Genomic DNA, 54,711 nt, shown 5'->3' on the forward strand with positions numbered 1-54,711 from the left:
CCAGGTGCAGGTCGCTGGTCCGGGGGTCCACCCCCAGGTAGACCCGCAGGGGGCGCCCTTCCTGGAGGCGCTCCCGCAGCTCCGCCTCCATCGTCCGGCGCAGCGTCTCATCGCCGTATTCGGTCCCCTGCATCAGCAGGGCCACCTGTTCATCGATGGACATGCGCGTCATCCCTGCCTCCTCTTAAGCCTCCCTGACGGGTTGCCTTCGAAGCGTGTGGGCTCCTTGCCGTGTGCCCGGCCTCCCGGGATCGGGGCTTTCCCATCGCCGCGAACGGATGGGGTCAACTTCAACAGTATGCCATGGAGAGGACGGAGCGCCAAGTCCCCTAAGGTGGGATGTAGGGCTTTCCAGTTTTCTGGGCTTAGGCCCTTTCTAAGTGGAGGACTTTGAGGAGGTGGTAGGGTGCGAGGCCTTCCAGGTTTGTAGGCAGGTGATCCCTTTCGGCCACATACGTAGGGCAACTGCTTGCAGTTGCCCTACATTCGGGAAAAACTGGAAAGCCCTGGGTGGGATGGAGGAGGGGCGCATAGCGGCGCCCCCACCGTCTTCGGAGCCGTGACGTGGATGTCACAGCTCGGTGAGGGGCTGGATTCGGTGGCCCCGATCGTTATTCCCTCATGGAGGATCTTTGCGCGGAGGTGGCCTGTGCAGGCGCCCGTTTCACCACTTCGTTCAGGAAACCGTATCCGATTCGCAGGAGGCTCGCAGCCAGGTAAAGGCGTTGCTCATCCTCAGGAAGCTGGCTGAGGCGCTTCCAGAACTCGGCTTCGCGCTGCTCGAAATCGGAGAGCAGGGAGGCATGCCGTTGCAGGCGGAATTGATACCTGAGATAGTCGAGGGGAAGGTTGCTGGCCCGGTCGAGAAGCGCCATCCGCTCAGCGATGAGGGTCTGGTCGATCTGCCGCCAACAGAAGCGTTGAAAACGCCGGTAGAGGTCGAGGATGGAGAGGGCCACGGCTTCGTGCTGCTCCCCCAAGGGCTGGAACAGGTGGATGCGAGTGCGTAACAAGGCTTGCCATCCGAAACCGGCCAAGAGGGCCAACAGGAGCCGCTGGCGGGGTTCGAGAGGGAAAGCGAGCTCCAGCATGGCCAGGACCATCCCGGTCAGCAGGACGTTTCCCGCCAGGAAGACCAGCGCCCATGGGCTTCTTAAGGCCCGCCCCAGATCGCTCTCAAAGGTCTGGGCCAGCTCCACGAGCCCCCAGAGGAGCGCCAGCGCGCCGGCCGGGAGATAAGGAAGAAGAAGTCCGGCGAGCCACATCTCGACTTGTTCTCTAGCAACCCTGGATGGTTCGGCTATGGGCCGTTGAGGCGACGGGCAGCATTGCGGCCCCTGGGGGTGAGCTCAATGACATCCGCCCCGGCCACCTGACGGATGCGAATGAGCTCCTCCCTTTCCAGTTCCACCAGGACGGGCCGGATGTCTTCCACAAAGGTGAGCAGGGCGGCCGCCAGCTCCAGGGGGAAGGCCCGGCCGCGCTGCAAAAGCTCGACTAGAATGTCCTTCCGCAACTCCCCGCGCGTCTCCTTCCCCTCGTGTCGATGGGCCTCCCCTTCCGGCGGCCTTGGAAGAGACCAGGCCTGCTGCATCGAAAGGCATTCGGAGGCCTGGGCCAGGGCCTCCTCCGATTTAGCCCGTGATCCGGCCAGTGCTTCGACCGCAGGGGGGCTTTCTCCTGTCTGTGCGGCGAGGGCCTGAACGATCTCGCTCAGCTTCCGGGTCACATCGAAGAGGGTCTTCACGATTTCCAGCAGCTCGGATTTTCGAGGGGAGGCCGAGACGGTCTCCGACATGTCGTCCTCCTCTTCATCCCACAGGGCGCGATCCTGCAGCTCATTTGCGCCACCTCTCCCGGTCCTTTTGAGCAGATCCGAAGGGCCAGAGGAGGAAATCCCAGACCCATTTTACCCGCAACGAAGAGCCGGATCAACGCCGGATGGTCCTCTGCCGCCGGGGTGTTTCCCGATTTTGCCGGGCCTGGCCGCCTTGTAGGACAACTGCGAGCAGTTGTCCTGCGATTTCGGGACACGCCCGGCACGGTCCTCGTTCGTCTCCTATGGCCCCCAGGCCACCCGCTGGCTGAGCGGGTCGGGAAGACGCTCCCCCAGGTCCAGGATCTTGCGGGGGGTGCCGCCGGCGGCCGGGATCAGATACACGCCCCACCGGCCATCGGCGTCCGAGAGATAGGCGATCCAGCCCCCGTCCGGAGACCAGGCGGGCCCGATCTCCTGCCCGCCTCCCGAAGTGAGCGCCCGGAAGAAGCCCTGGGGGGTGGCGATCACCAGGTCCCAGCTCCCCTGGACATCGGTGGTGTAAACCATGGCGGAGCCGTCGGGGGCCCAGGTGGCCTGGAGGTCGTTGGGGTGCTGGCTCAGGCGGACAGGGGCGCTGGCCCCCGGCGGCAGGAGCAGCAGCCCGCACCCGCCGGCCGCGCAGCCGGTCCAGATCAGCGTCCCCTGGGCGCTCCAGGCGGGGAACCGTCCGGTCGCGATCCGCTGGGCCTGGCCGGGCTCCTGGAGGTTCAGGATCCGGATCCCGCCGGTTCCGTCCATGAAAGCCAGATGCTGGCCATCCGGGGCCCAGGTGGGCCATGCGGCCCCGGGCCCGGCGATCTGCACGGTCTCCCCGCTCTCCAAGTCCCGTAGGAACAGCCCGACCCCGGCGACCCGGTAGGCCAGCCGTCGGCCGCCCGGCTGCCAGGCGGGCTGATCGGCGCCCACTGCCACCCGGAACCCCCGTCCGCTGGCCTCGATGACGTAGAGCACGGAGGTTCCCAGCTCCGGATCGTAGAGCGCGTAGGCGAGGCGGCCCACCGGGATGGGCGGCGGGAGCGGGGTGCCTCCGCCGGGGAGGCTGCCCGGGATCGGAGTGGGGGTTGCTTGCAAGCAATGGGCCCCGGCCTCCTGGGCTTTGGTCTGCACTGTGGGATCGGCGAACAGGCGCAGGGCGGCCTGATATTGGGCCTCCGCCGGGCAGCTCTCCCCCTGGGCGGCCAGGAGGTCGCCGTAGGCCACGTGGGCTTGGAAGAGCCGGCGTGCCACGTCCCGGTATCCGGGCGCCAAGCGGTAGAGCTCCTGGAAGCGTTGAATGGTCTCCGGCCAGTTCACCCCCCAGGTGTCCCGGGCGGCGAGATACAAAGCGGCGAGGCGGTAGGCGGTGGCCGCTTCGGGCGGAAGCGGTCCCAGGCGGGCCGCCTGATCCAGATAGAAGAGGCCCTCGGCGATGCGGTCCTCCGGGTCCTGGAGCAAGCGCATCCCGTGCCGGAGGGCGGCTTCCCGGAGCAGAGAGGTCACCTCCGTCGCCCGGAAAGCTGGATCGCGGTTCCGGATCTGGAGGAGGAGCTCGACGGCGCGGGGCAGGTCGCCGGCCTCGTAGGCCTTGCGGGCGGTTTGAAAGGCGTCCTCCAGGAGGATCTCCGGCGGGAGAGAGGTGGGGGTGGGGCGGGCGGCGATGCGGCGCTGGGCCTCGACCCGGGCCGCTTCCACGGTGGGGTCGCCCGGGCGCAGCCGCGCGGCGGCTTCGAGGAAGGCCAGGGCCCGCTCCTCCTGCCCGGCGTCCAGGAGGTCCATCGCCTGGCGAACCGCGGCGTCGGCCGTGGCCTGGATCCGCCGGGCCTGTTCGGCTTTCCCGTGTTCCCAGCCCATCCGCCAGCCGGCCAGGGCCATCCCCCCGATCAGGGCGAGGGAGAACAGCGCCATCGAGGCGCCGGCCAGCCCCCGGCGCATCCGTCGGGACCGTGTCATCCTGGCGGTTTCCTCCGGTGAATTCCCCAGGCCCCTGCAGGCCTTCCGTCCCGGGCGTCCGGATGCAAGGAAAGGTCAAAGAGGAGCCCGGAGGGTCTTATTCTCCCTGGATCTCCGGGAATTGAGGAGGCCTCCTCGCAGTCGTAGATCGCCCTTGCCAGAGCCACTGCGCGATGGGCATCCTCCCAGGTGGCCTCTGGCCAGTCCCCCGGGTAGCGGGCCTCCACCGCCCACGCCGTCAGCACGGATAGGTCCAGATGCTCCTGCTTCACAGACCAGTTCGGCGGCAGGAGGTTGCGGAGAGCGTCCAGGTCATGTCGAAAAGGGAAATCGATCCCTTCCAGCACCAACGCCGCCTTGAGGGCTTTCTCCGCGGCCTGCTGGGCGAACCAGCATATGTGTCGGGGCACTGCCTCCTGCAACCCCAGAAGCCTTTCCGCCTCTTGCAAGTCCTCCTGTGCGAAGCGGATCCAACGCAAGGCTTCTTTCCGAAGCTCAGGATCGTTCATAGAGAACCTTTCCATCGCGCAGGGCAGAGCGCAGCACGCTCCCGACCAGATTCCCGCGCTGCAGGATCTCTTCCGGCGTCGTCACGATGACGTCCTTCGCCACGGGCAGGTCGCTGAGGGCTCGGAGGATCTCCACCATGGCCTGCCGCTTATGGGTGACCTCCGGCAGGACCACCAACAGGTCCACATCGCTCCACGGGCCCGCCTCGCCTCGGGCCCGGGAGCCGAACAGGATGATGCGCACGGGACGAAACCGTTCGACGATGCGCTGGACCATGGTTTGCACGATGTCTTCGCTCATGAGCTTCCTCCCCGGACGCGAACAACGACGGCGTGAGCGGCAGGCCCACACGCTATAGGAAGCGAGAGCGTCTCGCCCATGGCTCTCGGACGCCGCTTCTGGGCCGAGCGCATTTCTCTTGGTAGTATGGCAGGCGCGGGACCAGCCTGTCAACGAAGAATGAAAGCGCCGGGAGCAAGGGCCGCGGCCTCCGGGGGATATGAGGCGGCAGCCCCCCGGGCGTTTCCGGGTATCAGGCGGTGGCGGGGACCGGCTGGGCGGCCTGTAGGACCGCAGCCCGCAGGACCGGGCGGAACTTGTAGCCGTAGGCGATCACGCCCCGCTCCCCCTGCCGGTGGAGGACGCGGGTGACCATCTCCACCGGCATGCCGATGTAAACCTCTTCCGGCAGCGCATCGGTGAGCATGGCCGAGACCAGGGGCCCCTCCTCCAGCTTCACAAGGGCCACGACGTAGGGGACCTGGTCCTCGTAGCCGACGGGAGGCTCATAGACCACCGTGTAGGAATACACCTCCCCGCGGCCGGAGAGGGGGTAGGGCGTGCGGGCCGGCCGCTGGCACTCCGGGCAGATGTCCCGGGGCGGGAACAGGCGCGCCCCGCAGCCTTCGCAGATCTCTCCCTCCAGGACGTAGCGCTGCCGTCGTCCTCGCCAAGCGCGTGCCGGATGCATGGGAAACCTCCTTTCAATCCATCGCTTCCAGGATATGGGTGATCACCGTGGCGCCGGTGCCACCGATGTTCTGGGTCATCCCCAAACGGGCGTGGGGGATCTGGTTCGGGCCAGCCTGGCCCCGCAGCTGCAAGACTGCCTCCACAATCTGATAGAGGCCGGTGGCGCCCACCGGATGCCCCCGGGCCTTGAGCCCGCCCATGGTGGCGATGGGCAGCTGCCCCTCCCGGAAAATCGCCCCCTCCAGGGCCAGGGCCACCCCGCGGCCACGGGGCGCAAAGCCGCAGGCCTCCAGGGAGAGGGCCGCCATGATCGTGAAGGCGTCATGCAGCTCAAAGAAATCGATGTCCTCCGGGCCCACCCCGGCCTGCTGAAAGGCCCGATGGGCGGAGAGGGCGACCGCCTCCAGCCAAAGGGGATCCCGCCGGTCGTGCAGCGCCACCGTGTCGGTGGCGACCGCCGAGGCCCGGATGCGCACCGGGCGTTCCTGGAAGGCCCGGGCTTCCTCCGCCGGGCACAGGATCACCGCCGCCGCCCCATCGCAGACCGGCGAGGCATCGAGCAAGGTGATGGGATCGGCGATCATCCGGGCTGAGGCGAAGGCCTCCGCCGTGATGGGGAAGCGCAACATGGCATACGGGTTATGGACCGCGTTGCGATGGGCGTTGATGGAGAAGGGGGCGAAGTCCTCCCGGCGGTAGCCGTGTTCGTGCATGTAACGGCGCATCAGCAGAGCGTTGAGGGCGGTGAAGGTGAGCCCCTGCACCGCCTCGTATTCCGCGTCCGCCGCGGTGGCCAGGGCCGCGGTGATCTGCTCCCCGGAGGCGTCGGTCATCTTCTCCACCCCCACCACCGCCACCCGGTCCGCCAGCCCGCCGGCGACCATGGCGTAGCCCAGGCGCAGGGCCGCCGCGCCCGAGGCGCAGGCGGCTTCGACTTTCACGGCCTCCACGCCGTGCATCCCGGCGAAATCGGCTACCAGCGCGCCCAGGTGCTCCTGGGCCTCGATCTGACCCGAGAGCATGTTCCCGACCAGCAAGGCGTCCACCCGCTCCACCCCGGCGTCCCGCAGGGCGGCCTCCAGGGCCTCCAGGGCCAGCTCCCGTAGCCCTTTGTCCCAGTGTTCCCCCACCGGGGTCTGACCGATGCCGATGATGGCGACCTCTCGCATCGGACCTCCTTATCCTTCTGTGTCCATCACGATCTTCCGGCGGTAACGCGCGTACGTGGCGTAATCGATCACGACCCGCCGGGCGATGTAATCCCGGGTCCGAGGCGCTCGGCCCCGCCGCTCCTGGATGGCCTCGGTGACCACAAAGGAGAAAGCGTCGGATCCCGCGCCGGAACCGAAGGAGACCGCCAGGATCCGATCGCCGGGTTGGGCCTCGTCCAGGATGGCCGTGAGCCCGATGAGACAGGACCCGGCATAGGTGTTGCCGATCTCATCCACCAGCAGGCCGGTCCGGATCTGCTCGGGGCGGAACCCGAGCATCGCCGCGACCTTCTGGGGGAACTTGACGTTGGGCTGATGGAAGACCGCGTAGGCGTAATCCTCCGGCCGCGTCCCTAAGGCCTCCATCAGGCGCCGGGCGGCCTCGGTGATGTGATGGAAGTAGGCCGGCTCGCCGGTGAAGCGCCCTCCGTGCTCCGGGTAGCGGGCGTGGGCCCGCCGCCAGAAGTCCGGGGTGTCCGTCACGTAGGAGAGGGAGCCCTCCAGGATCGCCAGGCTCTCCGCGGCGGGGCCGATGAGGAAGGCCGCCCCGCCGGCCCCCGCGGTGTATTCCAGGGCGTCCCCCGGCCGTCCCTGGGCGGTGTCCATCCCGATGGCCATGGCGTAATCCGCCATCCCGGAGCCCACCAGGCCCACCGCCGCCTGCATCGCCTCGGTCCCTGCCTTGCAGGCGAACTCCCAGTCGCCGGCCTGCACGAAGGGCGTGGCCCCGATGGCCTCGGCGACGATGGTGCCGCTGGGCTTGACCGCATACGGGTGGGACTCGCTGCCCACCCACACCGCCCGCAGGCGGTTGGGCGGGATGCCCGCCCGGGCCAGGGCGTTGCGGGCGGCCTCGATGGACATGGTCACTACATCTTCATCCGGCCCAGGCACCGCTTTCTCCCGGATAGGGGGCGGCTCCGCCCCGCCGGTCCATAGCCGGGAGATCTCCGCGCCCGGCAGCCGGTAACGGGGGACGTAGGCGCCGTAGCCCACGATCCCCACCGGCCGGGCCGGTTGCATAATCCGATGGCCGTTCTCCAGCATCATGAGCCTCCAATTCCTGGGTGCTATGGTGCATTCAGGGCAGAAGCCACAATGTGTCTATCGCAGGAGGGGCTCTCGCCCCGAGCCTACAGTCATCATGGAGAACATATTCGCTTGGCCTCCAGGTTGCTGCTATCCCCAGATGTGGGCCGAAATGAATTTCGGCTTACGCTTGGGAAGGGCCTTCGCCCCGAACCTCACGTCTTCGATGACGCAAGGTCGCGGCTCCTACCATCACCGATCCTCCTGTAGGATGGGCTTTAGCCCCGAACTCCTACTCCCAGCCCAGGGCGCGGCGCAGCTGGTGGAGATGAGCCACGTGGTCCCGCTCGTGCCACGCCGCCCGGCGCAACACCTTGCGGGGAGACCAGAACTCCCCCTCCACGCCGATCACGAGGGACCGGCCGACCCAGTCCTGAAGGGCCTGCTCCAGGGCCCGACGCACTGCCTCCAGGTGCGCCCACACCTCGGCGGGGGGATCCTTCACCTCCCGTCCTAAGCGGCTGAGATACCAGTTCTCCCCCCGGGCCACATGGCGCAGGACGCCCCGCATGGACCACCGCTGGCCGGGCAGCACGGCGTCCAGGACCGGGTCGGGCAGCCCGGCCACCGCCGCCTGCAGGTCCTTCCGGGAGGCGGCCAGCACCTGCAGGGCGAACTCCACCTCCTCCTCGGTCAGCGGCCGCCAGTCGTCCAGGAACCAGGCGTTGATCTCGCGGGCACCGCCCCGCTCGAATCGCTCGTTGATGGTGTAAACCTCGAAGATCTCCACCACCCGGAAATCCTCCGGGACGCCCGGGCCGGCGGCGGGGATGCCATGGGCGCCCAGCCAGGCGAAGTAGTCTCGAATGGCCTCGGGGATCCGGGCCAAGACCTCCCGTTCGGTGGGGCCGAAGGCGAAGCAGCCCGGGTAATCCAGGACCCAGGCCAGATGCCCACCTTCCGCGCCGCGCTCCAGACCCACGCGATAGGGCACGGAGTTATCCCCCTTTGTGGATTTCCCCTGCCTGAGCCCGCAGGGTCTGCAACAGCTCGCGGGCGCGGGCCAGGCGGATGTTTCCCTCGGCTACCATCTGATCGGCGATGGCGTCGATCTCGGCGCCGGTGGCGCCGGCGGCCATGGCGATCTGCCGGGCGTGCAGGGCCATATGCCCCCGCTGGATCCCCTCCGTCGCCAGGGCCCGCAGGGCCGCCAGGTTCTGGGCCAGGCCCACGGCCGCCATGATCTCCGCCAGCTCCCGGGCGGAGGTGACGCCCAGGATCTTCAACGCCACTCGGGCCAGGGGATGAGCCTGGGTGGCTCCCCCCACGATCCCCACGGCCAGGGGCAGCTCGATCCGTCCGCACAGGGCGCCGGTTTCATCCTGCCACCATTGGGTGAGGGGACGGTAGCGGCCGTCCCGGGCGGCATAGGCGTGGGCGCCGGCCTCGATGGCCCGCCAGTCGTTGCCGGTGGCCAGGGCCACGGCATCGATGCCGTTCATGATCCCTTTATTGTGCGTCGCCGCCCGGTAGGGATCCACCTCCGCCAGGGCCTGGGCCTCCAGGATCCCCCGGATCACCCGATCGCCCGGGAGCTCCGGCGTCCCCAGGGCCTCCGCCGGGATCCGCACCTCGGCCCACGCCCGCCGGCGGTCCGCCAGGTTCGAGAGGATGCGCAGCACCACCCGCCCTCCGGTCGCCCGGGCGATGAGGGGAGCCACGGCCTCGCAGACCGTGTTGACCGCGTTGGCCCCCATCGCGTCCCGGACGTCGTAGAAGAGATACACGACCAGCATCGGCCCCACCGGGGTCTCGGGGAAAGAGACCACCTCCAGGCCGCGGAAGCCGCCGCCCCGGGCCACGATGGAGGGGGTCGCCGCCTCCGCCACCACCCGGATCTCCTCCTGAAGGTCCTCCACCGCCCGGGCCGCCGCCGCAAGATCCGGCAAATCCACGACCTGGATCTGGCCACGCATGAGGGGCTCCTCGCTGCCCGCCCGGAACCCACCCCCGGCCCGGGCCAGCCGGGCGGCGTGGGAGAGGGCGGCCACCACCGAGGGCTCCTCGATCACCATGGGGATCAGGACCTCCCGGCCGTTGACCTGGAAGTTCACCGCCACCGCGAAGGGAAGGGCGAACCGGCCGATCACGTTCTCCACCATGTGATCGGCTTCTTCTAACGTTAAACCCCCGCTGTTCAGTCCGGCCTGCTCCTCCGGGGTCAGGCCAGCCTGTTCAGCCACCCAGCGGGCCCGCTCCGAGAGCGGGAGGCGATAGAACCCCGGATAGCGAGATGTGCGCACGGACATAGCAGAGGGAATCTTAGCGGGGAGGAGCTGTCAAAACCTCTCAGGATCCACCGTCCATCCCTCTCTGGAAAACTGATCCCGGTTCTCTAACCGGTTGCCAACGCCCTTGGGATCGGGGGTGTTGGGGGATTTGACCGCAGCCTGCAATCGTGCAAAATCGAAATGACCGCACACTTCTGAGGGAGTGGGATCTCCGGGACGGATGATGGACGACAGTTCTCTATTGCTACGCTGGCTGGTGGTTTTCGGCCTGATCGGCCTGAACGCGTTTTTCGCGGCGGTGGAATACGCCGTGGTCTCGGCCCGGCGGAGCCGCATCGCCGTGCTGGCGGACTCCGGAAATCCGGCCGCGCGGACCGCCCTGCGGTGGCTGGAGGACGCCCGGCATCGGGACGAGATCCTGGCCACGGTGCAGGTGGGGATCACCATGGTCGGGCTGGCCCTGGGCTGGTTCGGGGAACGCACTCTCGCGGCCACCCTGGACCGCCTGTTGCGCCTCCCTCCGCCCACCCCCCTGGTCCGCAGCTTCCTTCAGGTCCTCCCGCTCCTCCTGAACCTGACCTTCATTTTGGGCCTTCAGATCGTGTTGGGAGAGCAGGTGCCCAAGATCGCCACCCTGCGGGCCTCCGAGCGCGTGCTCCTGGTCAGCCTGGGCCCCATGCGGGTGATCTACTGGCTCCTGCGCCCGCTGGTCTGGCTGCTGCATCGGGCCACCGACCTGGTGCTGCGCGCCCTGCGGATCTCCGCGGACGGTTATGGGATGATGTATACCATTGAGGAGCTGAAGCGGATCGTCGACGAGTCGGGGGAGGCCGGGCTCCTGGAGCCGGAGGCGCAGGAGATCCTGGAGGCGGTGTTCGACCTCGGGCAGATCCCCGCCCGCCAGATCATGGTGCCCCGGACGGAGATCGTGGCCGTCCCCGCCGATGCGTCCCTCGACCAGATCCTGGAAGCCGCCATCCGCACCGGCTACGACAAGTTTCCGGTTTACGAAGGAGATCTGGACCACATCATCGGGGTGGTGCATCTGCGGGAAGCCCTGGCCGCCTGGCGCGACGGACGACCCGTCCGGGCCCGCGATCTGTGTCGCGAGGTGATGGTGGTGCCCGACTCCATCCGCGTGGACGACCTGCTCCGCCAGTTCCGGGAGCGGGAGGAGCACCTGGCCATTCTGGTGGATGAGTTCGGAGGGACCTCGGGCCTGGTCACGCTGCGGGATGTGCTGGAGCAGCTGGTGGGGGAGCTCCACGAGCGGATGGAGTCCAGGGAGCCGGACGTGGTGGCCATGCCCGATGGCTCCTATCTGATCAGCGGGTTGCTTCCGATCCAGGAGGTCAACGAACGGTTCCAGCTGGACCTGCGGGATCCTTACTATGAAACCATCGCCGGGTTCGTGCTGGGCCGGCTGGGCCGGATCGCCCGGGTGGGGGACGAGGTGGAGGCCGGCGGCGTGCGCTTGCGGGTGGAGGCAATGGATGGCCTGCGCATCGCCCGCCTCCGCCTGATCCCCCGGCGGGCCCTTTCGGCCTCCGCCGGATGATGGGGACTGCCCGCATCGACCCGAACGGAGGAGGGAACCGATGCCCCGACCGGACGGCCGTTCGAGCGACGCCCTGCGACCGGTCCGCTTCCGTCTCGGTTTCACGGAATACGCCGAGGGCTCGGTGTGGATCGAGGCTGGGCGCACCTGGGTGCTGTGCAACGTCACGGTGGAGGAGGGCGTCCCCCCCTGGCTGAAAGGGCAGGGCCGGGGCTGGCTGACGGCGGAATATGCCATGCTGCCCCGGAGCACCCACACCCGGACGCCCCGGGAGGCCGGGTTGCAGAGCGGGCGGACGAAGGAGATCCAGCGCCTGATCGGCCGAAGCCTGCGCGCGGCCCTCAACCTGGAGCACCTGGGGGAGCGCACCCTGATCGTGGATTGCGACGTGATCCAGGCGGACGGCGGCACCCGCACAGCGGCCATCACCGGCGGCTATGTGGCCGTCGTTCTGGCCCTGCGCCGCCTGATCGCCGCCGGCCTCGTCCCTCCCGAAGTTCTCCGCACGCCCGTCGCCGCGGTCAGCGTGGGGATCGTGGAAGGGGAGCCGCGCCTGGACCTGTGCTACGCGGAGGACAGCGTCGCCGAGGTGGATTTCAACGTGGTGATGACCGGGGACGGACGCTTCGTGGAGATCCAGGGGACGGCGGAGGGGCGGCCCTTCACCGCGGAGGAGTTCGCCGCGCTGATGGAGCTGGCTCGCAAGGGCATCGCGGCGCTGCTGGAGGCCCAGGCTCGGGCGCTGGCGGAGGCTCCCGAGCTTCCCCCCTGGCCTCCGGAGCAGGAGGGGGCCCAATGAACACCTTCATCTCGAGAGCGCTCATCGGCCTTCTCGCCGCCCTGCTTCTCAGCGGCTGCCTCACCCTGAGCGTCCACACGCGGCTGCGGGCCGACGGCGCGGCGGAGCGGACGGTGGCGGTAGCGGTGGACCGCGTGCTGCTGCAGACCGCGGCGGTCCAGCCCCTGGAATCCCTGCGGCGCATGGCGGAGGCTTCCGGGTGGGGCGTCGAGCGGTTTCGGGACGCCGCCCGGGACCAGGAGGGGATCCGCCTGCGCCGGACGCTTTCTTCCCTGGAGGATCTGAACCGGCTCCCGGAGGGCGATCCCCTGGCCGGCCTGGAACGCATCACGGTGGAGACCCAGGGGGATCTCCAGGTTCTCACGGCCACCCTCTCCATCGCGGGGATCCTGGAGCGCCTGCGGATCGCCGCCGGGGAGCCTCCCCTCTCCCCGGAGGATCTCTCCTTGCTGCGGGCGGCCGGGTTCCGGCTGCGTTATGAGCTGGAGCTCCCCGGTCCGGTGATCGATTACGCGCCGCGGGGCAATGCGCAGGTGGACGGACGTCGGATCCGCTGGGAGGTGCCGCTCAGCCCCGATCAGACGACGGTCACCCTGCGGGTCACGTGGCGGCCTATCCGCTCCCTGCCCATCTGTGCCGGCGGGATGATGGGGCTGCTTCCCTTCCTGCTCCTGCTGGCCCTGAGGACGCGAAAGGAGGGATGGCGGTGAGGAGGGAGGGAGACGTTCCCCCGGAGCGGCCTCCGGTGATGGTCTGCCCGCGGTGCCGGGCGATGGTGTCCGCTCGCTCGAACCAGTGCCTGGTCTGCGGGGCCCGGCTATCCTCGTCGGAGCGGATCGATTTCCCCGGCCTGACCCTGGCTTTCCTGGTTTACCCGGTGCTCGCCCTGGCCATCGCCTGCACGGCGCTGGTGCTGTGCGTGGCGTTGATCCGATGGCTGGGCCGGTAGTCTCTTACTCCGGGTATCCGTGGGGGTGCGCCTGCATCCAGCGCCAGGCGCTGGCCACGATGTCGATCAAAGTGTGCTCCGGTGTCCAGCCCAGATCCCGGCGGATGGCCTCCGGGGAGGCCACCAGCATCACCGGGTCCCCAGGCCGGCGCGGCCCTTCCCGGGCTGGGATGGGGTGGCCGGTCACCCGTCGGCAGACCTCCAGCACCTCCCGGACGGTGTAGCCGGTCCCCGTCCCCACGTTGTAGACCATCACCGGCCGCTCGGAGAGGGCCTCCAGGACCAGGAGGTGGGCCCGGGCGAGATCCACCACGTGGATGTAATCCCGGATGCAGGTCCCATCGCGGGTGGGGTAATCGGTCCCGTAGATCTCCACATAAGGCCGGCGGCCCAGGGCCACCTGCAGGATACGGGGGATCAGATGGCTCTCCGGCCGATGATCCTCCCCCCGCGTCGCCGTGGCCCCTCCGGCGTTGAAATAGCGCAGCGCCGCGTAGCGCAGGCCCCGGGTTCGGTGCAGCCACCCCAGGATCCGCTCGACGGTCGCCTTGGTCTCCCCGTAGACGTTCACCGGCCCGATGGGGGAAGACTCCGTCAGGGGCTCCGGGGCGGGGGCGTAGACGGCGGCGGTGGAGGAGAACACCACCCGATCCACCCCGCCGGCCAGCAGGGCCTCCAGGAAGGTGATGGTGTGGGCCACGTTGTTCCGGAAATACTTGAAAGGCTCCTCCATGGACTCGCCGGCCTCAATAAAGGCGGCGAAGTGCATGGCGGCCTGGCAAGGCCACCGGCGCAGGGTCTCCACCACCCGTTCCCCGTCCCCGATATCCCCATGGACGAACTGCGCGCCCTCCGGGACGGCGGCTCGGAAGCCGTGGCACAGGTTGTCGTAGACCACCACCTCATGGCCGGCCTCGAGGAGGAGCTCCGTCACGATGCTGCCGATGTAGCCGGCTCCGCCGGCGACCAGGATGCGCATGGATCTCCTCCGGGGAGAGATGAACAAGCGGATTCAGCGGGGGAACGGGCCGCTTCGATCCGCTTCTTTGAGCGGAGCGCGCGCCGAGGAGACGGCCTCCCGCGCGGGCGGGGCGGGGGAGAGGCTGAAGCCGGCGACGATCCCGTAGCTCAGGGCATAACAGAGCAGGAAGGGCACGACCCCATCGAGGCCATGGTGCCATGCCCGCCAGGTTAAGAGAAGGGCGTAAAGGGCGAAGGCCCCCTCGATCCAGCCTATCGGGTCCATCTCCGGCTCGCCCCGCGCCGCCCGCTCCCCCTTGGGCGTCCGCTGGAACTCCGAGGGAAGGCCGAGCAGGGCCTCGATGATGGCGCGGGTGTTGCTTAAGGTGAGGCCCGTCCCGATCACGAACAGGACCGGGATCACCCAGAGCCGACGGGGCCAGTCGGGGTAGAGGGCCTGCTGGCTGAGGCCATACATCAGGGGCACCGTTAGCAGCCCCAGGCCCAGGATCACCGCCCACTTCGGGCGCTCCACGGGATGGCGCAACAGGGGACCGGAGAGCAGCAACAGGAGCACTCCCAGCAGATGGGTGAAATATCCGCCCAGATGGAGGGTGGCCACCACCCGCTTCCACCACGGCCAGCGGCTGCGCCAGATCCGGCTGATCAGCTTCCGGAACGTCTGGGTGGTCCCCTTGGCCCACCGGAACTGCTGGCTCTTGAAGGCCGGGAGGGTGGGGGGGATCTCCCCCGGGACCGCGACATCGGGGACGAAGACGATGCGCCAGCCGGCCAGCTGGGCCCGATAGCTGAGATCCAGGTCCTCTGTCAGGGTGTCGGTTTCCCACCCGCCGGCGGCCTCGATGGCCTCCCGCCGCCACACGCCTGCGGAGCCGTTGAAGTTCACAGGCAGCCCGGCGGCGGAGCGGGCCACCTGATCGACTATGAAGTGCGCGTCCAGCATCAGGGCCTGGGCGCGGGTGATCCAGGACTGAGAGGCATTCAGATGGTCCCAGCGGGCTTGAGCGGCGGCGATGGTAGGGTCGGCCAGCAGCACCGGGATCATGCGCTTCAGGAAATCCGGCGGTGGGACGAAGTCGGCGTCGAAGATGGCGATGAACTCGCCCCGGGCCCTTCGCAGCCCGTAGGCCAGCGCCCCTGCCTTGTAGCCGTTCCGGTTCGGGCGCCGCAGCAGCTCGATGGGATAGCCGAGGGCCTGATAATGGACAACCAGCTGCTTGACCAATTGCGCCGTCTCGTCCGTGGAGTCATCCAGGACCTGGATCTCCAGGCGGTCTGGGGGATAATCCAGGGCCACCACGGCTTGCAGCAGGCGCTCCACCACGCTCCCTTCATTGTAAATGGGCAACTGCACCGTGACGAAGGGCCAGGTCGAAGGGTTCGCGCGGGGGACCGGGCGACGCCGTCCCCACAGGCTGAGCCCGCACAGGATCAGAACGTAAAGGGCATACAGGAACAGCAGAACGCTGATCCCCAGGCTGGCCGCGGCCATAAGCTTCATGGCGTTTCCTCCCGGAACCCCAGGAATCGGTAGACCGGCACCACCTGAGCCCCTCCCCGAACCGGGAAGATCGGCAGGGCGCGGGCCTCGATCCGCTCTCGCACGCGCTCGAACACCGCCCGGCTGATCATGATCTGCCCGGGCGGCGCTGCCTCCTGCAGGCGCCGCGCGTAATTGACCGTGCTCCCCACCAGGGTATAGGTCTGGAACGCACGGGTTCCGATCGGCCCGAGGACCGCCTCGCCGAGGTGCACGCCGATGCGGTAACGTCGGCGGTGCTCCGGGGGGAGCGCGGCGTGCAGATGGAGCACCTCCTGCTGCATCCGCCACGCCGCCCGCAGGGCCCGATACGGATGGTCCGGCAGCTCGAAGGGGGCGTTGAACCATCCCAGCACCGCATCCCCCATAAATCGATCCACCACGCCTCCCTCGGCCCGTATGCAGGCCCATGCGAGCTCCAGATAGCGGTTCAGCAGGGGCACCAGGGCCTCCAGGGGAGTGTGCTCGCACAGCTCCGAGAAGCCGTGGAGGTCCACGAAGAGGACGGTGACCTCGCGCCGGATGGGCGTCGGGTCCTCCGGGCCATCCGCCCGGATCAGATAGGCCATCAGGTCGGGATCCAGCATGGGGGCAAGCCGCCCGATCTCCCGGTGGACTCTCGACCGCAGGATCTCCACCAGATCCCGACTGGTCCGCACGAGCTCGACCGGCGAATCCGGGCCTGCCGCGGACCGCGCGAGGGCCCGCTCCGCTTCCCCCAGGTATTCCATCAGGCGATCCAGCAATGAGTCGAAGGCCTCTGTCCCACTTATCCGTTCCATCCCGGCTCCTCCGGTCGCCCTCCGCGATCAATCCCCATCCGTCCTTCTGCTCCCCGGCTCCCCGCGGGGGGCGGATTCCACCCCGGTTCTTCCTGGAGGAGGGCCTTCCGCCCCCCATCTTCGTTTTCGATGCCTGTAGGGTCGCAGCGGAGGCTGCTCCTACAGCCCGAACCCCCTGTTTTCGAGACGGGAAGGGTCGCGGCGGAAGTAGGAGGGGCTTTAGCCCCGAACGCTCCGCCGTCGATGACGCAAAGGTCGCGGCGAAAGCCGCTCCTACAACAACAGGGGTGCCGAAATGAATTTCGGCTTACGTGGGGAGGGGCTTCAGCTCGCCATCATCGATCACGGCCGAAGCCGCTCCTCCGGCACGGGTCCTCCGGTGGGATCCCCTGAATCCATGTTTGTTTTCGATCCCAAGGGGTTCGGATCGATTCCCCTTCTCATAATACACCCCGGAGAACAATGGGGGGCCTCTCCCCGCGGATGGCGCGGGATCCCGGCCTCAGCGGGCGAAGGGCGGCGAGGTGGGAAGGGTCTGGCTGCGGAGGGCGGAGATCCACCGAGCCAAGATGGATCGGAGGCGCCCTCGGAGCCCATAGAAGAGAAAGAGAAGCCACCAGCCCCGAGGGGCGGATCCCGGAGGGAGCGGGCGTCGGCCGAACCGCACGGCCGTGTAGCGCTCCGCGATCTGCCTCATGGTCTCCGCCATCTCCGGTGCCAGCGCGGCCAGGTGCCGAGCGCGCTCCATCGGGGTCCAGGAGGCCGGGAGCCGGATCCCCAGCAGCCGCGCCGCGCGGTTCATCCACAGGTAATCCCGAGCAGCGGGAGAGAGCCGGCGCAGGCGGTGCCGATCGCGCAACCAGAGGACCACCCCCAGCATCCCCAGCGCTCCCATCAGGCCCGCTGTGAGCGGTCCGACCGGGAACCGCGGCGTGCGGGGCAGCGGAAGAGCCTCCCCGGGCTGGATATCGAAATCCTCGGCCAGCAGATTGCGTCGGGTGGGGGTGGGTTGTGGCGCGCCGGGAGTGGGCCCTGCGGCGGGGCTCGCTGGAGGCGTGGGGGTGGGCGTCGCGGGGCGCTGGGGGCGCAGGATGGGCGGCTGGGCGGCGGTGGGCTCGAATTCCACCCAGCCGTAGCCAGGGAAGTAGATCTCCACCCATGTGTGGGCGTCCCGCTGCCGCACCCGATACCGCCCGTCGGGCATCCACTCGCCCTGGGCGTAGCCGCTCACCACGCGGGCGGGGATCCCCAGGGCCCGCGCCATCACGGCCATCGCCGAGGCGTAATAGTCGCAGTAGCCCTGGTGGATGTCAAACAGCACATAGGACACGCCGTCCCGGCCCGGCGGCGGAGCCGGGATGTTCTCGTTGTATCGGATGTTGCGGCGCAGCCAGGCCTCCAGGGCCGCTGCCTTGTCGTATGGATTGTCCGCGTTCGCCGTGATCCGCTCCGCCAGGCGTCGGATCCGGGGGTCGAGGTTGGGCGGCAGCTGCAGATATCGCTGCACCCATTCCGGGTAAACCGTCCCCGCCTGGCGCAGGCCCTCCACATCCGGGACGGGGACCAGGGAGATCGCCTCGTAGGTCTGCTGGGCGCCGAAGGGACGGGGGCTGCGGATCCCCATCAGATCGTGGGCCTGGGCCGTGAACCGGCCCTGCACGATGGCGGGGAGACTGACGGCCACCGGGTGCTGAGCGGCGAAGATCAGGGTGTTCCCGGGCAGATAGACGGTGAAGGTTTGCGTCACCACCGCCCGGCCCTCCCACAGCGGGCGCGCCGTCAGCGCGGTCATCGGGGCGCGGCTCTGCTCATCTTCCCCCGAGGAAAGCCAGCCGTTGGAGGTGTAGACGTCATAGACCATCCCCCGCCAGTAGCGGGCCGGCCCCTGGGCCCGCACCTCCATCACCACCGTGTCGCTCAGCCGCCGGGGCCCGCCGAAGGGCAGCGTGCGTCCCAGGGGGCTCACATACGCCGGGCGCTGGGAGCGCAGGGAGCTGAACAGCCGGTTGAACGTCTCCTGGCTCCGGCGCAGGGGCCGGCTCACCTCGCTCCAGACCCGGGAGGCCGCCTCGCTGGGGCCGGCCGGCGGGAGGATCCAGGCGAGGGCCAGGGCCAGCCCGGCGATCAGCAGCCCCGCCCGCAGCACATCCACGCCGAGATCCGGGACGAACCATACTCGCTCCCGCCGCCAGCGCTGGCTCTGCTCCTCATAATGCACGGTGGCCAGCCAGAGCAGCGCCCCCAGCAAATAGGTGATCAGGAACAGCGTGAGAGGGCGCGGACCCAGATAGTAATACGCGTTGATGAACGCGATCAGCCCGGCCGGCACCAGCGCCCGCCACGACCGGATGGTCCGGAAAGAATACCAGGCGCTGCTGCTGGCCGCCAGCCAGATCAGGGCCCCCATGATCACCACGAAGGGCAGCGGATCGCTGCCGCGCCCGCCCCGCATGGCTTCCATGGCCCACACCGTCATGCGGTAGCCCAGCCATTGGAGCTTCAACGACCAGGTGGGGACCTGGATGAGGCGGGCGCTCAGGTAGCCCACCCAGACGGTGCCATAGCCGATGTTGAGAAGAAAAGCCACCGGGCCGGGGAACCGGGAGATGGCCAGCAGCCAACCGATGAGGAGCCCCCCGGCTGCCACTGAAGGGAGGATCTCTAATCCATCGGCCCACCCCGCCATCGTCACCGTCCACGCGGCGGACCCGTGGATCAGGAGCAGCAGGAAGAGCATCCAGAGGGTTCCCACCGTTCCCCGGGGAACGGCCGGGGCCTCCATCGGCCTTCCGGGGATCCTTACCTCGCTTTCTCCCACCATCGATGCAGCTCCTCCAGGGAAACGCGGGACGTGAGATCCAGGCTCAGCGGGGTGACAGAGACCACCTCCTCCACCACCAGGGCGTAGATGTCCGAATCCGGCTCCAGACGCTCTCGATCGATCTCCACCCGATATCCCAGCGGGCCCGGGTCGGTGGGGCGCCGGCGCATCGGGCGGACCGGGACGAAATACCGCTGCCGGGAGAGGCGGGTCCACCGCCATGGGGTCTCCGGCGTGGCCCGGGCCGGGACGTCGATCTTCAGCACGTCGACGTCGAACGGCAGGGCCTGGCGGAGGGCGGCGCGGGCGAAGAGGAGGGTGAAATGCGCCGCGGCCCTGAAGTCGATCTCCTCGGAGTATCCCAGGTGATGCTCCACCGGGGTTTGCAGCGACACGGCCAGGGCCGGGATCCCGAAGCTGGCCGCCTCCAAGGCTGCCCCCACCGTCCCCGAGATCGTCACCCCAGAGCCGACGTTCTCCCCATAATTGATGCCCGCCACCGCCAGATCGGGGAGGCGAGGAAGGATCTCCAGGATGGCGTGATCGACCACCTGGGCGGGGGTTCCTTCCACCGCATAGGCCCGGATCACTGTGCCGCTCACATGGATGATCTCCGGGTAGATCCGGCCCTCCGAGGTGGCCGGCATGCAGCGCCCGGCGCCGGACCATTGATCCACCGGGGCGACCACCACAACCTGCCCCAGGACTTGCAGGGCGGCAGCGGCGGCGCGCAGGCCCGGGGAGCGGATCCCGTCATCGTTGGTCACCAGGATGAGCGGCATCGTATCCTCCCGACGGCCTCGGCGATCCGCTCGGCGATCCCCTGCAACACCTCGTCCGGCACCCCCTCCGGGGCCAGGGATTGCGGACGCGTGTCGATGGGATCGTTGACGTAGTCGATGCACAGGAAGCGCCCTGCCTCGTCCAGGGCGATCTCGCTGGAGAACAGGTGAAGCCCGCAGACCGCCGCGATCCGACGCCCCAGCTCCCAGAGCGCGTCCAGGCCGAAGGCGATCCGCTCTTCCTCCTCCACCGGTGTATACCGATGGGTGGCCGGATCCCACCAGCATGGGAACACCTGATCCACCGCATAGAGCACCCGGAACCACGCCGGGCGCCCGTCCAGCCGGCGGGGGCGCACGTAGGCCTGGACCAGGATCGATTCATCGGGGAAGGCCGTGCGCAGGGCGTTCAGGTCCTCTGGACAGATGATCGTCCGCACGCCCTCCCCGCCGCCCCCAAAGGCGGGCTTGGCGATCCACGGGGGTTCCCCCAGCCCTTCGGGCCAGAGCGTCCGGGGGTCGGCTTCCCACGGGGGGAGGATGGCCGTGGGAGGGGTGGGGAGCCCCGCTTCGACGAACCGCCGGTGCATCGCCGCCTTGTCCCATGCCGCCCGCGCCCGCTCCGTTGGGTTCAGGCGGAACACCCCTGCCGCCCGGGCCCAATCCACCAGGGCCTCGAAGTCCTCATCCCAATCCGAAGCGCGGTCCAGGAAAACCCCGCATGTCCACCGCCCATCCGCGGCCCGCTCCAGGATCTGGGGGAGATCCGCCGGCGTGACCTCGGCCACCGAGAGGCCGCGGCGCGCGCAGGCCTCCCGGATCATCCGGATGAACGGCGCATCGTATTCCCAGTTCCAGGCGATGGCCAGATCCACCCGCTCGATCTCGATGTCGCTTCGCGTCACCGTATCCTTTAACATCCTGCACGCTCATGAATCGCAGGGATCCTCACGCTACGCCCCTCCTTAACTGATGATAACACGGCCGGAAGCACAGAGCGATCTTTCAGCGCATGCGAGGGGGCCGGAGGGGAGCAGCGGTCTGGGTTACAATATCTGCAGAGGTGGACGTTCACATACCTGTGGAGAGATCTTCATGCGCCGTGGGCTTCTCTGGATTTATGGATTTCTGGTGGGGGGGCTGATCGGCGCCGGCCTGGCGCTGCTCTGGGCTCCCTGCTCCGGGCCGGAGCTGCGGCAAAGGATCCGGAGCCGATGGCAGCAGGTCGTGGAGGAGGGGCGGCAGGCCGCCGCCCAGCGCCGGGCGGAGCTGGAGCGCGAGCTGGCCGTCCTGATCCGACGAGCTCCTCCGGAGCCCTGAACAGGGGTGGTCGCCTTCTCCCGCTACGGCCATCTCCACCAGACCGGCGTCGGGGCGATCTTCAGGATAACCTGAGACTCCCGCTGCACGGTGAGGGCAGGCCAGAACGCCGTGGCGAAGGGTCGCACGGGATCCACCGGGGTCGGCCAGGGGGCGCTCTCATCGCCGCCGAGAGGGATCTCCGCGCGGATCGGCCAGCCCAGGATCCGCACAGGGGCCGCGTGGGCCTTTCCCCATTCCCAGATGGTGTGCAGATCCCCATATCGCCGTCCAATCTCGGCCAGCGCCCGCCGGTAAGCCATCGCCTTCAGCTCCCGGACCTCATTGCCCTGAGCCTCCCAGAGGGCCTGCGCAGCGGCCCGGAGGCGCTCCGCCGGCCGTCGGGCGAGCAGCCGTCGCAGGTTCTCCTCTCCCACCGCCGGTCCCAGCGCCGTGCGGATGAGCTCCCATCGCCAGACCTCATAGACGAGGGCGGAGGGGCTCTTCGCGTCCAGCTGCCCGTCCCAGCGGGCCAGCATCCCATGCACCCGCCGCTGAAGCCAGCCCTCTGGGGTCAGGGCGAGCAGCGCCTCGCGATCCGGCGTCGCGGGCGGCGCGCAGCGGGGCCATGCGTCCTTTCCCCGCCAGGCCCAGAGGGGGGACTCCCCGCTTTCCCGGACGACGCGGACGGAGAGCTCCCCCAGGGCATCCAGGACGTCTCCGGGGCCCGGCTTCGGCTCCAGCTGGGCGCCCTCCGCCTGGCGGATGCGCGCCAGAGCCCCCGGGATCCCGGGCCAGCGGAGGCGGACGCCGTCGTCCACCCATATCAGGCGCCACGGCAGGGGGAAGACCGGGGCGGCCATCGCGTGCAGGCGGATCCCGGTGTCCTCCTGACACGTCCGGAAGAGCCCGAGCTCGGGGGCCACCCCCACCGCCGCCCAGGCGCGCCACGCCGCCTCACGCCGCGCGACATCCGGGGCCGGCGTCGCGGACGACCAGCGGGGATCTTCCAGGGCGGCGCGGGGAGCAGGAGGGAGGCGCCGGAGGGCGGCCGCGATCTCGGCCTCCATCCAGCCCGGATGGGCCAGGGCCAGGCCCACTGCCACCGCCAGGCTATCCCGGGGGTCCCAGGGCCGGGCGAGGGGATCCGAGGGGAGCCGGCGGATCATCGGGATCCCCATCCGCCAGGCGGTGTTCACCCCCGCCGCGTAGGCTTCCAGCCGGGACCGGGTCTCTGCATCCAGGGCCTCCCAGGCCCGGGCGATGACGGGGGCGAGGCGCTCCCGGGCCCAGGCGTCGGCCTCCTTAGCCTGCGGCCCGACCAGGGCCTCCAGCTGGCCGTAAGCCGCCGCCCGCCGCAGGATCAGCAGCGGGGCGGCATCCAGTCCATCCAGGACGCCCTCCGCGAAGGCCTGATCCTGCGGCGAGCCGGCCTCTACGCGCCACTGGGCTGGGCCCACCGCATACAGGGTGATCTTTCCCTCCGGCCCGTGCAAGGAAAGGAAGGCGGGCGGACCGACCGCGGACGGAAGATGCAGGATCCCCAGGATGAGGATCAGGACCAGGCCGGCCACACCGGGGAGGAGGGGCTTTTTCCGGGCCGTCATGGGCTTGGCACTTCCAGCTCTGGGATCTTCCATGCGATCGGTTCCATTGGCCGGCAGGAAAGCGGTGGGTCCTAAGGGGCCCGGCCCAGCGTGACGGAGAGGGTGCGCTCTTGCCCATCCCGGATCACTGTCAGGCGCACCGTCTCCCCGGGGCGATGGCGTCGGAGCGCATCGGGGAGAGGATGACGGTCGTCCACCGGCTCGCCGTCCACGGCGGTGATCCGGTCGCCGGGGCGCAGGCCGGCTTCCTCGGCCGGGCTGTTGGGGAGCACCTGGAGGATCCGTGCCCCATCGCGATCATGGGTCACCATCACCCCCAACCAGGGGGTTCCAGAAGTGGGCCCGGGGGGAGTCGGAGCGCCCGCGCCCCGGCCGATCAGATAGCCAGCCAGCCCGCCCACCGCCAGGCCGATGCACCCGCAGGCCATGGCGATCAGGATGAGCGCGGCGATCCAGATCCACATGCGGTTCCGGAGGTCTTGAGGCGAGTTGCCCATGGCTCATCGCTCCACCCGTTCGATGGCCGCGCCCAGGGCTCGCAGCTTCTCGTCCAGGCACTCGTAGCCCCGATCGATCTGCACGATGTTGCGGATGACGCTGGTGCCCTCGGCGCAGAGGGCCGCGATCACCAGGGCCATCCCCGCCCGGATGTCCGGGCTCTCCAGCCGCTCCCCGTGCAGGGGGGAAGGGCCGTGGACCAGACAACGGTGAGGGTCGCAGAGGACAATGCGAGCGCCCATGGCGATCAGTTTATCCACGAAATAGAGGCGGCTTTCGAACATCTTCTCGTGGAAGAGCACCGGCCCCGCGGCCTGGGTGGCCATCACGATGGCGATGCTCATCAGATCCGCCGGGAAGCCGGGCCAGGGCGCGTCCTCGATCTTGGGGATATGGCCCCCGATGTCCGGGATCACCCGGAGGGGCTGCTCCGGCGGCACGTAGATGTCTTCCCCATGCACCTCGAAGTGCACCCCCAGGCGCCGGTAGACCAGCTGCACCATCCGGAGGTGCTGGGGGACCGCGCGACGGATCCAGACCCCATCGCCGATGAGGGCGGCCAGCCCGATGAACGAGCCCACCTCGATGTGATCCGACTCGATCTCCCACTCCCCGCCCCCCAAGCGGTCCACCCCGTGGATCACCAGGGTGTTGGAGCCGATGCCCTCGATGCGGGCGCCGAGGCGGTTGAGGAAATGGCAGAGGGCCTGGACGTGGGGCTCGGAGGCGGCGTTGCGCAGGACGGTGGTGCCCCGGGCGAGGGCCGCGGCCATGACCGCGTTCTCCGTGGCGGTCACGCTGGCCTCGTCCAGCAGGATGTCTTGGCCCTGGAGCCGGTCGGGGGCCCGGAGCCGAAAGATCCGGTTTACCTCATAACGCGCCCCCAGCGCTTCGAAGGCCAAGAAGTGGGTGTCCAGGCGGCGCCGGCCGATCACGTCGCCTCCGGGGGGCGGCATCTCCACATAACCGAAGCGAGCCAGCAGCGGCCCGGCCAGCAGGATGCTCGCCCGGATATCCCGGCACAGCTCCGGGTTCAGCGGCCGGGGCCGCACATCCCGGGTGTCGATGCGCAGGGTGTGCGGGTCCAGCTCTTCGATGCTCGCCCCCAGCTCGCTCAGGAGCTGCACCATCGTGCGGACGTCGCGGATGCGCGGCACGTTACGCAGCACCACGGGCTCCTCGGCGAGCAGGGCGGCTGCGATCAGGGGGAGGGCAGCGTTCTTGTTGCCCCCGGGGCGCACCTCCCCCCGGAGCCGCCGCCCTCCCTCGATCACGAAAAAGGCCTCTCGGGTCATCCCCTCGCTCCTCTCCGGCCGATCGTGAGCAATGGGTATTGCATCTATTCCAGCGCCAGCAGGCGCACCCGAACCACCACCGGATCGCCTCGCCGGGCCTCCAGGGCGGCCGCGGCGCACCCGTTCACCAGGCCGATCTCTAAGAAGCCGGAGCTGCCCGGATAGGCGATCAGCTCCCCGGGTTGGGCCTCGGCGAAGGTGTGGAGGATGCCGGAGAGCACGCGATCCCCTACCTCCACCCGCGCCTCCCCCGCCCGGAAGAGGACCGGGAAGCGGCGGGCCAGGGGACCGAAGGCCGGTTGCAAAACCAGGGCGGCTCCCTGCCACTGCAGCCGGCCGATGCTGGTCACCAGGTTCCCGAACCGGTCCGCGTGCAGGATCTCCCCGACGATCCGCTCCTCCTCCAGCTCTAAGCGGGGCGAAGGGAGGCGGACCGGATCCGTCACCGGCGGGCCGAAGGCGGCGGGAGGGACACCGCGGGCGAGGTGGGCGGCGGCCGGGGCGAAGATGTCCCGGCCGTGGAAGGTGTAACTGACCTGAGGCAAGCGATAGGCCGATTCCTCAATGGCGTAACAGCGGGCCTCCGGGTGATCCTCCAGGATGAAGCTGAAGAGCCCGTTGTCCGGCCCCACGAAGAGGGCCCGCTCCGTCTCCACGATCAACGCGCGGCGCCCGCTGCCCACCCCGGGATCCACCACCGCCACGTGGATGGTCCCGGGGGGGAAGTAGGGCGCGGCCTCCGCCACCACGAAGGCCGCCCGCCGGATGTCCTGGGGCGGGATGTGATGGCTGAGGTCCACCAGCCGCACGTCGGGGGCGATGGAGAGGATCACCCCCTTCATCGTCCCCACATAGCCGTCCTCATCCCCGAAGTCCGTCGTCAGGGTGATCACCCGCATCCCGATCCTCGCCGATCATCGCATCCGCCGGCTTCGGGCGTTCCCCCTGTCGGGCCCGAAGCGTTCGGCTCCTCCAGTATATTCCGGCGCACCGGTTGCGGGCATCCGGAGGGGAGCAAAGACCGGCGGCGGTTCGGAGGGGATGTTCGGCGGAGGAGGGGCGCAGCCCCGCTGCGCCCCTCCCTGCTACGGGCCATGGCGATGGGGGGATCGAACGGTCTGCCGGGCGGTCGCCCAGTCCATCACCTGCCCGCCGTGGTCCCGGGCGAAGGCCTCAGCCCGGTCCCGCGTGGCGAAGGCGAGCAGGCCATAGCCCATGGGGGTCGGCACATCGGGCGCATGGACGAAGGTGGCGCGGTCCGTCTCGATCCATCCCCCACCCTCGAAGTCACGCACATAGAAGGCTGCTACATCCTCCGGATGGCCTCGTTGGTAATCGATCATGCACCCGATGTCATCGAAGAGGCGGGCCTGGCCGTTCCGGGTCACGTAAGCCGCGGCGAAGCGGGGATCGTTGATGAGCATCCCGCAGTTGGCGCAGGGATCCTTCCCGTAAACGATATCCGGCGGCCTGGGCCCGCTGGGCCGCGCGCAGGCCACCAGCCCCGCCAGCATCAGCGCGATGGCGACCATTCGACGCATCATTCCCCCTCCTGGATAAGGAGCTCCTCCGTTCAGGCGGCGATGTCCTGCAGCCTCCCGAAGCGCAGGGCGGCCATCAGGAACGCCAGGGCCAGCCAGCCCAGCATGATCGCCGTCAGCATCGGCCCCAGGGCCTCCCCATACGTCCGCCAGGCGTAGGCTCCCGCCGGCCCCAGGAGATCCGGGGAGCCGTTCAGCCAGACCATCGCCAGGATGCGGAAGGCGTGGAGGGGGTTCAGGACGGTGAGCCACCAGAGGACGGCCGGAGACAGGGCGAAGGTCCCCACCAGCCCCATGAGGCCCAGGTCCGAGAGGAACACGCCGGCCAGCCAGGCCAGCAGGGAGAGGCCCAAGGCGGTGCTCTGGCGGCGCAACCCGACACCCAGGGTCATCCCCAGGCCGTAGGTGATCCAGGCGAGCAGGGTGGCGCCGGCCGCTAGGGCCGCATAACGGCCGGCTTCCTCCGCGCCGCCGAGGCCTCCTCCCAGGCCGATGATCAGGCCGGTGATCCCGAACCCCAGAGCCATCGCGGCGGCCAGCGCCATGGCCCCCCCGATGGCCTTCGCCGCCCACACCTGAGCCCGGGAGACCGGGTAAGACAGAAGGTAAGCCAGCGTCCCGCTCTCCCGCTCCGCCGCCCAGGTCATGGCCCCCAGCCCCAGGCCCATCAGGGAAGCGATCAGCGCGGAGAGGTTAACCAGCGCCGCGGCCGTGCGCCCGAAACCGGCCAGCCCGATGTAGCCGGAGCCCCCCATGGAGAGAGCGGCCAGGGCCAGGGCCACGGCGACGAAGCTCCCCGCTGTGATGCCAAACCAGCGGCTCCGCAGGATCTCCCGTCCTTCCTTCCAGATCATCCAGCGCGTCGCGCCCATGGGATCCCCCGCTTATGGCTCGCTCAGCTCCCACTCCGCGTCCTGAACCGGGATCCCGGCCGCCCAGAGCTGCTGCACCGGGGCCAGCTTCTGATCCGCCGGCACGGTGAGGGTCAGGCCATGATGGTTGGCGACGACCGGGTAGCCCGCCTCCTCCAGCAGCCGGCGGGCCCGGTCCTGTTCGGCAGGCGGGAGGCTCAGCCGGAGCCGCGCCTGCAGCCCGACCGTCCGGGCAAGGGCTTCCGGCGCGACCTCCGCGACCACCTGTCCCTCCCGCAGCACCACCACGCGATCTGCCAGCTCCAGGATCTCCTCCAGTCGGTGGGAGCTGAAGATCAGCGTCTTCCCCTGGGCTTTCAGAGCCTGCAGCTGGCGCATCCACTCCAGCCGGGCGGCCATATCCAGGTTCGCCGTCGGCTCATCCAGGAGCAAGAGGGGCGGGTCCCCCATCCGGGCCAGGGCCAGGGCCAGCCGTTGCTTCAAGCCCCCCGAGAGGGCCCGCACCGGGTGGTCCTGATAGGTCGCCAACCCCATGGCCTCCACGATCCCAGGATCCACGGGAACCCCCCGGAGCGCGGCGAAGAAAGCCAGGGTCTCCCGGACGGTCCAGCTGTAGAAGGCCAGCTCCTGGGGCACGTAGCCGATGGCGCGGCGGGCCGCCGGACCCTCCTTCCGGACATCCCGACCCGCCACCCGGATGTGGCCTTCAAAGGAGAGCAGGCCCAGGATGCAACGGAGGACGGTGGTTTTCCCTGCCCCGTTGGGTCCCCACAGGGCCACCGCCTCCCCCGGCTGCACCCGCAGGTCCAGCCCACGCACCACCCAGGTCTGCCCGAACCGTTTGCGCAGCCCCCGGATCTCCAGCATCGCCGCTGGGGTCTGGCGGGGATCCGCCCGGATGGGCCCGGCGGGGGTGCGCTGCAGCCAGCGCCATCCGATCATCGCCAGGGCCAGCCCCCCCAGCCCCAAGCCGAGCCATGGGACCCTATGTCGGGGGGTGTGCCCGGCGGCCCCGGGGATCCCGGCCGGCGGCCGCATCCGGGGGGCCGGATCCTCCAGGCGAACCTGGGGCGCGAAGAAGGGGACCAGCCGCGCGGCGGTCTCCAGGGCCTGGACGGCGGGGGTGCCCCAGAAGATCCGCAGGGCCGGCATCGCATCGGTCAGGGCCTCGAAGAGGCGCTGGGAACGATAGGGGAGGTCGCCGATCCCATCGCCGTCGACGTCGAAGCCGACGTAGTCGCTCCAGAAGTTGCCCTCCCAGCGGTTCGCCTGCAGGTTCCCCTCTCCCTGCACGGCGGCCTGCTGCTCGTTCTCCCAGAAGACGTTCTCCCGGAAGATCGCCCCCCGCACCATTGGCAGGGCCAGCACCCCGATCCCGTTGTAAGCGAAGAGGTTCCGCTCGAAGCGGACGGGGGAGCCCTCCGCGCGCGGGGTGTTGTCCAGAAAGAGGGCGGCGGTGTTGTTGGCGAAGAGGTTCTCCTCGGCGAGGATCTCATCGCTGTCCTTGAAGGCCATGCCGTAGCCGCTGGGTCCCCGGTGGTGAAGGAAGCGGTTGCGGCGGAAGACCCCGCCCCGGCTGTACATCATATAGATCCCAACGTAGTTGCCTTCCAGGATGTTCCCCTCCGCCAAGCTCTCATTGCAATACATGTAGTGGATCCCGTAGCGCCCGCCCCGGAACCGATTGTCCCGGAGGACGGAGCGATCGGAGAACCAGATGATCACGTCCCGCCCGCGCTCCGTCTCGTTGCCTTCGATGTAGGCGTCGGAGCTATACCACAGGCGGATGGCGTCTCCCCGCTCCGCCTCTGGCACATCCAGACCGCGGATGCGGTTGTTCCGAATGCGAGCCCCCGGGGAATCCTTCAGGTAGATCCCGAAGAGGACGTCCTCCAGCCGGTTGTCCTCCAGGATCACCCCGGGAGCTCCTTCCGCCCGGATCCCGGCGTCCTCATGGGTCAGGGAGCGGCCGGAGCGACGGATCACAAAGCCGCGGACGGTCACCCCGGGGGCGGTGATCCAGAGGACGGTGCCCTGGCCCTGGCCATCCAGCACCGGGCTGTCGACACCGATCAGGGTGAGGGGCTTATCGATGCGGATGGGGCCGTAGTGCACGCCGCCGCGCACCTCCAGGGTCGCCCCCGGTGGGGCGGCGTCGATGGCCTCCTGGAGGGAGCGCCCGGGATCCGCAGGGGCGCCCCCGAGCAGCGCCCAGAGGGCCAGGGCCAGGGGGAGGATCATCCACGGGCTCCTTCCGGGACCAGGGTGAGAGGGCCGAGACGCACGGCCTGACGGCGTTCCAGGGCGGTCCGCACCACCCGGCGGAAGTGCAGGCCCAGGGCGATCAGGAAGGAGGCCGCGAGGGCCATCCAGAACCCGAGCTGGAGCTCCGCCACGGTGCGGAACTGGCCCACGACGCCGGTGCCCAGCAGCGGTGGCGTGAAGGGCGGCAGCCGCAGCGGGGCGTTCGGGTCCAGGTCGTGACCGTAGCGGTAGAGCCAGTAATACATGTCGGCCAGGAAAATGAAGGGGAAGAGCATGGCCGGCAGGGCCAGCACCGCCGCCCAGCGGCGCCGGGTGAAGGCCAGGGCCTCGCCCAAGAGGGCCGCCGCGCCGATGGCCAGGGGCGCCAGGAAGCGTTCCACCTGGGCCGCCTCATGGAGCTTCTTCATCCCGATGTAATGGTTCAGGTTGTCCACCTCGCTCACATCCCCGGCCAGGTGGGTGACGTAGACGTCCACCCGAAGCCCCCCGGGATACTGCGGGGCCTGAAGGGTCATGCGCCAGTAGGGGAAGAGCAGGGAAAGCAGCAGCAGCCAGGATGCCCCGATGAAGAACGCGCGGGGCAACCGGAAAGGATCCTCCCGAAGCCATGCGTTCAGTCGCTCCACCATGGTCTTCTTCTCCTAAGGAGATGCGGTCCGCGCCTTCAGGCCCCAGAGCATTCGATCTGAGTCCTCATCGAAATCAGAAGCCTTTAAGGGGGGCGGCCGGCCGGCCGCCCCCCTGTGGTCCCGGATCACGGCTCCACCAGGAAGTAGCCCATCATCTCCAGGTGGAGGGCCGAGCAGAACTCCGTGCAGTAGAAGGGGAAGGTCCCGCTCTGGTCGGCGTCGAACTCGATGGTGGCGGTCTCGCCGGGCTCCAGGCTCAGGTTGATGTTGTAGCCGCCCAGGGCGAAGCCGTGGGTGGCGTCGCGGGCCCGCTCGATGTTGGTGATGTGCCAGATCACGTGATCGCCCTTGCGGACCTTCACGCGCTCCGGCTTGAAGTGGCTGCGAACCGCCGTCATCCAGATCTCCACCACCCGCCGGCCGCCCTCCTCCCGCACCTCCACGCGCTCCCGACCGGCCTCGGTGGCGTTGGGGTCCTTGGCCATCTTCACCGCGTTCCACCCGATCTCCGGGTAGACCAGGAACGGCTTGAGCTTGTCGGCTTTGATGATCTGAGCGTAGTGCGGCTCGCCGATGCCGATGGGCATGTCGTAAAGGAGCCGCATCTTGCCGCCGCTGATGTCGATCAGCTGGAAGTTCTGCGGGTGCAACGGGCCGACCGGCTGGAAGCGGTCCACCGACCACTTGTTGAGGGCCACCACGTATTTGCCGTCCGGCGAGACCGTGTCCCCCTCCGGCGCGGCGATGTGGCCGATGTTGTAGTGGACCGGCAGCTTCTCCACCAGTTTCCAAGGCTCCGCGCCGTCCTTGCGGTAGGGGCCGCCCAGGGACCACTTCGCCACGGCGCTATCCAGGAACAGGGAGGTGTAGGCATAGCCTTTGTCGTCAAAGACCGTATGTAGCGGGCCGAGGCCGAGCTCCACCTGCGCTTCCTTCACGTCCTCGAACCGCAGCACCGGCACCCCGAAGGGGTCGCGCTCGAAGTTCCCGGCGGCGATGGCCTTCTGGATCTTCTCGAAGGAGTAGATCGTCACGTGGGGATCCAGCTTGCCGCCCACCACGATGTATTCGCCGCCCGGCGCCACGTCCACCCCGTGGGGGCTCTTGGGCTCCGGGGCGAAGAAGAGCACCCCTTCCCGGGCCGCCGTCTCCAGACGGATCACCTTGATCCCGTTGATGACCTCATACTTGCCGGCCCGGATCAGCTCCTCGGCCTTCTTCCAGTTGATGATGTGAAGGTAGTCCATCTCGTTCTTGGCTGTGCCGGCCTCGAAGGGCGGATTGCCCTCCTCGATGCCGCCGGTGGCCATCTCAGTGTTGATGGAGTTGCAGAACACCCAGCCGTAAGAGACCTTCTTGCCCGCATCGCACAGGTCCTGCCAGTAGGGTGGCAGCTCGATCTGGAAGGAGCGGTCCAGATCCACCCGTCCCTTCTGGCGGTCGAAGGCCCAGAAGGTCAGCAGCCCCCGGTATTTGTCCTTGTATTGATCCAGCGGGGCATACTCCCACCCGATGGGGGCTGCATACTGCGGGCCCTCGACAACGTATTCGGTGTTGGGGGTGACGAAGCCGCCGCCGTGGTCGGAGATGGCGTTGGGGTTCTTGACGATCTGCTTGGTCTCAAAGTCGCGCAGGTCGATCACCGCCAGGCGGGCGTTGGCCTTGTCGTTGATGAACAGGAACTGGCCGTCGTATTCCCCTTCGGTCTCGGAGAGGGCCGGATGGTGGGTGTCACCCCAGAGGAGGGGCTTGCCCCGGGCGAAGCCCTCCGCCAGCACCTCCAGGGTGCCCTTCTCCCCGAACCCGTAGCCCTGCCAGGGCTCCGGCGTGAAGACACCGATCACCTTGAGCAGCCGCATGGAGGGGATGCCGATCACCAGGACTTGGCCGGAGTGCCCGCCGGAGGAGAACATCACATATTCATCGTATTTGCCCCCTGGCATATAGGTCCGCAGCGCGGCGACCACGTCCTCCGGGGACAGGCCCCGCTCCCGGATCACTGTCTGCGCTTCCGCCGGCAGGCCCGCCACCGGGGTCGCCCGGCCCCGGGCACAGGCCGCCACCAGGGCCATCAGAACACCCAGGATCACCCCCTTCGCTTTCCCATGCATCATCGGAACCTCCTCCCATCCATGATTGTGCGGCCGACCCTCCCATCAGGCCGGACGCTCTGGCCTCTATCTTGTCTGGTTCGGCCGTCAGAGCCTATGATCTACGTCATACGAAGAGGTCATTTTGGGACGAGGAATGTCATAAAATGGGGGTGTGGTTCGTCATATGGCGTGATAGCCTTCGTGCTCAACCGATGATCTTTGTCATGGGGTCGGAGGGGGGAGGGGGCGTCGGGGGCAGGCGGTCCAGCAGGGGAAAGGCCCGTGGGAGATCTCGGCCCCGCAGGTCGGGCAGCGGACGGTCTCCTCATAGCACCAGATTTCGATGTCCGGCTCCCCGCAGACCGGACAGGTCACGTAATCCGGGAAGGGGTCCGGCAACGGCCGGGCGGACGGCTCTTGTTGCAGTTGCATGGGAGGGTCTCCCGGGTCGGCGCGCGTATGCTCAGGGATATCGTGGCCCAGGCCGGCCCGCTCCGGTATGATCGCCGTCATACGCCGGGGGGTGGGGTGTGTCCCGATTTTGTCGGGCCTGGCCGCCTTGTAGGACAACTACTCGCAGTTGTCCTACGATTTTGGGACACACCCGGGGGGCGGCCCGCGTTGACAGATCCGGCCGATTGCGGTAGATTCTTAAGTGACAGGCCCCCATAGCTCAGGCTGGATAGAGCGTTGGCCTCCGGAGCCAAAGGTCGCGGGTTCGAGTCCCGCTGGGGGCTCTGGGCAGGCGGGTCATCCCCTGATGATCCGCCTGTTTTAGTTTTTAGGGGAAGCCCCGGCGTCGGGCGATCTCATAGAGGGCGATGGCGCCGGCGGCCGCGGCGTTGAGGGAAGCGACCCGTCCTCGCATGGGGAGATAGATTAGGAAATCGCACGTCCGTCGCACCAGCGGACGGATGCCGGATTCCTCGTTGCCCACCACCAGGGCGATGGGCCCACTGAGGTCCGCCTGATCGTAACGGATCGCTCGGGGATCCTGTTGCAGGCCCACCACCCACACGCCGCGGGCCTTGAGCTGCTCCAGGGCCCGGGCCAGGTTGGTGACCTGGACCACCCGGAGGTGCTCCACCGCGCCGGCCGAGGCGTTGACCACCGCCGGCGTCACCCGGGCGCTGCGATGCTCTGGGAACAGCACAGCGTGCACCCCCACCGCCTCCGCCGTCCGCAACAGGGTCCCGAAGTTCTGAGGGTCCTGCAGGCAATCCAGCGCCAGCCAGAAGGGCGGATCCGGACGGCGGGCGCTTTCCGCCCAGGCCTGTTCCAGATCCACATAAGGATAAGGATCCACCTCGGCGACCACCCCCTGGTGGCCGTCCGCCACGGCGTCCAGCCGCGCCCGGGGGACGCGCAGCACCGGGACGCCCTGGGCCTCGGCCAGGGCGATCAGCTCCTCCAGGATCGGCCGGGGCTGGAGGCCTTCGGCCAGGAGCAGCCGGTAAATCCGCCGCCGCCCGGCCCGCAGGGCCTCGTGGACCGCGCGGCGGCCATACAGGAACTCCCGCTGGAAGAGCTCCCCGGACCGCTCCTTCATTCTCAACCCTCCGGAGGTTCCTCGACGGCCTCTGTCGGATCCCAGCCCATGATCCGAAGGGGCCGGCCCAGCCATCGGGCGATCCGATGCACCCAGCGGAAGAAGGGCGGCATCTCCTCCGGCCTGAGCCTTCGAAAGCCAAACCGGGCGTAAAACGGCTCCAGCTCCGGCCGGCAGATCAGCACCAGGGGCTCCCGGGCTCGAGCCAGTTGCGCCCGGACCAGGGCGCTGCCGATGCCCCGGCCCCGCCACGCGGGATCCACCACCAGGGAGGCCAGCTCCCGGCTGCCATCCCGATGCGGGCGGATCTGAACAGCCCCCACCACCCGTCCCTGCACCTCGGCCACCCAGAAACGGGGGATGTGAAGCCCGAAGGGGTTCAGCCGGGCCTCCCGGATCATCCGTCGGATGATAGGCCCGTCTTCCGGCCGGGCCGGGCGTAGGATCCAGCCCTCCATTCGCTTTCCTCTGAAGCCACCTCGATCTTCACCTTAAAGGATTCTACCTGAGGAAGGCCTGGCCGCTTCACCCTCAGGGCCCTTCGGTTCGTGCATTCGTGGACGGCCCTGGCTTGACATGGGGGTCGGGATCCGCTACGCTAAGGATGGCGGCCGTGCTCAGGCGGGGAGGTGGCGGTTCCCTGCACCCGAAATCCGCCAGACGCGGGGCCGACATCCCCTTCGAGGGTTAGCGCGGCCCCCTGTGGGGCTCCCTCCCGGCGATGAAGGTCCGGTCCTGCGCGGCGGACCCCGGTGAACCCCGCCAGGCCCGGAAGGGAGCAACGGTAAGCCGTCCCGGTTCGCGCGCCGCAGGGGCGCCGGGCCGGAGCCGAACGAGGGCTCCCCCAGGGGGAGAGGCGGGCTCGACAAGGGGCGCACGGCCGCCCTCGGGAGGCTGCGAACCGATGGCGATGACCTTTCCGAGACCCTTACGGGCCCACTGGCCCGGGTTCCGCCGCTGCACGAATGGATCGCGGGAGGCTTCTCCAATCGATCGCCTGGCTTGGGCTGGGCGCGTTCTGCCTCTGGGGTTACTGGCGCTCCCAACAGACAGTAACCCTCCTCCTGGATGATCGGATCATCTCCATTAGAACCCATCAACGAACCGTGGCTGGGGCGCTGCGGGAGGCCGGGGTGTCCTTGCGTCCGGAGGACGAGGTCTCTCCGGCCCCGGATCAGGAGATCCGCCCACCGGCCCTCATCCGGGTCCGCCGGGCCCAGCCGGTGTGGATCCGGGTGGAGGGGAGAGGGACGGAGCCCTCTCGGCAGCTCCGGGTTTACACCCTCCATTGGGATCCGGAGGCCATCCTGCGGCAGGCAGGGGTGGAGCGGGAGCCTGGGGACGCGCTGTGGGTGGATGGCCAGCCCTGGCCCTTCAGCGCGAAGGCAACGGACGGGGGAGCGCCCCCCCGGGAGATCCGCATCCAGCGGGCGGCCCCTCTGGTCCTGCGCCTGGAGGATGGATCCCGCCGGGTGATCCTGACCACTGCGCCCACCGTGGGGGCCGCCCTCCGGGAGGCGGGCTTCTCCCTGCACCCGGCGGATCGTCTGATCCCGGGTCCCGAAACCATGCTGAACGGCGGGCTGCAGGTGAGTCTCTTTCGCGCCCGTCCCATCACCGTGGAGGCCGACGGCCGTGTCCAGGTGGTGCATACCACCGCCCGGACCGTTCGGGATCTGTTGTGGGAGCTCGGGCTCTCCCTGCATGGCCAGGATCGGGTGATCCCGGAGGAAGGGGCGGCCCTGCAAGGCGGAGAGACGGTGCAGGTGATCCGGGTGAGGGAGGACTTTGAGATCGAAGAGAGCCCGATCCCCTTCCGCACGGTCTGGGAGCCGGACCCGAACCTAGAGCTGGACACGTGGGTGCAGAAGGCCCCGGGGCGGAACGGATTGCTGCAGCGACGGATCCGCGTCCGGTATGAGAACGGCCAGGCGGTGGCCCGGGAGGTGGTGGATGAGACGGTGGTCCGGCCACCGGAGCCCCGGGTGTGGGTCTATGGGACGAAGATCGTGGTGCGCACCCTGGAAACCCCGGAGGGCCCGGTGGAATACTGGCGGCGGATCCGGATGCTGGCCACCTCCTACAGCGCCTCCACCGCCGGGGTTCATCCCTCCGCCTCCTACTTCGGGCGGACACGGACCGGGCTGCCCATGCAGCGGGGGATCGTGGCCGTGGACCCGCGGGTCATCCGCCTGGGGTGGCGGGTGTATGTGCCGGGCTATGGGATCGGCCTGGCGGCCGACACCGGCGGGGGGATCATCGGCCGCCGCATCGACCTGGGTTACAACGATGAGGATCTGGTCCTCTGGTATCGATGGGTGGACGTGTATCTGCTGACGCCGGTGCCGCCTCCGGAATCCATCCCCTATGTGTTGCCGGACTGGCCCTCCCCGCCTCCATGAGCGTCTGGATGCCTCCTCCGCCTCCGATGCCCTGGCCCCGCTATCTGAAAGCCCACGGCCTGTATCCTCGCAAGGAGCTGGGCCAGCATTTTCTCATCGAGGAGTCTTTCCTGGCCCGTATCGTCGAGGCGGCGGAGCTGGAGGCCGGGGAGTGGGCGCTGGAGATCGGGGCGGGCCCCGGCATCCTCACCCGGCATCTGGCCCTTCGGGCCGCTCACGTGGTGGCGGTGGAGGTCGACACTCGCTTCCTCCCGCTCCTGCAGGAGATCCTGGCCCCTTACTCCAACATCACCGTCATCCCAGGGGATATCCTGGCCCTGGATCCGGGGGCGCTGGTGCAGGGCCACCCCTATCGGGTGATCGGGAACATCCCTTACTACATCACATCGGCGATCCTGCGCCACGTGATGGAAGCCTCCCCCCGTCCCCGCCGGGTGGTGCTCACCGTTCAGCACGAGGTGGCCCGGCGGATCACGGCCGGGCCGGGCGCGATGAGCCTGCTGGCGGTGAGCGTGCAGGTGTATGGGCGTCCCCGCGTGGTGGCGCGCATCCCGGCGGGGGCTTTCTGGCCCCGCCCGAAGGTGGATTCCGCCGTCGTGGTGATCGATCCCTACGAGCGGCCGGCGGTGGACCTCGGGGATCCGGACTGGTTCTTCGAGGTGGTCCGGGCAGGGTTCCAGCAGCGCCGCAAGCAGCTCCACAACGCCCTATCCCACGGCCTGGGGCTTCCGGATCCCGTCGTGCGGGAGGCGCTGACCCGGGCGGGTATCGACCCCGCCCGCCGGGCGGAGACCCTCTCCCTGGAGGAGTGGGCGGCCCTCAGCGCGGCCCTCCGTCCCCTCCGTCATGCGACCGGATGAGGCCCCCGGATCGGCCCTATCGGTCCTCCAAAGGAAGCGGGAAGACCCACGGGCCCGGCCAGCGGACCGGCTCCGGCGTTCCGGACTGGGGGAAGCCCACCAGCTCCAGGACGTAGAGGGCCGTCGGGCGGGGGCGCGTCCGGCCGGATGAAGACAGGTCGAAGAAGAGATCCTGGCATACATGTCCCTCGTTGGGTGTGATGGTGAGCTGGATCAGCGATGCGACCCCTATCTGCGTCGTCTGCGAGGAGCGCTCTCCTTCGGCGGTGGCCTCGCTTTCTTTGAACTTCTGCTCTGCCGCGAGGGTCCAGCGCAGCCGAGGGTCCGGCGGGCGGAAGCACACCCGCGCCCGCGTCCCCGACGGCGTCTCCACCCATCGCTCCAGGGCGAGCGTTAAGCCCCGCGCCGTCGCCGTTTGAGGGCCATATACAATCGCCTCTCGGACCACCGGCACCGTCACGTCGAACTGGAAGGTGTGCACCGCCCGGGGGGTAGGGAGCGCCGGAGGGGGCAGCGCACTCGTCTCCGAGGCTCCACCCGCGGGCCCGGCCTCCGGGGCGATCTCGACGCGCAGCAACCCGGGGGCGGAGGCCACGGTGGGCAGCGCACGCAAGGTGACTTGCATCCGGAGGGCGAGGGTCTCCGGGAGCCGGGCGGGCCAGTCGGGCAGCGCCCAGGGATCGAACTCGATCACCCCGGCCATCTCCCCCGGGAGGAGCGGAAGGCCTGAGCCCTCCGAAGCCCCCGCCAGGCTGGTCCTGATCAGGGGGGGCAGAGGGTGCCCGGCGGTGTCCTCTAATGTGAACTCTGGAAGCCACACGGTATCTGCGGACTCGGGAAGTCCTCGCACCCGATAGCCGATCAGGACGCGGTTGGCGTCGACATAAGCTCGCTCCAAGGTCACGGTGATCCCGTCCTGGCGCTGGCTCTGGGCCAGCGGGCGGGCTTTCCCAGCGCGCTCCAGAGGGCCGATGAAAGGGAAAGCCTCCCAGAGATAGCGGGCCCAGGCCATCCCCGCCAGGGCCAGCACCAGGGCCAGCCCGGCCAGCCCCCACGCCCAGGCCCGGCGTCCTCCGAATCGGATCCGCCGCGCCGGAGTCGTGAACAGCCGGGCCTGAAGGGCCGGCCACAGATCCACATCCTCCCGGACCCGAGACCGGGCGATTCGATCCAGAGCCTCCTGCAATGGAGCTTCCGGTTCTGAATCCATCGGGAACCCCTTTCGCTCTTCCATCATCACGATCTCCCTTGGGGATCATTCCGTTAGCCAGCGTCGCAGGCGCTGCCGGGCCTCGTGGAGATGGCGCTTGACGGTGCCGACGGCGCAGCCCAGGGCTGCGGCCAGCTCCTCCTCGCGCATCCCCTCGTAGTAGCGGAGGACCACCAGCGTCCGCTGGGTCGGCGAGAGGCGTGCCAGGGCACGGGCCAGCTGCGCCAGGGCCTCCGAGCTGTCCAGCTGCTCCGCCGGGTCCGCATGCGGGTCCGGGTCGTTCCCCTCCACCGAATCGGCTTCCATCGGGGTCTCTCGGCCCTCCCGACGGGCCAGGCGCAGGGCTTCGTGCACCACCAGCTGGCGGAACCAGGGCCAGAACGGGGCATTCGGGCGGAAGGATCGCCGATGCCGCCAGGCCCGCACGAACGCCTCCTGAACGGCGTCCTCCGCCTGCATGGGATCCGGCAGGATCAGGGCGGCGATCCGCAGGGCCCGCTGCTGATAGCGGCGCACCAAGGCGGCCATCCCCTCTGGATCCCCCGCCCGCCACCGCGCGATCGCCTCTCCCTCTTCCATCCCGTCGAACCCTGGACTAAGGCTGCGCATACAGCGAGGAAGCCCGATCGTTCCAGTTGAACTCCCGCAGATCCGGTGCCGTCCAACCTCGGGGAATCGCCAGGTAATTGCCTTGGAAGTTTATATGTTCCCACATAACCAGCTGGGAGATCCCAGTAGCCGCTTGGGCGGAGGAGATGCAGTCGTTCCAGTTTCCCGCACAAGGGCCGGGAACTTGACGCAAATCGGATAACGCCCCACCGGCGTTCACCCCCAGCTCCCACCCCTGGCAGTGGATATGTTCCCAGTTCCGACTCCAGAAGGGATCCGGCGGCGGACAAAGTTGTTGAGGCCCGAGGCTGCCGGAAGGCGGGGCTTCATCCGCCGGCTCCACACGAACCACGTTCCCTTCGATCCACACCCGCAACGGACGAACCGGTGGCGGGTAGGCGATCGGTGGATTCCCCCATTCCTCTTGCAGGAAGCGATCGCAGGCCTCTTTTGTGGAGAAGGCATGGAGCGCTCCATTTCGAGAGAAGGTGAAACAGAGATGGATACCCCACCGATTGAGAGTGGCCTGGATCCGGTTGAATTCTTCCGGCTCGTAGCGCAGGCCGTCCAGGATCACCGGGACCTGCACGCCTTCGGTCTGGGTGAGGGGCTCGGCCATCACCCCAGGACGGCCCGGGGTGTCCGGGGTTGCGGGGGCCGGTCCCTGGGGATCCCCATCGGGGGGTGGGGCGGCTCCCATCAGGCCCAGGAGGGCCAGGGCGAAGAGGATAGGAACCCACCGGAATCGAAGGCCTCGCATTGCCGCACCTCCCGTTGAAGGTTTTTCCACCCGATATACCCGAGGTGAGGGGCGGGAGGTTGGGGGGAGGGGAGGCGGTGGGAATCCTGGGTGGATGGAGGGTGTGAAAAGGGGGGCGGGCCGCACGGAGGCCCACCCCCGGCGCCTGGAGCCATCGGCGGAGCGCACCCCCTTGAATCGTATCTCTCAACTCTGTGAGAAGATGATGGATTCCTCCGACCAGAACCATCGCGATCTGAAGCTAAGGATCGGCCACCTGGATGGCGATCCGTGGGGAGCCAAACACAAACGGCGCTCGAACCTCCTTGTTCCGAATTGAGCGATACGGATCAAACACATACACCACCTGCATCTGGTAAATCCCGGGGATTGCGGGAAGCTGGATCTCCCCTTCCAGAATGATCTCCGTGTCCGGTTCCAGACGGGCGACGATCACCTCCTCTCCCCGGAAGGGGATTTGCCGGTAATTCCAAAAGAATAGCATGGCATAGTCGGCTCCCTTCTCCCCCTTCAGGTTCGATGCCCAGACCGCCAGTGGAAGCGAGCGCCCTGCCTTCCCCTGGACCACGGTCAGCTGGCTTCCGGGTCGTGAGGGATGATCCCAAGGACCGCGCGGAGGGCGCACTAGGGCAACCTTCAGACTCAAATTCACCCAGGGCGGAACGGAAGCCCCGGGGATCGGAGGAGGCAACCAGCGGGCGGGGTGAAGCTTGTGCCCGACTCGGATCCGCGCTCGCCGTCCGACCAGCCGCTGATCCATCGAAAGCCGATACGCCCAATCTGTGGAGAAATTTAGCGGGTCGAGAAAAGCGATCGCGATCAAATCATGCAACCCCTCTCCAGGTACATCCACCCGCATGGGCAGCTCGATGTCCCCGCCCGGCGTCAAGGGGATCAGATGCAGCAAGCCGTATTTTCCGTTCAGTTCAAAAGGAACCTGCCGGTAATCCAGGATCATTGTGACCAGCACGGTGATAGGCTCGGCTGCGCTGAGGACCAGATAGGGAGCAAAAGGCTGGCCGGGAGCCAGGGTGATTTCCTCCGTCTGCGGGCGCTGCAACGGCGGAATGGATCGATGCTCGGGCCAGACAAACCCAATGCCCACGCCGTGAGGCCGCAGGCCCCAATCGGCGGTGGGGGTCTGAACCGCATGGCGTATCATCCCCGCGATCTCGCCGGGAAGAAGCACAGTCTCCGTCGGCCGATCCGAGGGCTCCCGGCACCCACTTCCCAGGCTCAAAATCAATGCCACCATCACCAGCCGCCGAAGAAAGCTGCCTTGCCGAATCTTTCCCCAGGACTTCCGTAAGGAACCGTTCTCCATCATGGAGCCAAGTCTCCTTGAGTCAGTTCATGCATGCCCCATCCCAACTGATGTCTCCGGTCTTAAAGTTGTCATCCTCGAAGCCATCTGTGTGGAAGTGGTGGAGAGATTCCGCATAGATATTGCGGCAGAAGACTGGATACCAGAAATAGGTCAAGCATGTTGCTCGTTGTCCGACGCGATGATCTGAGCAAGTTGCCCACCACCCTGTTGACGAAAGGGGACGGAGATAGCCGTCTACCCAGATCTCTTGCTCAAAAAGATCGGAGTCGCTGGTGTGAGAGCCATAGTGTCCGAAACCCGGAGGCTCCCAGTGAATCCAGGCATCCGTATATCCGCTACGGTAGAGCGCTTGTGGATCGATGGGGGATGATACAGGGCGGACAGGGATCTTGCGGATGGCGCCGGGTCCAAAGATCTTATATCCTCCTATCCCAGGCATCATCCCAGGGAACGTCGGGCCGCGTTGTGGATCCAGAATAGGCTCCGAGTTTGTCCATTCGCCCGGAGGGAGGGATGGGGCATTCCGGGGCGCAGGGGATGGCCCCCGGGGATCCCCGCTGGAGGGTGGGGCGGCTTCGATCAGGCCCAAGAGGGCCAGGGCGGAGAGGGTGGGGATCGACAGGGATCGAAGGCCTCGCATCGCGGCACCTCCCGTCGAAGATTCTCCACCCGATATACCCGGGGTGAGGGGCGGGAGGTTGGGGGGAGGGGAGGCGGTGGGAGTCCTATGCGGACGGAGAGTATGAAGACGGAGAGTATGAAAAGGAGGACAGGCCTCTATGTGGCCTGCCCCCGTGTGCGGATCAAGCGGCGATTCAAGAGTTGCTCAGCGTCGTCGGCGGCGGGACCGGGTGTAGAAGGGCAGCAGCAGGCTCATGGCCGTCTGGAGGAGCTGGCGGCGGGCCCGCAGGGCCATCACCTTGGCCTGGCGCACCGGCTCCAAGCGGTTGAGATCCGGCAGGCGCACCGGCCAGTTCTCCACCGGGATCGGCCGGTCCTCCGCCCGCACCCCATAGCGCACCACCGCCCCGGCCCAGGTCAGCCCGGCCCCGAACCCGATGAGCAGGAGGTTATCCCCCTCCCGGATCCGCCCCTGGGCCATGGCCTCGGCGAAGGCGATGGGGATGGAGGCCGCCGAGGTGTTCCCGTAGCGGTCCAGGTTGAGGAACACCTTCTCCATCGGGAAGCCGAGCTCCCGGCAGGCCGCCTCAATGATGCGCTCGTTGGCCTGGTGAGGGATCATCAGGTCGATCTCATCGGGGGCCAGGCCGCTGCGGGCGATGGCCTCGATGGCGACCTTCCCCAGCACCCGGGTGGCGAACTTGAACACCTCCCGGCCGTTCATGCGCAATAGATGGCCCTTGCCCCGGATGGTCTCCTCGGTAATGACGTGATTGGTGGAGATGCCGGGCACGATCAGGTGCTCCGCCCCCGAGCCATCGGATCCGAGAACGAAGGAAAGCACCCCGGTGGGCAGCTCGCTGGCCTGCAGAACCATGGCCCCGGCCCCGTCGCCGAAGAGCACAGCTGTGTTGCGATCGCTCCAATCGATGTTGCGGCTGATGATCTCCGCGCCGATGACCAGGATGTTGCGCATCAGCCCGGCGGCGATGAAGGCGTGGGCCACCGCCATGCCATACATGAAGCCGGTGCATCCGGCGCCCAGGGTGAAGGCTCCGCAACGGGCGTTGATCTTATGCTGAATGATGGATGAGACCGGAGGGATCACATAATCGGGCGTGGAGGTGGCCACGATGATCAGATCAAGATCCTGGGGCAGGACGCCCGCGCGGGCCATCGCCTCCCGCGCCGCGGCCACCGAAAGATCCGACATGGTCTCGCCGGGGCCGGCGATCCGCCGCTCCCGGATCCCGGTGCGGGTGAGGATCCATTCCTCCGTGGTATGCAGCTGCTGGGCCAGCTCGGCGCTGGTCAGTGCCTTCCGGGGGACCGCCATCCCCCATCCGGCGATCCGGCTATACCATGGCATCGCCCCCTCCTTTCGAATTGGGATCCGGATGGGCTTTCCTCACCTGCTTCAGCGAGAGGGCCGAGCGGACCGGCTGCCGTCGGCGATAGGCCCACAGCCCCACCGCGGCCGTTCCCAGGGCCACCCCGAGCCACCAGAGGGGGATGGCCGGGATGGAGGGCCTCGGGCGGGGAGCTTGTTGGGCCTCCGCCATCAGGCGCTCATACAGCGAGGCCACCCAGGTTGGCCGCGGCTCCACCGGCCGCAGGGCATCCGCCAGCCGCTCCGCCAGCTGGAAGAGCGCGCGGTCCCGAGGGGAGAACGCCACCGGAGGGAGCGGATACGCCGCTTCCCCCCGCAACCCCTGTTGCAGACGCGCGGCATGCCGCTCCAGCCACTCTGCGAGATCCGGCATGATGTCCTCCGGGAAGGGATTCAGGGCTCCCGCAGCAGCTCCTTCCGGAGCGCCTCCAGGGTGCGGTGATACAGCACCCGGATCGCCCCCTCGGTCCGCCCCATGATCCGGGCGATCTCGGCGTTGGAAAGTCCCTCGACGAACTTGAGGATCAGCAGCTGCTGGCGATCCGGGGGCAAGCGCCGCAGGGCCCGAAGCAGCCGCTCTCGTTCCTCCTGACGCTCCACCAGGGCTTCCACCCGATCCGGAGCCCGCTCGTGCCCGTTCTCGGAGAGCGGGACCACCGGCCGCCGGCGGCGATCCCGATGCCAGTTGGCCACCAGGTTGTGAGCGATGCGGAAGAGCCATGCGGCGAAGGGCAGCCCTCTTTCCTGGAACCGGGGCAGATGCTGCAGGGCCTGCAGGAAGACCCGGCTGGTGAGATCTTCCGCTTCCTCCGGATCGCCGGTGCGGTAGAAGATGTAGTTGTAAATCGAGCGCACGTGGCGCAGGTAGAGCTCCCCGAAGGCTTCGGGATCCCGTCGGGCCCGCTCCACCAGCCTCCGCTCCTCATCCCGGGATTCCGCGGGAGAGCGCCGAGTGGCCATGGTTCTTTGCGATCGTTCCCAAGCGGATCGGGAGCTGCGCCGTTCGTCCTGCTGCCCCTCCTTTCCGGAACGGCCCAGCTCCTGTGGATTTGTCACATCCAAGCACTCTAAGTATACCCGAAAGCGGGGGGGAGGGGCGCATCTCTGCTCGGAGGACGTGCATGGACGCCGCACGCGTCATCGAGGTCATCCGGCAGGAATCCGTGCTCATCGATCGGGCGGGGCTGGTTTCGCTCTACGGAGCGGTGCTCCGGCTGGCCGGGCTGGGGGTAGGAGGGGTGCTCTACCAGGCCGGACGGCAGGCCGGGATGCAGGGCGCCCGGCTCCTTCAGGAGCGGCTGGGCCTGCAGGGGGAGGATCTGGTAGAGGCAGCCCGCATCGCCTTCGAGGCCGCCCAGTGGGGGGAGGCGCGCTGGCAGCGGGAGGATGCCACCATCCGGGTGGAGGTGACCCATTCTGTCCTCGCCGAGGGGCTCCGGCCCCAGCGAAAGCCGGTCTGTCACCCCCTGGCGGGATACATCGCCGGCTTCCTGGAGGTCGCCCTGGGGCGCCCGGTCCGCGTTCGGGAGATCGCTTGCGCGGCTGTGGAGGGCGAGACCTGTCAGTTTGTGACGGAAGCAGAAGGGTGAGCGCGCTCCGGAGGCGATCGATGTTCTCGGCGGTGCGCCCTGCCACCCGGGCCGATCGGAGCGCCATCCTGCATCTGGTCCGGGAGCATCGGCGGGCTCAAATGGCGCTGGACTGGTGGTCCCTGGAGGAATGGCTGGAAGCCCCGACCGCCTGGGTGGTGGAGCGGATGGGCCGGGTGATCGCCTTCTGGCTGGGCATCCAGGTGGACAGCCCGGTGGCGTGGCTCCGGGTGGCGGCGGTGGCCGACGGCGAGGACGCGCCCCAGCTGTTCCGACAGCTCTGGCCCTCCATGGCCCGGGCCCTGGCGGCCCAGGGGGCCACGGAGGCCGTCGGGGTGGCCTATGGGGAATGGCTGGAGTCGGTCTATCCGGCAGCCGGCTTCACCCGCCGGACAGTGGTGATCACTCTGCGGAAGGATGACTGGCGGATCCCGGAGCTTCCGGCCGTTCCCGTTCGCGTCCGGCGGGCGATGCTGGAGGACATCCCTCGGATCGCGGCGGTGGATCGACAGGCCTTCGAGCCGCTCTGGTGGTATGGTCCCACCATCCTGACCCGCGCCTGGCATCAGGTGCCCTATTTCATCGTGGCGGAGGCGGAGGGGGAGATCATCGGCTACGCCTTCGCCGACCTCTACGGCGTGCACGGACATATCGTCCGCCTGGCGGTCCACCCGGCCCATCAAGGCCGGTCCGTGGGGGCGCGTTTGCTGGCGGAGAGCCTGCGGTATCTGATCGACCTGGGGGCTTATCCCATCACCCTCAACACGCAGATCGAGAACCGGATCTCCCAGGCCCTCTACCGGCGGTTCGGTTTCCACCCCACTGGGCAGGAGGTCTCCATCTGGAGCTGCGCGCTCCGGTGATTCAGAGGGAAGCCCTCGCCGCTTATTCTTCCTTCAGCAGGCCCTTCTGGATCATGTAGCGGACCAGCTGGGCGCGGGTTCGCAGGCCCAGTTTCTCCATCCCGCGAGCCCGGTAGGTCTCCACGGTTTTGACGCTCAGGCCCAGGCGCTCGGCGATCTCCTGGTTGGTGTGCCCGATGGCCACCATGCGGAGCACCTGGCGCTCGCGCTCGCTCAGGCTCTCCCATGGCTCCGGGGTCTCCGGGATCTGCGGGGCGGGGATCAGATCCTCCAGGAGGGCGCGGGTCATGGCGGGATGGATGTAGAGGTCGCCCCGGGCCACCGCGCGGATGGCCGTGATCAGCTCCTCGTCGGTGGCACGTTTGATGATGTAACCGGCGGCGCCCTCGGCCAGGGCCTGCCGCAGGTAGGCTTCGTCCTCGTGCATCGTCAGGATCAACACCCGCGCCTCCGGCGCCTGCCGGCGCAGCAGCGCGAGGGCTTGCAAACCGGGCATGCCCGGCATGGTGAGGTCCAGCAGGATGACATCCGGGCGGAGCGCCTCCGCTTGGCGCAGGGTTTGCCAGCCATCCTCCGCTTCTCCAACAACCTCAATGTCCGGTTGGGCGCTGAGGAGCAGCCGGAGGCCGGCCCGGAACACGGCGTGGTCATCTGCGATCAGCACCCGGATCATGAGTCCTCCAGCGGAACGCGGAGATACACGGTGGTTCCCTGGCCCGGGGCGGACTCGATGGTCAGGGAGCCTCCCACCAGCTGGGCCCGTTCCCGCATCCCGTAGATCCCGAGGCGGTTGCCGGGCTCCTCCCGGAGCACGCGATCGACGTCGAAGCCGCAGCCGTCATCCTCCACGATCACGGAGAGCAGACGGGGGGAGGCCTGGAGGAGGACGCTGATCCGCTGGCAACCGGCGTATTTGGCGGCGTTGGTCAGGGCTTCCTGCACGATGCGGTAGACGGCGGTCTCAATGGTCGGGGGGATGCGGCGGCCATCCAAGCCGATCGCCTGCATCTCCACTTCGATCCCGAAGCGCTCGCGGTAGTCCCGGATGTAGCGCTCCAGGGCTGCCACCAAGCCCAGGTCATCCAGCACCGAGGGCCGCAGCTCAAACGCCAGACGCCGCACGCGGCTCAGCGTCTCATCCACCAGTCGATACATGTCCTGAAGCCGGGAGCGCATGGTCTCGGGGTCGAGGGCTTGCTCGAGGTTCCGAAGCCCTACCCGCAGCGAAGCCAGGGCCTGCCCGGTCTCGTCGTGCAGCTCCCGGGCGATCCGCCGGCGCTCTTCCTCTTGCGCCTCAATGATCCGCTGGATATAGAAGGCCCGCATACGCTCCTGCTGGGCCAGCTCTTCCACCATCGCGTTGAACGCCTGGGCCAGGGCCCCGATCTCATCCTTGGCCCACACGACCGCCCGGGCGGTGAAATCCCGCCGGGCCACCCGCTCGGTCATCGCCACCAGGCCCCGGATGGGACGGACGATCAGGTGGGTGAGGAACAGGGCGATGCCGATGCTGAGGGCGGACACGGCCACGGTGGTCAGCAGCAACCGCACGGTCAGCGCGTCGACAGCGGCGCGCACCCCTGTGTCCCGCAGCCCCAGGCGCAACACCCCCGCCTGTCCCCGGAAGACCGGGACCGCGATGTCCCAGATCACCCCCTCCGGCGTGCGCAGCGGCTGGAGATGGTAGGACGCCCCCGGCGGGAGAGGATGCGCCTCGACCAGCCCCACCGGGAACTCCGGCCCGGTCCCGAACGTGTGAGCCAGGACCTCCCCCTCCGGGGAGAGGGCGAAGGCATAGCGCAGCTCGGGGTTGTGATTCACCGCATCCTGCAGTAGCCGATGAAGTCCCATCAGGTCGTTGATCAGGATCAGATCCGTGCTCCGTGCCGCCAGGTCGCTGGCCATCGCGATCCCCCAGTCCTGGGTGCGGGCGACCAGCACATGGTAGAGGGCATAGCGGACCTGCAGGATAGTGGTGAGGCCGAAGAGCACTGTTCCGCCCAGGACGATGCCCAGGATCTTGGTCCGCACACTGACCCCGCCCGCGATCTCCCAGAACCGCTCCCGTGCCTGATGAAGGAGGTGCCATCGCATCTCCCACTCCCTTCGATTTGCCGATGGCTGTTCCATGAGGCAGGATGATCGCATCCTCAACTGGCCATCTCCATCGCCAGGGCGAGGGCCCCCAGCAACCCGGCCCGTTCCCCCAGCGCCGGGGGCATCACATAAGTCTCCAGGTCCCCCTCCAGGGCCGGCGCCGGGAGATACCGGTTCAGCAGCGCCCGCATCCGCTCCCGGACCCGCGGGAGCAGCCCCGGATGCTGAGCCACACCCCCGCCGAGGAGGATGCGCTGCGGCGTCAGGATGCACAGGATGTTCACCAGGCCCAGGGCCAGATACTCCGCCTCCAGCTCCCACGCGGGATGATCCGGCGGCAGGGCCTCGGGGGGCTGCCCCCAGCGGGCTGCCATCGCCGGCCCGGAGGCCAGGCCCTCCAGGCAATCCCCATGGAACGGACACACCCCGGGGAAGGGATCCCGCTCCCAATCATGGGGGATCCGGATGTGGCCCATCTCCGGATGCCATACCCCGTGGAGCATCCGGCCATGGACGATCGCGCCGCCCCCGATGCCGGTGCCCACCGTAAGATAGACGAAGGTGTGAAGGCCCTGAGCGGCCCCCCAGCGCCCCTCCCCCAGGGCTGCTGCCTGGACGTCAGTGGTCAGGCCGATGGGGATCCCAAAGGCCTCCTGAAAAGGCCACAGGAGGTTCGTCCCGGACCATCCCGGCTTGGGGGTAGTGGGGATTGTGCCGAAGGTGGGCGACGTGGGGTCCAGGTCCAGGGGGCCGAAGGAGCCGATCCCGATGGCCTTCAACGCTCCCGCGAAAGGCCGGAAGAAGGCGATCACCCGGGCCAGGGTTTCGTCTGGAGTGGTGGTGGGGATGCGCAGGATGGCCTCCAGGTGATCCGGCCCGGTGCCCACCGCGCAGAGGAATTTGGTGCCACCGGCCTCCACCGCGCCGTAAAGGGACATCCCGGGGTTCCCTCCGCAGATGGTTTCGGAATCCCGGTTCCGGGCCCTGGGTGCTTCTCAAGGAAAGCGCGGGATGCGGGCGTTTTCGACGGCCTGGCGGAGGCGTCGGAGCGCCGCTTCGGCCCCGTCAGGAGCTTCGAAGATGGAAGCCCCGGCCACCAGGACTGTGGCCCCTGCTTCCACCAGGTCGGAGGCGTTCTCTGGCCCCACCCCGCCGTCGACCTCCAGCTCGATGGGTCGGTCGAGGGCGTCGATCATCCGCCGGGCCCGGCGCACCTTCTCCCGCATCCGTTCGATGAACGCCTGGCCGCCGAACCCGGGGTTCACGGTCATGATCAGCACCTGATCCACGTCCGGCAGGATCTCCTCCAAGACGCTCAGGGGAGTGGCCGGGTTCAGGGCCACGCCGGCCCGCAGCCCCAGTCCCCGGATCCCCTGGATCACCCGGTGCAGGTGGGGGCAGGCCTCCACGTGGACGATCAGGCGGTCGGCGCCGGCCCGGGCGAAGGCCTCGAGATACCGCTCCGGGGCCTCGATCATCAAGTGGACGTCGAGGGGCAACGAGGTGATCCGCCGCAGGGCCGCCACGATGGGCATCCCGAAGGTCAGGTTGGGCACGAAATGGCCGTCCATCACATCGACGTGGATCCAATCGGCTCCCGCCCGGGCCACCGCCTCGACCTCCCGGGCCAGGCAGCGGAGATCGGCGGAGAGGATGGAGGGTGCGATCTTCACCTCCCTCATGCCTGGGCCTCCTGGAGCATGGGACGCACGATCCGCGGACGCCGGCCGGCGACTTCAGCCCGGAGCTGACCGCATCCGGCCGCCACATCGATCCCCCGCCGCACCCGGACGGTGCAGGGGATCCCCGCCTTCTCCAGGATACGACGGAAGGCTTCCACCCGTTCGGGCGGGGAGGCCTCCCCGGGGAAGTCCGGGGTGGGGTTCAGGGGGATCAGGTTCACGTGGGCCAGCATCCCCCGGATGCGTTCGACCAGGGCATAGGCCTGCTCCGGCGTGTCGTTGACCCCCCGGATCATCACCCACTCGAAGGTCACCCGCCGCCGGGTCTGCTCGATGTAATCCCGCACGGCTGCCATCAGGGCATTTAGAGGATAAACCCGGTTGATCGGGACCAGCCGGTCGCGCAGCTCGTCCGTGGCGGCGTGCAGGGAGATCGCGAGGTTGATCTGCCAGCCCTCCCGGGCGAACCGCCGAATGCCCGGGACGATCCCCACGGTGGAGACGGTGATGCGACGCTGGCCCAGGCCCATGCCTTCCGGATGGATGAGCAAGCGCAGGGCTTTGGCGGTGTGCGCGTAGTTGGCGAAGGGCTCGCCCATCCCCATGAACACCACGTGGGTCAGCCGCTCGCCATGGGCGGACAGCCAGCGGGCCACGTGGAGGACCTGCTCCACGATCTCCCCGGGGGTGAGGTTGCGCAGCAGGCCCATCTGGCCGGTGGCGCAGAAGGGGCAGCCCATGGCGCACCCGGCCTGGGTGGAGACGCAGGCCGTGCGCCGATCAGTGTATTCCATCAAGACCGCCTCCACGTTCGCCCCATCCGGCAAGGCGAACAGCCACTTGCGGGTCCATCCATCCCGGGAGACCCGCTCCGCGACGGGCCGGAGGGCCGAGAGCGTGAAAGCCTCCCTCAGGCGCTCCCGCAGCGCCTTCGGCAGGTCCGTCATGGCCTCAAAGTCCGTCGCCCCGCGCCGGTAAACCCAGTGCCAAATCTGGCGTGCCCGATAGGAGGGCTCGCCCCACGCGGCCAGCGTTTCCTCCAGCTCTTCCAGGGAAAGATCCAGCAAGAACCGCATCCGCCTCCACCTGTGTGATATCCTTCTCGCTTCATCCTACCCAGGAGGGCTCTAAAGGGGCAAATTTGCTTCGCATGGAAGGGTCTATCCATAAACGCACGAATGGGAGCGGGAAACTGGAAACGATTGCGAAGAGGGCGGCTGCACACGCTGCGAGTCCTCTTCGATGATGGGACGGAACCGGCGATCGACTCCCGCCCGGTCCTGGGGGTCCTCTGCATGGTCCCTTACAGGACGAGGCGCGGTTCCGCCATGTGGCGATCGACCCGGAGGCCCATACCCGGGTCTGGCCGAATGGGGCCGACTGGCGCTCTGGGGGCCTGAAGCCACGGGCATTGCGGTGGGCCGCCTCGTGGACACGGGCGCGCGGAGCCGGCCTCAGGGGCCAGGGCCTGTTCCGCATGCGCCTCGCCTTTCCCCCCGAGTCCCCACGACCCGCTCGTTTCCGGCCTTCCCGGATTTGAGTTAAACTATCTTCAAAGCGTGGAGCCTGAGCGCGGAGAGGTGAGCGATGACAAAGGACGCGCGGCTGAAGGCGCTGGAGACGGCGGTGCTGACGCTGACCAAGCGGTTCGGGGAAGGGACGATCATGCGCCTGGGGGAGGCCGCCCAGCAGCCGGTGGAGGTCATCCCCACCGGATCCCTGGCCCTGGATCTCGCCCTGGGGGTCGGCGGGATCCCCCGCGGGCGGATCACGGAGATCTACGGCCCGGAGGCCTCCGGGAAGACCACCCTCTGCCTTCATGTGATCGCGGAGGCCCAGAAGCGAGGGGGGATCGCGGCCTTCATCGACATGGAGCACGCCTTGGACCCTCAATACGCCCAACGGTGCGGCGTGGACGTGGACAACCTCTACATTGCCCAGCCGGACACCGGGGAGCAGGCCCTGGAGATCGCGGAGACGTTGATTCGCAGCGGAGCGGTGGACGTCGTGGTGGTGGACTCGGTGGCCGCGCTGGTGCCGCGGGCGGAGATCGAGGGGGAGATGGGCGACGCCCACGTGGGGCTTCAGGCCCGCTTGATGAGCCAGGCCCTGCGCAAGCTCGCCGGGGCCATCCGCCAGTCCAACACCGCCATGCTCTTCACCAACCAGCTCCGAATGAAGATCGGCACCATGTTCGGCAACCCGGAGACCACCACGGGCGGCATGGCTCTGAAGTTCTATGCCTCCGTCCGCCTGGAGATCCGCCGCCTGCAGAACCTCAAGGCCGGCGGAGAGATCATCGGGAGCCGGGTTCGAGTCCGGGTGACCAAGAACAAGGTGGCCCCACCCTTCCGGGAGGCCGAGTTCGACATCCTCTACAATGAGGGGATCAGCAAAGCGGGGGATATCCTGGATCTGGCGACTGAGCTCGGGCTGATCACCAAGCGGGGCACCTTCTTCATGTATGGGGACACCCGCCTGGGCCAGGGGCGGGAGAACGCCCGGGAGTTCCTGAAGGCCCACCCTGAGCTCATGGAGGAGCTGGAGCAACGGATCCGGGAGAACGCCGCTCGCGCCGCCTCTCTGAAGCGCCTGGGGGTGAGCGCGGAGGCGCCCGAGGAGGCGGCGCCGATCCCGGAGCTGGAGTGAGCGGCCTCCCGCTCCCCCCTTCCCATGGGCGGTCGGATCACGCGGCTTCGGGCTTTAAAGAGCGGCCGGGTGGCGGTGTATCTGGACGGCCGCCGGGCCTTCGTCCTGACGGCCCTGGAGGCCGTGCGGCTGCGGCCGGGCCAGGTGCTCTCCGACGAGGAGATCGCTCAGCTGCAGGAGCGGGATCGTCTCGAACAGGCCCACGAAGCCGCCCTCCGGTTCCTGAGCTACCGCCCGCGGAGCGAACGGGAGATCGGTGATTATCTCCGCCAGAAAGGATTTGACGCCGCCACGGTGGAGGCGGAACTCGAGCGGCTCCGTCGGGCCGGGCTGGTGGATGATTACGCCTTCGCCCGGTTCTGGGTGGAGAACCGAACCGCCTTCCGGCCACGGGGTCGGCGAGCCTTGCAGGCGGAGCTCCGACGCAAGGGCGTCTCCCCCGACGTCATCCGGGAGGTTCTCCGAGAGAGCGCCCCGGATGAACGGTCGCTGGCCCTGCGACTGGCCCGGGAGCGAGCCCGACGTCTGCAAGGCCTGGACCCCCGGACCCTCCGGCGGCGGCTGGCCGGCTACCTGAGCCGTCGGGGGTTCGACGGGGAACTGGTGATGGAAGTCCTTCGCACTCTGGATATCGAAAGCGAGGAAGAAGCGCCGGAAGGGTAGGCGGGAACCCCCGTCGCCCGCCGGATTCGGACAGGGGGAACATCCCCCTCTCGTTAGATCCTTCCCATCACAGGATCGACCATGGAGCAAATCATCTGGATCCCGCTCGCCGTGATCGGGTTGATCGGCGGCGGTGCGCTGGGATGGTTCCTGGGGAAGCAACAGGTTCGGGGACAGCTCCGCAAGGAGATCGAGGTCGCTCAACAGGAAGCGCAGCGTCTGGTAGAGGAGGCCAAACAGCAGGCCGCTCAGCTCCTGCTTCAGGCAAAGGACGAGTCTCTGCGCTTGCGGGAGGCCACCGAGGCTGAGCTTCGCAAGTGGCGGGCCGATCTCCGCAAGGAAGAGGAGCGGCTGCGCCACCGGCGGGAGGAGCTCGACCGCCGGGCCGAGCGCCTGGAGAAGCAGGAGCGTCGCCTGAACGAGCGACAGGCGGAGCTGGAACGGCAGGCCGCGCAGCTGCAGGCCGCCGTCGCCCGGCTGGAGGAGGAACGCCGGGCGGCCCTGGAGCAGGTCGCCGGGATGACCGCCGAGCAGGCCCGTCAGGTCCTGCTGGAGATGATCGAGAAGGAAGCCCGGGAGGACATGGCCCGCCTCTACCGGCAGATTGAGGCCGAGGCCCGGCTCCAGGCCGAGGAACGCGCCCGGGAGATCATCGCCACGGCCATCCAGCGCATCGCCAGCGAACAGGTCGCTGAGCTGACCGTCTCGGTGGTGCCCCTGCCCAACGACGAGATGAAGGGGCGCATCATCGGGCGGAACGGTCGCAACATCCGGGCTCTGGAGAAGATCACCGGAGTTGAGATCATCGTGGATGACACCCCCGAGGCCATCACCCTCTCCTCCCATGATCCGGTGCGCCGGGAGGTCGCCCGCATCGCCCTCACCCGCCTCATCCAGGATGGGCGGATCCACCCGGCGCGGATCGAGAAGGTGGTGGCCGAGGCCCGCGAGGAGGTGGAGCGGATCATCTGGGAGGAGGGGCAGCAGGCCGCCGCCGCCGCCGGCGTCACCGGCCTGCATCCCGAGCTGATCCGCCTCCTCGGGCGCCTGAAGTTCCGCACCAGCTACGGCCAGAACCAGCTGCACCACGCGGTGGAGGTGGCCTGGCTGGCCGGCATGATCGCCGCCGAGCTGGGGGCGGACGTGCGGATCGCCCGCATGGGCGGGCTGCTGCACGACATCGGCAAGGCGGTGGATCACCAGGTGGAGGGCACCCACGCCCTGATCGGGGCGGAGCTGGCCCGCCGCTACGGCGTGCCCCCTAAGGTGGTCAACTGCATCGCCAGCCATCACCACGAGGTGCCCCAGGAGTGCATCGAGGCGGTGATCGTGGAGGCCGCCGACGCCATCTCCGGCGCCCGGCCCGGCGCCCGCCGGGAGACCCTCGAGATGTATCTCAAGCGGATCCAGGAGCTGGAGAACCTGGCCCGCTCCTACCCGGGCGTCGCCGAATGCTACGCCATCCAGGCCGGGCGGGAGATCCGCATCATCGTCAAGCCGGAGGAGGTGGACGACCTGGCCATCATCCGGATGTCCCGGGAGATCGCCCGCAAGATCGAGGAGACCATGCAATACCCGGGCCAGATCAAGGTCACCGTGATCCGGGAGACCCGGGCGGTGGAGATCGCCCGCTGAGCCCGGGCCGCGCCGGAGGGATCTTCCAGGATCTGCCGCGCTCTGGATCTCAGCCGGAAAGGAGTGTGCGCGTATGGCCAAGAAACGACGGGTTCGCACAACCCCTGTGGCCCCGCGGGGCGCCCCGGCGCCCGCGCCCGTGCGAGAGGCCGTGCCCTCGCCGGCGGCTCCCCCGCCGTCCCGCCGGCCGACCTCCAGCCTATCCAATTACGACTACAGCTACGTGCGGCGGGATCTGCGCCGCATCGGCGTCCTGGCCGGGGTGCTCCTCGGCGCCCAGATCGTCCTCGCCTTCCTTCTGCCTCATCTGTTGAGGTGAGCGCCATGGCCCGACGCGCTCCTGCTCCCCCTGTGCCGTCCCGGAGCCGCCGGCGCCCTCGCCCGGTGCGCCGGGACGGCTTCCTCAAAACGAGCCTGGACAACGGCCTCACCGTGGTGCTGAAGGAGCAGCATCACGCGCCGGTGGTGACCTTCTGGATCTGGTATCGGGTGGGCAGCCGGGATGAGCCCACCGGTCTCACCGGCATCTCCCACTGGGTGGAGCACATGCTCTTCAAGGGCACCCCCACTTACCCCAAGGGAACCCTGGATCGCCTGATCTCCCGGGAGGGTGGGGCCTGGAACGGGATGACCTGGCTGGATTTCACCACCTATTTTGAGACGCTGCCCTCAGACCGCTGGACCATCGCCCCGGAGATCGAAGCGGATCGGATGACGAAGGCCCTGTTCCATC

The 54,711-nt window shown here is 68.5% G+C and carries 55 protein-coding genes, 1 tRNA gene and 1 other RNA gene (2 of these 57 running past the window's edge); 16 read left to right on the forward strand and 41 right to left on the reverse strand.

Annotation, left to right across the window (positions count from 1 at the left end; all coding sequences use genetic code 11):
• The 11 genes from tyrS to CFB18_RS03745 form a co-directional block, all read right to left on the reverse strand.
• Positions 1-163: the 5' end (the start) of a tyrosine--tRNA ligase gene (gene tyrS / locus CFB18_RS03695; RefSeq protein ID WP_088570519.1), read on the reverse strand. Its footprint begins 1,058 nt before the window's first position; only the first 163 of its 1,221 coding nucleotides appear in the window; the start codon lies at positions 161-163; its stop codon lies beyond the left edge, outside the window.
• Positions 164-611: 448 nt separating this feature from the next.
• The gene (locus CFB18_RS03700) at positions 612-1,265 is read right to left on the reverse strand and encodes a hypothetical protein (protein ID WP_088570460.1); all 654 of its coding nucleotides are present in this window, start codon (positions 1,263-1,265) and stop codon (positions 612-614) included.
• Between the two features lie 35 nt (positions 1,266-1,300).
• Entirely contained in the window at positions 1,301-1,798 is a 498-nt protein-coding gene (locus CFB18_RS03705) for a hypothetical protein (RefSeq protein ID WP_088570461.1), read from the reverse strand.
• 261 nt (positions 1,799-2,059) lie between these two features.
• Entirely contained in the window at positions 2,060-3,748 is a 1,689-nt protein-coding gene (locus CFB18_RS03710; RefSeq protein ID WP_143597502.1) for a PD40 domain-containing protein, read from the reverse strand.
• On the reverse strand, positions 3,745-4,197 hold the full coding sequence (locus CFB18_RS03715) for a HEPN domain-containing protein (protein ID WP_200808069.1): 453 nt from the start codon (positions 4,195-4,197) through the stop codon (positions 3,745-3,747). Before CFB18_RS03715 ends, CFB18_RS03710 begins: the two co-directional genes overlap by 4 nt.
• Positions 4,198-4,243: 46 nt before the next feature.
• Complete coding sequence (locus CFB18_RS03720; RefSeq protein ID WP_088570464.1) at positions 4,244-4,558, reverse strand: nucleotidyltransferase domain-containing protein; 315 nt, start codon at positions 4,556-4,558, stop codon at positions 4,244-4,246.
• Between the two features lie 232 nt (positions 4,559-4,790).
• The gene (locus CFB18_RS03725) at positions 4,791-5,228 is read right to left on the reverse strand and encodes a Zn-ribbon domain-containing OB-fold protein (RefSeq protein WP_088570465.1); all 438 of its coding nucleotides are present in this window, start codon (positions 5,226-5,228) and stop codon (positions 4,791-4,793) included.
• 13 nt (positions 5,229-5,241) lie between these two features.
• A complete protein-coding gene (locus CFB18_RS03730) occupies positions 5,242-6,399 on the reverse strand; it encodes a thiolase domain-containing protein (RefSeq protein WP_088570466.1) in 1,158 nt (385 codons plus the stop codon).
• A 9-nt stretch (positions 6,400-6,408) separates the two neighbouring features.
• Complete coding sequence (locus tag CFB18_RS03735) at positions 6,409-7,488, reverse strand: hydroxymethylglutaryl-CoA synthase (protein ID WP_088570467.1); 1,080 nt, start codon at positions 7,486-7,488, stop codon at positions 6,409-6,411.
• 274 nt (positions 7,489-7,762) lie between these two features.
• The gene (locus CFB18_RS03740) at positions 7,763-8,464 is read right to left on the reverse strand and encodes a type II toxin-antitoxin system HicB family antitoxin (protein ID WP_088570468.1); all 702 of its coding nucleotides are present in this window, start codon (positions 8,462-8,464) and stop codon (positions 7,763-7,765) included.
• A gap of 4 nt (positions 8,465-8,468) precedes the next feature.
• The gene (locus CFB18_RS03745) at positions 8,469-9,779 is read right to left on the reverse strand and encodes a hydroxymethylglutaryl-CoA reductase, degradative (RefSeq protein ID WP_088570469.1); all 1,311 of its coding nucleotides are present in this window, start codon (positions 9,777-9,779) and stop codon (positions 8,469-8,471) included.
• A gap of 202 nt (positions 9,780-9,981) precedes the next feature.
• Here CFB18_RS03745 and CFB18_RS03750 point away from each other — a divergent pair, with 202 nt between their 5' ends.
• The 4 genes from CFB18_RS03750 to CFB18_RS03765 are packed head-to-tail and all read left to right on the forward strand — an operon-like array spanning position 9,982 to position 13,067.
• The gene (locus tag CFB18_RS03750; RefSeq protein WP_088570470.1) at positions 9,982-11,319 is read left to right on the forward strand and encodes a hemolysin family protein; all 1,338 of its coding nucleotides are present in this window, start codon (positions 9,982-9,984) and stop codon (positions 11,317-11,319) included.
• Between the two features lie 40 nt (positions 11,320-11,359).
• Positions 11,360-12,118 (forward strand): ribonuclease PH, encoded by a 759-nt coding sequence (gene rph / locus CFB18_RS03755; protein ID WP_088570471.1) that lies wholly within the window; start codon positions 11,360-11,362, stop codon positions 12,116-12,118.
• The gene (locus CFB18_RS03760; RefSeq protein WP_088570472.1) at positions 12,115-12,828 is read left to right on the forward strand and encodes a hypothetical protein; all 714 of its coding nucleotides are present in this window, start codon (positions 12,115-12,117) and stop codon (positions 12,826-12,828) included. The genes rph and CFB18_RS03760 overlap by 4 nt, the downstream gene beginning before the upstream one ends.
• Positions 12,825-13,067, forward strand: a complete 243-nt coding sequence (locus CFB18_RS03765; protein WP_143597503.1) for a hypothetical protein — start codon at positions 12,825-12,827, stop codon at positions 13,065-13,067. The genes CFB18_RS03760 and CFB18_RS03765 overlap by 4 nt, the downstream gene beginning before the upstream one ends.
• Before the next feature lie 4 nt (positions 13,068-13,071).
• Here the strand turns inward: CFB18_RS03765 and galE are convergent, their stop codons facing one another.
• From galE to CFB18_RS15215, 6 genes are all read right to left on the reverse strand, one after another.
• Entirely contained in the window at positions 13,072-14,046 is a 975-nt protein-coding gene (gene galE / locus CFB18_RS03770; RefSeq protein ID WP_088570474.1) for a UDP-glucose 4-epimerase GalE, read from the reverse strand.
• A gap of 33 nt (positions 14,047-14,079) precedes the next feature.
• A complete protein-coding gene (locus tag CFB18_RS03775) occupies positions 14,080-15,549 on the reverse strand; it encodes a glycosyltransferase (RefSeq protein ID WP_088570475.1) in 1,470 nt (489 codons plus the stop codon).
• A complete protein-coding gene (locus tag CFB18_RS03780) occupies positions 15,546-16,370 on the reverse strand; it encodes an adenylate/guanylate cyclase domain-containing protein (RefSeq protein ID WP_088570476.1) in 825 nt (274 codons plus the stop codon). The genes CFB18_RS03775 and CFB18_RS03780 overlap by 4 nt, the downstream gene beginning before the upstream one ends.
• Before the next feature lie 502 nt (positions 16,371-16,872).
• Positions 16,873-19,152, reverse strand: coding sequence for a transglutaminase TgpA family protein (locus CFB18_RS03785; RefSeq protein ID WP_088570477.1), 2,280 nt, complete (start codon positions 19,150-19,152; stop codon positions 16,873-16,875).
• Positions 19,153-19,169: 17 nt separating this feature from the next.
• A complete protein-coding gene (gene surE / locus CFB18_RS03790) occupies positions 19,170-19,973 on the reverse strand; it encodes a 5'/3'-nucleotidase SurE (protein ID WP_159461554.1) in 804 nt (267 codons plus the stop codon).
• Complete coding sequence (locus tag CFB18_RS15215; RefSeq protein WP_159461555.1) at positions 19,955-20,893, reverse strand: ATP-grasp domain-containing protein; 939 nt, start codon at positions 20,891-20,893, stop codon at positions 19,955-19,957. The genes surE and CFB18_RS15215 overlap by 19 nt, the downstream gene beginning before the upstream one ends.
• A gap of 175 nt (positions 20,894-21,068) precedes the next feature.
• Here CFB18_RS15215 and CFB18_RS15220 point away from each other — a divergent pair, with 175 nt between their 5' ends.
• The gene (locus CFB18_RS15220; protein WP_159461556.1) at positions 21,069-21,293 is read left to right on the forward strand and encodes a YtxH domain-containing protein; all 225 of its coding nucleotides are present in this window, start codon (positions 21,069-21,071) and stop codon (positions 21,291-21,293) included.
• A 23-nt stretch (positions 21,294-21,316) separates the two neighbouring features.
• Here CFB18_RS15220 and CFB18_RS03800 read toward each other — a convergent pair whose 3' ends face one another.
• The 10 genes from CFB18_RS03800 to CFB18_RS15225 all read right to left on the reverse strand — a co-directional run bounded on the left by CFB18_RS03800 (position 21,317) and on the right by CFB18_RS15225 (position 32,504).
• The gene (locus CFB18_RS03800) at positions 21,317-22,879 is read right to left on the reverse strand and encodes a penicillin acylase family protein (RefSeq protein WP_159461557.1); all 1,563 of its coding nucleotides are present in this window, start codon (positions 22,877-22,879) and stop codon (positions 21,317-21,319) included.
• Between the two features lie 71 nt (positions 22,880-22,950).
• A complete protein-coding gene (locus CFB18_RS03805) occupies positions 22,951-23,376 on the reverse strand; it encodes a S1C family serine protease (protein WP_088570481.1) in 426 nt (141 codons plus the stop codon).
• A 3-nt stretch (positions 23,377-23,379) separates the two neighbouring features.
• Positions 23,380-24,672: a UDP-N-acetylglucosamine 1-carboxyvinyltransferase gene (gene murA, locus CFB18_RS03810; RefSeq protein WP_088570482.1), complete on the reverse strand. Its 1,293-nt coding sequence runs from the start codon at positions 24,670-24,672 to the stop codon at positions 23,380-23,382.
• 44 nt (positions 24,673-24,716) lie between these two features.
• Complete coding sequence (locus tag CFB18_RS03815; RefSeq protein WP_088570483.1) at positions 24,717-25,571, reverse strand: SAM hydrolase/SAM-dependent halogenase family protein; 855 nt, start codon at positions 25,569-25,571, stop codon at positions 24,717-24,719.
• A gap of 186 nt (positions 25,572-25,757) precedes the next feature.
• Positions 25,758-26,213, reverse strand: a complete 456-nt coding sequence (locus CFB18_RS03820; protein WP_159461558.1) for a nitrous oxide reductase accessory protein NosL — start codon at positions 26,211-26,213, stop codon at positions 25,758-25,760.
• Positions 26,214-26,245: 32 nt separating this feature from the next.
• The gene (locus tag CFB18_RS03825) at positions 26,246-27,085 is read right to left on the reverse strand and encodes an ABC transporter permease (RefSeq protein WP_088570485.1); all 840 of its coding nucleotides are present in this window, start codon (positions 27,083-27,085) and stop codon (positions 26,246-26,248) included.
• 12 nt (positions 27,086-27,097) lie between these two features.
• A complete protein-coding gene (gene nosD, locus CFB18_RS03830; protein WP_088570486.1) occupies positions 27,098-29,326 on the reverse strand; it encodes a nitrous oxide reductase family maturation protein NosD in 2,229 nt (742 codons plus the stop codon).
• Positions 29,323-29,979: a cytochrome C gene (locus CFB18_RS03835; RefSeq protein WP_088570487.1), complete on the reverse strand. Its 657-nt coding sequence runs from the start codon at positions 29,977-29,979 to the stop codon at positions 29,323-29,325. The genes nosD and CFB18_RS03835 overlap by 4 nt, the downstream gene beginning before the upstream one ends.
• 125 nt (positions 29,980-30,104) lie before the next feature.
• Positions 30,105-32,090: a Sec-dependent nitrous-oxide reductase gene (gene nosZ / locus CFB18_RS03840; protein WP_200808070.1), complete on the reverse strand. Its 1,986-nt coding sequence runs from the start codon at positions 32,088-32,090 to the stop codon at positions 30,105-30,107.
• Positions 32,091-32,294: 204 nt separating this feature from the next.
• Positions 32,295-32,504: a hypothetical protein gene (locus tag CFB18_RS15225; RefSeq protein ID WP_088570489.1), complete on the reverse strand. Its 210-nt coding sequence runs from the start codon at positions 32,502-32,504 to the stop codon at positions 32,295-32,297.
• Positions 32,505-32,734: 230 nt separating this feature from the next.
• Here CFB18_RS15225 and CFB18_RS03850 point away from each other — a divergent pair.
• A tRNA-Arg gene (locus CFB18_RS03850) sits at positions 32,735-32,809 on the forward strand.
• A gap of 44 nt (positions 32,810-32,853) precedes the next feature.
• On the opposite strand, the gene rlmB is transcribed toward CFB18_RS03850, so the two are convergent.
• On the reverse strand, positions 32,854-33,621 hold the full coding sequence (gene rlmB / locus CFB18_RS03855) for a 23S rRNA (guanosine(2251)-2'-O)-methyltransferase RlmB (RefSeq protein WP_088570490.1): 768 nt from the start codon (positions 33,619-33,621) through the stop codon (positions 32,854-32,856).
• A gap of 2 nt (positions 33,622-33,623) precedes the next feature.
• Positions 33,624-34,079 (reverse strand): GNAT family N-acetyltransferase, encoded by a 456-nt coding sequence (locus tag CFB18_RS03860; RefSeq protein ID WP_088570491.1) that lies wholly within the window; start codon positions 34,077-34,079, stop codon positions 33,624-33,626.
• Positions 34,080-34,232: 153 nt separating this feature from the next.
• Here CFB18_RS03860 and ffs point away from each other — a divergent pair.
• The 3 genes from ffs (at position 34,233) to rsmA (ending at position 36,883) form a co-directional block, all read left to right on the forward strand.
• Positions 34,233-34,501, forward strand: an RNA gene (gene ffs, locus CFB18_RS03865) — signal recognition particle sRNA large type.
• Between the two features lie 85 nt (positions 34,502-34,586).
• The gene (locus CFB18_RS03870) at positions 34,587-36,023 is read left to right on the forward strand and encodes a ubiquitin-like domain-containing protein (protein ID WP_088570492.1); all 1,437 of its coding nucleotides are present in this window, start codon (positions 34,587-34,589) and stop codon (positions 36,021-36,023) included.
• Between the two features lie 8 nt (positions 36,024-36,031).
• Positions 36,032-36,883, forward strand: coding sequence for a 16S rRNA (adenine(1518)-N(6)/adenine(1519)-N(6))-dimethyltransferase RsmA (gene rsmA / locus CFB18_RS03875; protein ID WP_159461559.1), 852 nt, complete (start codon positions 36,032-36,034; stop codon positions 36,881-36,883).
• A 16-nt stretch (positions 36,884-36,899) separates the two neighbouring features.
• On the opposite strand, the gene CFB18_RS03880 is transcribed toward rsmA, so the two are convergent.
• The 7 genes from CFB18_RS03880 to CFB18_RS03910 all read right to left on the reverse strand — a co-directional run bounded on the left by CFB18_RS03880 (position 36,900) and on the right by CFB18_RS03910 (position 43,709).
• The gene (locus CFB18_RS03880; protein WP_143597504.1) at positions 36,900-38,117 is read right to left on the reverse strand and encodes a DUF4179 domain-containing protein; all 1,218 of its coding nucleotides are present in this window, start codon (positions 38,115-38,117) and stop codon (positions 36,900-36,902) included.
• A 21-nt stretch (positions 38,118-38,138) separates the two neighbouring features.
• The gene (locus CFB18_RS03885; protein ID WP_159461560.1) at positions 38,139-38,672 is read right to left on the reverse strand and encodes an RNA polymerase sigma factor; all 534 of its coding nucleotides are present in this window, start codon (positions 38,670-38,672) and stop codon (positions 38,139-38,141) included.
• A gap of 16 nt (positions 38,673-38,688) precedes the next feature.
• Positions 38,689-39,462: a hypothetical protein gene (locus CFB18_RS03890; protein ID WP_088570495.1), complete on the reverse strand. Its 774-nt coding sequence runs from the start codon at positions 39,460-39,462 to the stop codon at positions 38,689-38,691.
• A 241-nt stretch (positions 39,463-39,703) separates the two neighbouring features.
• Positions 39,704-40,717, reverse strand: a complete 1,014-nt coding sequence (locus CFB18_RS03895; protein WP_143597505.1) for a hypothetical protein — start codon at positions 40,715-40,717, stop codon at positions 39,704-39,706.
• A gap of 898 nt (positions 40,718-41,615) precedes the next feature.
• Complete coding sequence (locus CFB18_RS03900; RefSeq protein ID WP_088570497.1) at positions 41,616-42,779, reverse strand: beta-ketoacyl-ACP synthase III; 1,164 nt, start codon at positions 42,777-42,779, stop codon at positions 41,616-41,618.
• Complete coding sequence (locus tag CFB18_RS03905; RefSeq protein ID WP_088570498.1) at positions 42,766-43,173, reverse strand: hypothetical protein; 408 nt, start codon at positions 43,171-43,173, stop codon at positions 42,766-42,768. The genes CFB18_RS03900 and CFB18_RS03905 overlap by 14 nt, the downstream gene beginning before the upstream one ends.
• Positions 43,174-43,193: 20 nt before the next feature.
• A complete protein-coding gene (locus CFB18_RS03910) occupies positions 43,194-43,709 on the reverse strand; it encodes a sigma-70 family RNA polymerase sigma factor (RefSeq protein ID WP_159461561.1) in 516 nt (171 codons plus the stop codon).
• A 212-nt stretch (positions 43,710-43,921) separates the two neighbouring features.
• On the opposite strand from CFB18_RS03910, the gene CFB18_RS03915 reads away from it, so the two are divergent.
• Together CFB18_RS03915 and CFB18_RS03920 are read left to right on the forward strand one after the other, a co-directional pair.
• Positions 43,922-44,389 carry a V4R domain-containing protein gene (locus CFB18_RS03915; RefSeq protein ID WP_088570500.1) on the forward strand — a complete coding sequence of 156 codons (468 nt, stop codon included), beginning with the start codon at positions 43,922-43,924 and terminating at the stop codon, positions 44,387-44,389.
• Between the two features lie 20 nt (positions 44,390-44,409).
• Positions 44,410-45,252, forward strand: a complete 843-nt coding sequence (locus CFB18_RS03920; RefSeq protein ID WP_088570501.1) for a GNAT family N-acetyltransferase — start codon at positions 44,410-44,412, stop codon at positions 45,250-45,252.
• 22 nt (positions 45,253-45,274) lie between these two features.
• On the opposite strand, the gene CFB18_RS03925 is transcribed toward CFB18_RS03920, so the two are convergent.
• From CFB18_RS03925 to rlmN, 5 genes are read right to left on the reverse strand one after another with little or no spacing between them, the layout of a single operon-like run.
• Positions 45,275-45,925: a response regulator transcription factor gene (locus tag CFB18_RS03925; protein WP_088570502.1), complete on the reverse strand. Its 651-nt coding sequence runs from the start codon at positions 45,923-45,925 to the stop codon at positions 45,275-45,277.
• Complete coding sequence (locus CFB18_RS03930) at positions 45,922-47,346, reverse strand: sensor histidine kinase (RefSeq protein ID WP_088570503.1); 1,425 nt, start codon at positions 47,344-47,346, stop codon at positions 45,922-45,924. The genes CFB18_RS03925 and CFB18_RS03930 overlap by 4 nt, the downstream gene beginning before the upstream one ends.
• A gap of 56 nt (positions 47,347-47,402) precedes the next feature.
• On the reverse strand, positions 47,403-48,287 hold the full coding sequence (locus CFB18_RS03935) for an ROK family protein (protein WP_088570504.1): 885 nt from the start codon (positions 48,285-48,287) through the stop codon (positions 47,403-47,405).
• 57 nt (positions 48,288-48,344) lie between these two features.
• Positions 48,345-49,031, reverse strand: a complete 687-nt coding sequence (gene rpe, locus CFB18_RS03940; RefSeq protein ID WP_088570505.1) for a ribulose-phosphate 3-epimerase — start codon at positions 49,029-49,031, stop codon at positions 48,345-48,347.
• Positions 49,028-50,107 carry a dual-specificity RNA methyltransferase RlmN gene (gene rlmN / locus CFB18_RS03945; RefSeq protein ID WP_088570506.1) on the reverse strand — a complete coding sequence of 360 codons (1,080 nt, stop codon included), beginning with the start codon at positions 50,105-50,107 and terminating at the stop codon, positions 49,028-49,030. Before rlmN ends, rpe begins: the two co-directional genes overlap by 4 nt.
• Positions 50,108-50,618: 511 nt before the next feature.
• Here rlmN and recA point away from each other — a divergent pair.
• The 5 genes from recA to CFB18_RS03970 all read left to right on the forward strand — a co-directional run.
• Positions 50,619-51,680 carry a recombinase RecA gene (gene recA, locus CFB18_RS03950; protein ID WP_088570507.1) on the forward strand — a complete coding sequence of 354 codons (1,062 nt, stop codon included), beginning with the start codon at positions 50,619-50,621 and terminating at the stop codon, positions 51,678-51,680.
• A gap of 69 nt (positions 51,681-51,749) precedes the next feature.
• Positions 51,750-52,343, forward strand: coding sequence for a regulatory protein RecX (locus tag CFB18_RS03955; protein WP_143597506.1), 594 nt, complete (start codon positions 51,750-51,752; stop codon positions 52,341-52,343).
• Between the two features lie 81 nt (positions 52,344-52,424).
• Positions 52,425-53,978 carry a ribonuclease Y gene (rny, locus tag CFB18_RS03960; RefSeq protein ID WP_088570509.1) on the forward strand — a complete coding sequence of 518 codons (1,554 nt, stop codon included), beginning with the start codon at positions 52,425-52,427 and terminating at the stop codon, positions 53,976-53,978.
• A 73-nt stretch (positions 53,979-54,051) separates the two neighbouring features.
• On the forward strand, positions 54,052-54,297 hold the full coding sequence (locus CFB18_RS03965) for a hypothetical protein (RefSeq protein WP_088570510.1): 246 nt from the start codon (positions 54,052-54,054) through the stop codon (positions 54,295-54,297).
• A 5-nt stretch (positions 54,298-54,302) separates the two neighbouring features.
• Positions 54,303-54,711: the 5' portion of a M16 family metallopeptidase gene (locus tag CFB18_RS03970; protein WP_088570511.1), read on the forward strand. The gene runs 938 nt beyond the window's last position; 409 of the gene's 1,347 nt are visible here — the first part of the coding sequence; it begins with the start codon at positions 54,303-54,305; its stop codon lies off the right edge, out of view.

The organism is Thermoflexus hugenholtzii JAD2, assembly GCF_900187885.1.
Taxonomy (GTDB): domain Bacteria; phylum Chloroflexota; class Anaerolineae; order Thermoflexales; family Thermoflexaceae; genus Thermoflexus; species Thermoflexus hugenholtzii.

What these genes read in the sequence shown, in the direction of transcription:
- CFB18_RS03750 (WP_088570470.1), top strand. Translation starts at nt 9,982, where the DNA reads ATGATGGACGACAGTTCTCTATTGCTACGCTGGCTGGTGGTTTTCGGC.
- CFB18_RS03785 (WP_088570477.1), bottom strand. Translation starts at nt 19,152, where the DNA reads ATGGAGGCCCCGGCCGTTCCCCGGGGAACGGTGGGAACCCTCTGGATG.
- nosZ (WP_200808070.1), bottom strand. Translation starts at nt 32,090, where the DNA reads ATGCATGGGAAAGCGAAGGGGGTGATCCTGGGTGTTCTGATGGCCCTG.
- surE (WP_159461554.1), bottom strand. Translation starts at nt 19,973, where the DNA reads ATGCCGCTCATCCTGGTGACCAACGATGACGGGATCCGCTCCCCGGGC.
- rny (WP_088570509.1), top strand. Translation starts at nt 52,425, where the DNA reads ATGGAGCAAATCATCTGGATCCCGCTCGCCGTGATCGGGTTGATCGGC.
- CFB18_RS03800 (WP_159461557.1), bottom strand. Translation starts at nt 22,879, where the DNA reads ATGACGGCCCGGAAAAAGCCCCTCCTCCCCGGTGTGGCCGGCCTGGTC.
- CFB18_RS15225 (WP_088570489.1), bottom strand. Translation starts at nt 32,504, where the DNA reads ATGCAACTGCAACAAGAGCCGTCCGCCCGGCCGTTGCCGGACCCCTTC.
- CFB18_RS03775 (WP_088570475.1), bottom strand. Translation starts at nt 15,549, where the DNA reads ATGAAGCTTATGGCCGCGGCCAGCCTGGGGATCAGCGTTCTGCTGTTC.
- rlmB (WP_088570490.1), bottom strand. Translation starts at nt 33,621, where the DNA reads ATGAAGGAGCGGTCCGGGGAGCTCTTCCAGCGGGAGTTCCTGTATGGC.
- CFB18_RS03870 (WP_088570492.1), top strand. Translation starts at nt 34,587, where the DNA reads ATGGATCGCGGGAGGCTTCTCCAATCGATCGCCTGGCTTGGGCTGGGC.
- CFB18_RS03835 (WP_088570487.1), bottom strand. Translation starts at nt 29,979, where the DNA reads ATGGTGGAGCGACTGAACGCATGGCTTCGGGAGGATCCTTTCCGGTTG.
- CFB18_RS03905 (WP_088570498.1), bottom strand. Translation starts at nt 43,173, where the DNA reads ATGCCGGATCTCGCAGAGTGGCTGGAGCGGCATGCCGCGCGTCTGCAA.
- CFB18_RS03825 (WP_088570485.1), bottom strand. Translation starts at nt 27,085, where the DNA reads ATGGGCGCGACGCGCTGGATGATCTGGAAGGAAGGACGGGAGATCCTG.
- CFB18_RS03760 (WP_088570472.1), top strand. Translation starts at nt 12,115, where the DNA reads ATGAACACCTTCATCTCGAGAGCGCTCATCGGCCTTCTCGCCGCCCTG.
- rph (WP_088570471.1), top strand. Translation starts at nt 11,360, where the DNA reads ATGCCCCGACCGGACGGCCGTTCGAGCGACGCCCTGCGACCGGTCCGC.
- CFB18_RS03720 (WP_088570464.1), bottom strand. Translation starts at nt 4,558, where the DNA reads ATGAGCGAAGACATCGTGCAAACCATGGTCCAGCGCATCGTCGAACGG.
- CFB18_RS03805 (WP_088570481.1), bottom strand. Translation starts at nt 23,376, where the DNA reads ATGGGCAACTCGCCTCAAGACCTCCGGAACCGCATGTGGATCTGGATC.
- murA (WP_088570482.1), bottom strand. Translation starts at nt 24,672, where the DNA reads ATGACCCGAGAGGCCTTTTTCGTGATCGAGGGAGGGCGGCGGCTCCGG.
- CFB18_RS03705 (WP_088570461.1), bottom strand. Translation starts at nt 1,798, where the DNA reads ATGTCGGAGACCGTCTCGGCCTCCCCTCGAAAATCCGAGCTGCTGGAA.
- CFB18_RS03935 (WP_088570504.1), bottom strand. Translation starts at nt 48,287, where the DNA reads ATGTCCCTTTACGGCGCGGTGGAGGCCGGTGGCACCAAATTCCTCTGC.
- CFB18_RS03885 (WP_159461560.1), bottom strand. Translation starts at nt 38,672, where the DNA reads ATGGAAGAGGGAGAGGCGATCGCGCGGTGGCGGGCGGGGGATCCAGAG.
- CFB18_RS03900 (WP_088570497.1), bottom strand. Translation starts at nt 42,779, where the DNA reads ATGCCATGGTATAGCCGGATCGCCGGATGGGGGATGGCGGTCCCCCGG.
- CFB18_RS03735 (WP_088570467.1), bottom strand. Translation starts at nt 7,488, where the DNA reads ATGCTGGAGAACGGCCATCGGATTATGCAACCGGCCCGGCCGGTGGGG.
- CFB18_RS03895 (WP_143597505.1), bottom strand. Translation starts at nt 40,717, where the DNA reads ATGGTGGCATTGATTTTGAGCCTGGGAAGTGGGTGCCGGGAGCCCTCG.
- CFB18_RS03890 (WP_088570495.1), bottom strand. Translation starts at nt 39,462, where the DNA reads ATGCGAGGCCTTCGATTCCGGTGGGTTCCTATCCTCTTCGCCCTGGCC.
- galE (WP_088570474.1), bottom strand. Translation starts at nt 14,046, where the DNA reads ATGCGCATCCTGGTCGCCGGCGGAGCCGGCTACATCGGCAGCATCGTG.
- CFB18_RS03880 (WP_143597504.1), bottom strand. Translation starts at nt 38,117, where the DNA reads ATGGAAGAGCGAAAGGGGTTCCCGATGGATTCAGAACCGGAAGCTCCA.
- CFB18_RS03745 (WP_088570469.1), bottom strand. Translation starts at nt 9,779, where the DNA reads ATGTCCGTGCGCACATCTCGCTATCCGGGGTTCTATCGCCTCCCGCTC.
- CFB18_RS03920 (WP_088570501.1), top strand. Translation starts at nt 44,410, where the DNA reads ATGTTCTCGGCGGTGCGCCCTGCCACCCGGGCCGATCGGAGCGCCATC.
- CFB18_RS03725 (WP_088570465.1), bottom strand. Translation starts at nt 5,228, where the DNA reads ATGCATCCGGCACGCGCTTGGCGAGGACGACGGCAGCGCTACGTCCTG.
- CFB18_RS03700 (WP_088570460.1), bottom strand. Translation starts at nt 1,265, where the DNA reads ATGTGGCTCGCCGGACTTCTTCTTCCTTATCTCCCGGCCGGCGCGCTG.
- rpe (WP_088570505.1), bottom strand. Translation starts at nt 49,031, where the DNA reads ATGAGGGAGGTGAAGATCGCACCCTCCATCCTCTCCGCCGATCTCCGC.
- rsmA (WP_159461559.1), top strand. Translation starts at nt 36,032, where the DNA reads ATGCCTCCTCCGCCTCCGATGCCCTGGCCCCGCTATCTGAAAGCCCAC.
- CFB18_RS03965 (WP_088570510.1), top strand. Translation starts at nt 54,052, where the DNA reads ATGGCCAAGAAACGACGGGTTCGCACAACCCCTGTGGCCCCGCGGGGC.
- CFB18_RS15215 (WP_159461555.1), bottom strand. Translation starts at nt 20,893, where the DNA reads ATGTTAAAGGATACGGTGACGCGAAGCGACATCGAGATCGAGCGGGTG.
- recA (WP_088570507.1), top strand. Translation starts at nt 50,619, where the DNA reads ATGACAAAGGACGCGCGGCTGAAGGCGCTGGAGACGGCGGTGCTGACG.
- CFB18_RS03710 (WP_143597502.1), bottom strand. Translation starts at nt 3,748, where the DNA reads ATGACACGGTCCCGACGGATGCGCCGGGGGCTGGCCGGCGCCTCGATG.
- CFB18_RS03815 (WP_088570483.1), bottom strand. Translation starts at nt 25,571, where the DNA reads ATGCGGGTGATCACCCTGACGACGGACTTCGGGGATGAGGACGGCTAT.
- nosD (WP_088570486.1), bottom strand. Translation starts at nt 29,326, where the DNA reads ATGATCCTCCCCCTGGCCCTGGCCCTCTGGGCGCTGCTCGGGGGCGCC.
- rlmN (WP_088570506.1), bottom strand. Translation starts at nt 50,107, where the DNA reads ATGCGGTTCTTGCTGGATCTTTCCCTGGAAGAGCTGGAGGAAACGCTG.
- CFB18_RS03860 (WP_088570491.1), bottom strand. Translation starts at nt 34,079, where the DNA reads ATGGAGGGCTGGATCCTACGCCCGGCCCGGCCGGAAGACGGGCCTATC.
- CFB18_RS03930 (WP_088570503.1), bottom strand. Translation starts at nt 47,346, where the DNA reads ATGCGATGGCACCTCCTTCATCAGGCACGGGAGCGGTTCTGGGAGATC.
- CFB18_RS03730 (WP_088570466.1), bottom strand. Translation starts at nt 6,399, where the DNA reads ATGCGAGAGGTCGCCATCATCGGCATCGGTCAGACCCCGGTGGGGGAA.
- CFB18_RS03915 (WP_088570500.1), top strand. Translation starts at nt 43,922, where the DNA reads ATGGACGCCGCACGCGTCATCGAGGTCATCCGGCAGGAATCCGTGCTC.
- CFB18_RS15220 (WP_159461556.1), top strand. Translation starts at nt 21,069, where the DNA reads ATGCGCCGTGGGCTTCTCTGGATTTATGGATTTCTGGTGGGGGGGCTG.
- CFB18_RS03780 (WP_088570476.1), bottom strand. Translation starts at nt 16,370, where the DNA reads ATGGAACGGATAAGTGGGACAGAGGCCTTCGACTCATTGCTGGATCGC.
- CFB18_RS03820 (WP_159461558.1), bottom strand. Translation starts at nt 26,213, where the DNA reads ATGCGTCGAATGGTCGCCATCGCGCTGATGCTGGCGGGGCTGGTGGCC.
- CFB18_RS03925 (WP_088570502.1), bottom strand. Translation starts at nt 45,925, where the DNA reads ATGATCCGGGTGCTGATCGCAGATGACCACGCCGTGTTCCGGGCCGGC.